Source organism: Tenacibaculum sp. 1B UA (assembly GCF_033978845.1).
GTDB lineage: Bacteria > Bacteroidota > Bacteroidia > Flavobacteriales > Flavobacteriaceae > Polaribacter.
In genome coordinates this window covers 1-57,671 of record NZ_JAKVUA010000012.1, presented here as the reverse complement: position 1 = coordinate 57,671, position 57,671 = coordinate 1, and the positions used below count along the sequence as shown (strand labels likewise).

Here is a 57,671-nt window from a genome sequence, read left to right as displayed (position 1 = left end):
GTTTAATACTCCTAACAAAACATTTAACATTTCATCCGTAAAGTCTAAATGTGTTACAATGCGTATTTTCCCTTCCCCCATAGAAATTAGCAAAATACCTTTATCTGCCATTTTTTTTATAAAATCATCTGGATTTATAGAATCGTTTACATAAAAAATAACAATATTCGTTTCAATAGGTTCCACTTTAGTCACATACCAACATTTTTCTAAAACTTCTCCTATCTCTTTTGCTTTTTGATGATCTGTTGCTAAACGCTCTACTTGACTGTCCAAAGCATAAATTCCTGCGGCTGCTAAAAACCCAGCTTGTCTCATTCCTCCACCGAACAACTTACGTACACGTAACGCTTTTTCTATATGTGCCTTACTCCCCACTAATACTGAACCTACAGGAGCCCCCAATCCTTTCGACAAACAGATAGAAATCGTATCAAATAATTCTCCATACTGTTTTGGAGTTTCATTTTTAGCTACTAAAGCATTAAATAAACGTGCTCCATCAAGATGGTAAGCTAAATCATTTGTTTTAGCTACTTTTTGAATTTTTTGTAATTCTTCAAAATCCCAACAAGCACCTCCACCTTTATTCGTGGTATTTTCAACACAAACTAATCTACTATATGGTGTATGAATATCATTTCTTCCTCCTACTAAACTCTTTAATTGTACTGCAGTAAACATACCTCTATTACCATCAATTAAACAAGAGGTTACCCCTGCATTAAAAGCAGCTCCACCTCCCTCATAGTTATATACATGCGCCCATTTATCACAAAACATTCTATCACCAGGTTGTGTGTGGATTTTTATCGCAGTTTGATTTGCCATGGTTCCCGAAGGAAAAAACAACGCAGCTTCCATTCCAAACAGATCCGCTACTTTTTCTTGTAACAAATTAACTGTCGGATCTGCTTTAAAAACATCATCTCCTACTTTAGCACTCATCATTGCCTCCAACATTCCTTGAGTTGGCTTAGTTACAGTATCACTTATTAAGTTTATTTCCATTTCTAACTACGATTTATAAAATGTATTTTTGCATCTATGATTACACACGAACAGCTTAAAAATATCGCTGAACGAATTGGCAAGTTAAAAGGATATTTAGAAATTGACAAGAAGTTAATTGAAATTTCAAATGAAGAAGAAAAAACAGCAAACCCTGACTTTTGGAATAATCCTAAAGAGGCTGAAACTGTTATGAAATCGCTTCGTTTTAAAAAGAAATGGGTAGAAGATTATAATACTGTTGTAGCAATGAACGACGATTTAGTAGTCTTATACGATTTTTATAAAGAAGGTGATATTGAGGATAGCGAAGTTGAAGAACAATTTGAAAGAACAGCTACTTTTTTAGAAGATATTGAGTTTAAAAACATGCTGTCGGAAGAAGGTGACAATTTAAGTGCTACCATACAAATAACCGCAGGTGCTGGAGGTACAGAAAGTTGTGATTGGGCAGAAATGCTTACCCGAATGTACACTATGTGGGCAGAAAAACAAGGATTTAAAATTAAAACACTGAACTATCAAGAAGGTGATGTAGCCGGTATAAAAACCGTTACTTTAGAATTTGAAGGTGATTATGCTTTCGGGTGGTTAAAAGGTGAAAATGGCGTGCATCGTTTGGTGCGTATTTCTCCTTTTGATAGCAATGCAAAACGTCATACCTCATTTGCTTCTGTATATGTATATCCTGTTGCTGATGATTCTATCGAAGTTGAAGTAAACCCTGCCGATATTGAAATTACTACAGCTCGTTCTAGCGGTGCTGGTGGACAAAATGTAAATAAGGTTGAAACTAAGGTTCAATTATTACATAAGCCAACCGGGATTCAAATTCAATGTTCAAACTCACGTTCTCAGCACGATAACAGAGCTACAGCAATGCAAATGTTAAAATCGCAATTATACGAAATTGAATTACAAAAACGACTAGCTGCTCGTGAAGAAATAGAAGCTAATAAAATGAAAAATGAATGGGGAAGCCAAATTCGGAACTATGTAATGCATCCATATAAATTAGTAAAAGATGTTCGTACAGCTCATGAAACAGGAAATGTAGATGCTGTTATGGATGGGAATATTAATCCGTTTTTAAAGGCTTATTTAATGATGATGGGACAAAAAGAAGACTAGGAATTAGGAACATTTGTTTTTTCAATTTACAAACAAATAAACCTTTAAACTTTGTAAACTAACAATAAAATGATAAAAATATACCATAATCCACGTTGTTCTAAATCGAGACAAGGTTTAGAAATTTTAGAAAACTCTGGAAAGGAATTTGAAATTGTAAAATATTTAGACAACACTCCTTCCGAAAAAGAATTAAAAGAAGTTATTCGTTTATTAAATATTTCTCCGATTGATTTAGTTCGTAAAAATGAAAAAATTTGGAAAGATGAATATAAAGGAAAAGAACTATCAGATTCTGAAGTCATTAAAGCAATGATTGAAAACCCTAAGTTGATAGAACGTCCTATTGTTATTAAAGGTAATAAAGCTGTTATTGGACGACCGCCGTAAATTATCAAAGAAGTTATATAAACCATTCAAAAACTCTCAATAATTTGGGAGTTTTTTTTATTTTTTCAGAAATCTAGACTCAAGAAAACCAAGCCCGTAACCATAAAACTGAGTGATGGTTGTAATAATACTCAAAAAAGCTACTTGCAAGTTTTTATTTTGTAATAGAGAATCTAAAAAGATCCCCGTAAAATAAACTCCATAAAAAACTAACAACTGCCAATACCCAAAGAATACTACTATAATCGCAAAATCAATTCCAATAATAAATAAACTCGGAAACCAATAAGTTAACTTTGCTGTTTCAGGGTACTTTTTATTTAAAATAGGTCTTGCAGTACCAAAAGCAAATGTTTGTTTAAAAAACTGTTTAATAGTACTTCTACGCTTATGATATACAAAAGCCTTTTCTATTAATTGTGTTTCAAAACCTTTCTTCCATAGGCGAAAGGTTAAATCGATGTCTTCTCCCGCTTTCATTTTAGAAAAGCCATTTGTTTTTTCAAAAGCAGTTTTTGACAAACCAAGGTTAAAGCTTCGAGGTTGGAATTTTCCTACAGCTTTTTTCTTTCCTCTAATACCTCCAGTGGTTAGCACCGAAGTCATTGAATAATTAATAGCTTTTTGTAAAGCTGTAAAATTAGGATGAGCTGCATCTGAACCTCCAAAGGCATCAGTATAATTCTCTTCTAATGCTTTTTTTACTTCAGAAAGATATTGAGATGGAACAATTACATCAGAATCTAAAATAATAAAATAATTTCCTGAGGCTCTCTGCATTCCATAGTTACGACTTGCCCCTGCTCCACTATTTTCTTTATAAAAATAGTTTAGATTGAGTTTTGACCTATACTTATTTACAATCTCTTCAGATGAATTTTCTGAACCATCTTCAACAATTAATACCTCAAAATCATCTTTCAAGTCTTGTTTTGTTAAGCTTTCTAACAACTCATCAATTTCTTGCGGTCGGTTGTAAACAGGTATTATTATTGAAAACTGTATATCCACTACACTAAAGCTGCTTGTTTAATTTGTTTAGCTATACCATCCCAGAGTTGTATTCTTTTTCGCAAAGATTCTTTAGCATAATATAATGCGTCATTCCATTTTTGTTCATCATTTCCACATAACTCTTCTATCATTTGTAATGATAATGGTCCATGTTCATCACCGTCTAACTCAATATGTCTATTAAGATAATACGTAAGTTTACTGTATGAACTCCCTTCTTTCTCTTCCGTATTTTTTACAATTTCTAAAAACATATCTGGTATTACATCTTCTCTTCCAAAAGTAAAACTAGATGCAATAATATGTGGTTGTTTTGTTTTAATAATTTCAAAAGAAAAATTTACAAAATCTTTAACTTCTTCAATAATTGAACAGTTTTCCAGAGCTTGGTCAACAGGTTTACCATCAAGGATATCTGAAATAAAACTTGAAATTTCAGAAACACTTCCTCCTGCTTGACGCATCGCATCAATATACATTTCAAAGTGACTCTTAGGTTCTCCTAACTCATTAATATCAGTTTCTTCACCTAACACAATTTCATTAATAAAACGAGCTGTTTTAATATTTACAGCAGGTAACCAAGGCAAATTTACACAAGTAAGTTCTCGTTGTAATGCCTTTAACAACGACATAAAGTCCCACACAGCAAACACATGCGATTCCATAAATAATTTTACATCGTTTATATCATTTAACGAATTATATAGCTCATGTTCTTTAAGCTGTTTTCTTAAGGGTTTTAATTCCTTTACTATGTGTAAAATATTGCTCATTTATAACTGTCAATAAAAAATGCAAATCTAACGATTTGCATTTAATTATATATTCTTTCAGTACCTTTCGACTACGCTCAAGGCACAAGTTAATTTACTCTTCAGTAAATCTTTCCATTACAGCATCACTCACTCCCATATTAGAAAACCCTCCATCGTGGAATAAATTTTGTAAGGTTACTTTCTTTGTTAAATCTGAGAATAATGAAATCGTATAGTCTGCACACTCTAACGCTGTAGCGTTTCCTAATGGAGACATTTTTTCAGCATATGAAATAAATCCATCAAATCCTTTTACTCCTTGACCTGCAGTCGTTGGCGTTGGTGATTGAGAAATTGTGTTTACACGTACTTTATGATCTCTTCCAAAGAAGTACCCAAAACTACGTGCAATGCTTTCTAAATACGCTTTGTTATCAGCCATATCATTGTAATCTGGGAATACACGTTGTGCTGCCATATACGTTAATGCAACAATACTCCCCCATTCGTTCATGGCTTGCTTGTTATATAAAACGTTCATTACTTTATGAAAAGACACCGCTGAAACGTCCCATCCTTTCGTAGTAAAATCGTATTTAGAATCTGTATAATGACGCCCTTTACGTACATTAACTGACATACCGATAGAGTGTAAAACAAAATCGATTTTACCTCCTAAAATTTCCATAGACTTTTCAACTAAATTGTTTAAGTCATCCATAGAAGTCGCATCAGCTGGAATAATTTCTGATCCTGTTTTCGCTGCTAAATCTTTAATACCTCCCATACGCATTGCAATAGGTGCATTAGTTAACACAAATTCTGCTCCTTCTTCGTGAGCACGTTCAGCTACTTTCCATGCAATAGAATTCTCATCTAATGCCCCAAAAATAATTCCTTTTTTTCCTTTTAATAAATTATACATATTTAAAATATTTTAGTCTATCGTTGTTTGTTCTAAAAGCAAATATACTCTTAATTTAATAATTCTTTTGCATGCGTTAAAGCGCTTTCAGAAACATCTTTTCCACTTAACATTTCTGCTATTTCTCTAATGCGTTCGTCGTCTGACAGTAACTTTAAGTTAGAGGTTGTTACTCCTTTTTCTTCGCCTTTAAACACTTTATAATGCTGTACTCCTTTTGAAGCTATTTGAGGTAAATGCGTAATGGTTATTACCTGCATATGAGTACTCATATCTTGCATTATTTTTGCAATTTTATTAGATACTTCTCCTGAAACACCTGTGTCAATTTCATCAAAAATAATCGTTGGTAATTGTATGTTTTCTGATAATATTTTTTTGATAGATAACATGATTCGAGATAATTCACCTCCAGAAGCAACTTTCTTTAACTCTCCAAAATTGCCTCCTTTATTTGCTGAAAATAAGAACTGTAAATTATCTTTCCCGTTTGATAAGTATTCTTCTGACGGTAGTAATTCAATAGTAAAACGAGCATTTGGCATTCCTAACTCTGATAAAAGGTATTCTAACTCTTTTTTCAACTTTGGAATTACTTTATTTCTAGATGTCGTAATCATTTTTGCTACGTCATCTAACTTCTTAGCCACCTCTTTAATTTCTACTTCTTTTTGAGCCACGACTCCCCCTGCATCTTCAACTTGTGCTACTTTTTCAGATAATGATGTATGCATTTCTTGTAATTCACTTATAGTTGATACTGAATGTTTCTTTTGAAGATTGTAAATAAGTTGCAACCTATCATTTAGTTCTTCTATTTCATTCGGATTAAATTCAACTTCTTCATTCGCACTTTCTAACTCAGTAACTACATCATCTAACTCAATTTTCACGCTTGTTACGCGATTCGCTAACTCTTCATATTGCTTAGAAAAAGAACTAATTTTTTGCAGTTTACTCTCTAAAGAGTTTAGCAACGTTTGAATTCCTATTTCTTCATTAATCGCAACACCTAAAGCTTCAGATAAATTTAATTTTATTTCTTCAATATTATTTAATTTATCTAACTTTTCTTCTAAAGCTTCTTGCTCTCCTTCTTTTAAATTAGCCTCTTCAAACTCATTAAACAGGTGTAAATTATACTCGTATTGTTCTTTCGATTTCTCAGTTTCTTCTTGAAGTACTTTCAGCTCTTTTCGTAATTTGTTATACGTACGCAAACCTCTTTTATACGATGCTATTTTAGCCTGATTTTTTGCCAAGGCATCAATAACAGAGAATTGAAAAGATACATCAGACAACTGCATGGTTTGATGTTGCGAATGAATATCAATGAGCTTTGTTTTCAAAGCATTTAACACCGATAATGTAACCGGCGTATCGTTAACAAAAGCTCTTGATTTCCCAGATGGTAAAATTTCTCTTCGAATTATGGTTTCCTGCTCATAGTCAAGATCTAATTCTTCAAACAATTCTTGTAAAGCATATCCTTCAACAGAAAATTGAGCCTCAATAACACATTTTTTTTCTGTGTCTTTTAAAGCAGCTAAGTCGGCACGATTCCCCATTACTAGCCCTAAAGCACCTAATAAAATGGATTTTCCTGCTCCAGTTTCACCTGTTATAATAGATAAACCGTTTGTAAAATCAATCGTTAACTGATTGATTAATGCGTAATTATGTATAGATAAATGTGTAAGCAAATTCTATTCTTTAGAGTGAATAAAAGTAAGGATTTTGAATGAATTAAGTCTAACCAAAACAAAGGAAGTCTATTGATTTTTCAACAGCTTATAAACGTTACATTTAAGACCTTTATAATAAATCTTATTTTACTGAAGATTCTTCCATTTGTCTTTATAAGTAGGAGCAATTTTATTTAAAACCGTTATCATTTGCGATTCATTTCTTGAAGGAGTTCCATCGGAAAACACATTCACTATTTCGTCTCCTTTTGCATCTAAGAAAACACGGATCATATAATTACCAATAGTAATATTGTGTAACTTATCTAAATCTAAAACACTTTTTTCAATTGCTTCTTTAGCCGAATTCTTGTTATCTGCAAAATTATCGAAACCATTACGGTGATAATTGTAATAAATACTACGTAAAGCGCTAAACTTTGAAGACAGTAAATTATCTATCAAAGCAAAACGATTTTGTTTTCCTACTTGATTTTGCCAACCAGACTCTCCATTAGATTGCGCCAACAACATAATATTTTCTGCTTGTTTCAAATAGCTTTCTCCTCCTTTTAAAGCAAAAGTATCTGCGTCAACGCCTAAAATTGCATATATATAAAAAGCAATTGTTGAAATTAAGTTCGACTCGTAAACTGTTGGGTTATAAATTAACGGATCAAACTCATTGTAACGAAAATTAAAGTTTGTATCATTAATATTTAAAACAGGTGTAGCGTATGTTGAGTTATATACAGGTCTTGTTGATTGCACTTGTAAACTTGCTGAAAAATTACTCCCGTTTTGCTCGTTTATTATAATATTAAATGCACAATTAATTCGTTCTTGTTGTTTAATGTTTCTATTCGTCCATTGTTTATCATTAATAAACTCCGTTAGTGCTTTTTGTAACGTTTGGTAAACTTGCTTATTACTACTCTGTATTTTATCTGAATTGATAATTACAGTAGCGTTCAGCTCTTGTGAATAAGAAGAAAAAGTAACTGAAAGAAGAAAAACTATAAAGAAAAACTTATGCATTTAATTTTTGTATTATTTCGTTAACGATATCTTTTGACACTGCTGTTTTCGACTTTAATCCGAATGATTTCTCATTAAAATCAGTATCAATAATTGTAATTTTATTGGTATCGGTCGCAAAACCGGCACCTTTATCACGTAACGAATTTAATACAATAAAATCTAAATTTTTGCGTGTAAGCTTACTTTTTGCGTTTTGTACCTCATCGTTCGTTTCTAGGGCAAACCCAACTAACAACTGATTTTTCTTAATTTCTCCTAGAGATTTTAAAATATCTTTAGTAGGTTCTAACTCAATACTTAACGCTGCTTCTTTCTTTTTTATTTTTTGAGTAGCTACATTTTTTGGTCGATAGTCTGAAACTGCTGCCGATAATACAGCTATATCTACCTCAGTAAAGTACTTATGACAGGCTTCATACATATCTTGCGCTGATTTTACATCTATTCTATTAATAAATGAATGATTTACTTGCTGATGTGATGGACCTGCTACTAAAAACACCTCAGCTCCTAAATTAGCTGCCGTTTTGGCTATTTCAAACCCCATTTTACCAGAAGAATGATTTCCAATAAAACGTACTGGATCTATTGCTTCATAGGTTGGTCCTGCAGTAATTAGCATCTTTTTCCCACGAAGTGGTAATTTAGATACGATATCTTTTTCTATAAAATCAACAATATCTTCTGGTTCTGCCATACGACCTTCACCAACCAATCCGCTTGCTAATTCACCAGAAGTAGCAGGAATTAAGATATTACCAAAACTTTGTAAGCTTTCTAAACTGTTTTTTGTTGACGGATGTTGATACATGTCTAAATCCATCGCAGGTGCAAAATATACTGGACATTTAGCTGACAAATAGGTTGCTAATAATAAGTTATCGCAGGTACCACTGGTCATTTTAGACAAGGTATTTGCTGTAGCTGGAGCAATTATCATTATATCTGCCCACAAACCTAAATCTACATGATTATTCCATAATTCATTTTCATCTTCTTTATCATAAAAAGTAGAATGAACTGGATTTTTTGATAAGGTGGAAAGTGTAAGAGGTGTTATAAAATCTTTAGACGCAGGAGTCATAATTACTTTGACTTCTGCGCCTGATTTTATAAATAAGCGAACTAAGTTCGCTGTTTTGTATGCCGCTATACCGGCGGTAACACCAAGTAAAACTTTTTTACCGCTTAGTACAGACATATTATTTTGTCTCTGGAGTTCTATAATATACCTTGCCTTCTAACCACTCTTCTACAGCAATAGCGTGTGGTTTAGGTAAACGCTCATAAAATTTAGAAACTTCGATTTGCTCTTTGTTTTCAAAAACTTCTTCTAAACTATCGTTATAAGTAGCAAACTCATCTAACTTATCAACTAATTCCTTTTTTAAATCAGAATTAACTTGTGTAGCTCTCTTTGCTATGATAGAAATAGCTTCATAAATATTATGCGTTGGAGCCTCAATAGCTTCTTTGTTATAAGTTATAGTACTTAACGGCGCTTTCGTTTCTTTATAATCCATTTTTTAACTTTTAGCTAATTGTTCTTGTTCTTTGTTTAATGCTGCTAGCATTTCATTAGATTCTTCCATGAATTTTGATTCTGGAAAATTCCTTTTTAGTTTTTCGTATGCTTTGATAGCATCTTTAATCCTTTCTGCTTTTCTTCTCTGTCTACTTTTAACAGCTAAATCATGAGCTGCTTTTAAACGATAGTATAATGCTTCTTCTTTATACTTCGTTCCTAAATAATCTTCTAATAAGTTATCAAAGGCAACGATTGCCGCTTTGTAATTTCTAGGGTCATATTCTGCAGTTCTATAATATGTTTTTGCTATTTCAAAAGATTTCTTTTCAAGTTTAGCTCTTAACTCAGCATGATACTTGTTAGCTTCTTCTAATTTATTTGAATCAGGGTAGCTATCTATAAATTTTTGAAAGGCTTCTAATGCTTTGTTTGTATCGGTTGGATCTAAACTAAAGCCTGGAGCTGCTTTGTAATAACTTAACGCTGATAAAAAAGCGGCTTCTTCTCTCTTTGAACTTTTAGGATAGTTTCCCGTAAATCTATTAAAGTAATATCCTGCTAACCCGTAATTTTTCTCATTAAAGTTAGATTGAGAAACCATAAATTGAATACGCTCCATTTGAGGTTTACCTCTGTATGAAGGTGTTATTTTTTCAAACAAACGTAAGGCTTTACTGTACTTTTGAGCTTCGTACATTTTTACAGCCATTTTGTATTGGTCTTCTACAGTTCCTTTATTCAATACTTTTTGATACTCTCCGCATGAAGAAAGTACTAAAAGCATTACAGCAATATACGCTAGATTTTTCATTTTTTGCATCTGGCAAAATTAATAATTATTAATATAATAGAAAACAATAAACTATTAAAATAAAAGTTCACCTTAAAAAGGTGAACTTTTAACACTTATTTAATACAAGTTTTAGTTTTTATTAATGTGAACATTCTTTCCAGTAACAATCACCACTACCAACGCTCTTACAATAACTTCCAAATTGAGGACATTGTGAATCTGAAGAACAGTTAGATTCTGGACACAATACACCATCACCACCATCTGTAGGGTAACTTAATCCACCTATTATATCTTTTTGATAGCTTTTTGTTAAAAGAGTAACTCCTTCTAAATTTAAAATTTCTTTTTTCATTTATAAAATATTTTGATAATTAAACTAGTACGCTAATGTAGTAAAAAAATAACTTTATAAATAAGAAAAAACTTAAATGTTTGTTAATCTTATTCCTGTGTTCCAGAAGCAGATTGAGCTACTATTTGCTTTACATCATTATCAAATAAATATAAACCTCCTTTATCATCTCCAATTAGGTTAATTTTATCTAAAATGTTACGAGCCAATGCTTCTTCTTCTATTTGCTCAGATACATACCACTGTAAAAAATTATGGGTTGCATAATCCTTTTCTTGTAGCGTAATATGTACTAAATCGTTTATTGATTTAGATACCATTACCTCATGATCAAACAATGTTTGGAACATATCTTTAAAAGACCCAAACTTTGCTGGAGGTTCTTTTAAGTCAGAAACACGTGCATGTCCACCACGTTCGTTTACGAATTTCACTAACTTTAACATGTGCATACGCTCTTCATCAGAATGGGCATACATAAATTGTGCTACTCCTTCAAACCCTTGAACTTCTGCCCAACATGCCATTGCTAAATATACTTGTGATGACTCTGCTTCTACTCTTATTTGATCGTTTAATGATTGCTCTATTACTTTTGATAACATATTTTTCTTTTTAAAAAATTACTCTTTATACAAAGATGCTAAAAAAAGACTACAATAACGAAATTGTAGCCTTTTGCATTCTTTATTTTTGTTTAGACAGCTTATAGATTATCTATAAAATCTGATATTTTTGTTTGTAGTTCTTCTGATGCTGTTACCAACGGTAAGCGTACTTCATCTAAACAGATTCCTAATTTTTGTAATACCGCTTTAATTCCTGCTGGGTTATTTTCTTCAAAAATAAGATCTACTACATCCATAAGCTTATAGTGAAGTGCGTAAGCTTCTTTTGCTTTTCCTTCTAATCCTAATTGAATCATTTTTGAAAACTCTTTTGGTAATGCTTGTCCTATTACAGAAATAACTCCTGCTCCACCTGCTAAAGTTACTCCAACAGCTAAATCATCATCACCAGAAATTACTAAAAAGTCTTCAGGTTTATCTTTTAACAACTCATAGTATTGTTGTTGGTTATTTCCCGCCTCTTTTACTGCAACAATATTTTCAAAATCTCTTGCCAATCGTAAGGTTGTTGCGGGTTCCATATTTTTTGCTGTCCTACCAGGAACATTATACATAATAATTGGTTTAGGACTCGCTAAAGAAATTGCCTTGTAATGCTGATAAAATCCTTCTTGCGTTGGTTTACTATAATAAGGAGCAACGGATAAAATTCCGTCTATTTCAGATAAATCTAAAGATTGTAATTCTTCAACAACTGTTTGTGTATTATTACTTCCAACTCCTAAAACTAACGGTAAACGCCCTTTATTTTCTGTAGCAATTACTTTGATTATTTCAATTTTTTCTTCTTTAGTAATTGTAGCACTTTCTCCAGTAGTTCCATTTATTACTAAATAGTTTGTACCGTTTTCAATATTATAATTTACTAACTTTTTAAGTGCTTCAAAATCTACACTTAAATCTTCATTGAAAGGAGTTACTAAAGCTACTCCAGTTCCTACAAACTTTTGCATTATATTTTATTTAAAATCGTTAGGTATTTTTTTAATTCTTGATTTAAAACTGCTTCGTTAAAACTAGTGTCAGACACTACTATATCGTACAGCCTGTCATCAATTTCAGCAAAACCAGCTTTAAAATCTGCTTGCGACAACAAAGTTACCATATTCGTTAATAAGTTTGATGTTTTTGTATAGTTTATGAGTAGGTCATATTTGTTTTTAACGAAATCTTTTAAATTGTCGGAATTTAAACTCGCTTTAAAACCAAATTCTTTTTCGGTAAAAAACTCTGGAGAGGGCTCCTCCTTTTTTGAGTACTCTTTACAAACTAGTACTCTTATGTCTGTTTTTTGAAAAGGAAAAATGTTTGTTAAGTTGGCTATTACTACATTTACTAAAGCTTCATTATCTAGCAAGATTGCTACACTTTTAACTTTGGTTTCTTTCTGTGGAATATTCTCTTTTTTTACAACTAGTTTGTCGTATACTTTCTGAATAGATTTTTTCTTTAGGGTACTTATCATCTGTAAAAATTACGAGTAGCTAATTTATATTATTTCTCATCAATTTCTAATAATAAAAATTGATTTAACTGTCTTCCATACAATTGAAAGTTATCGTCAGCTACTAAGATTAACGATTTGTTTCCGTTTTGCAATCTTGGACCAAAAGTAATCGCTTCAATATTGTCTATAATTCCGTCTGTTAACTGATTTTCAACAGTACTAAAATCTAACAACAGTTCTTTTTTAAACGGTATATATTCTTCATTTTTTAAAGACTGAATTTCCAATGTGTTTGTTGAAGCTTTATCAATAGTTGCTTTAAATATTCTAACTACATTTCCATGGCTACCATATCCACTTTGATATGCTCTTTCAATTATAAAAAAATTATTTTTTTGATATTCTAAAATAGCGGTCGTTCCGTTCAGGTTTATGTTTCCTTTAGCTGGTTTATCAATCTTTTCTAATTGATAGGCGAACTGTTTCGTTGCTTTTTTTGATTCGTTATCATAATAGGTAATTCTGATAGGAGATTGTGTTTCACTAAATGTTGGCTCTTCTCCATCCATTGCTAAAGGAGCTTCCATTGCTACCCAAAAACCTTTTCCATCAAAACTTTTCGAAGAGCCTTCAAAAATTCCATTATGTTTTGGTTTTGCTTCTGATGTTGCTTTGAAATAACTAGGTATTTCTACCTCTTGTTTAAAGTTTCCTTTTATGTCTATTTCAAATATACTTGGGTCTTTTTTATATTGAATAGAACCTTCACTCGTTAAATTAATTGTTCCATTATCAACAAAAATAGATTCTAAATCTAATACATGACTTTTAGTAAACTGACTGATAGTATCGACAACGATAACTTTTTCAAAGTCTACAGATTGAATCGAATCATTTTCAATAGAAATATTACCTATTAAAATTCTTGGATTAGTAGCATCGTCAACTACCATGTAGTAATTATTATTGTAAAAATCAATCCCTGAAACCCCACCAATTACAGTATTATTAATAACTAAAGAATCATTTATCACACATTCATCTAAAAACTTAAGTGATATTTTTTGTTGTTTACAAGCTAACAAACCAAAAACCGACAGGGCAAGTACTATTTTTTTCATACCTACAAAAGTATTGTTTTTAGTTTATGTAAGCATTAAAAAATGCAACGTCTAATTCAATAGATTTAGTTAATTATGAAAAAATATATTCTTTTAATTTTAAAATTGATAGCTGCGATTATAATGCTTCAAACGTTATTTTTTAAATTTACTGGAGCTCAAGAAAGTATTGCTTTATTTACTAAAATAGCTGGAAATAATGAAGCTTACATGCGAATAGGCACTGGTGTTTTTGAACTAATTGCTTCTATACTTTTATTTACCCCTAACAGAACCTCGTTGGGTGCTTTGTTAACTATAGGTTTAATGGCAGGAGCAATTATGAGTCATTTAACCATTTTAGGTATCGAACATAATGGAGATAGTGGCACTTTGTTTATAAGCGCAACCGTAACTTTTATCTCAGGAATAATTTTATTGATTTTCTATAGAAAAAACATCCCGATAGTTGGAAACAAACTATAACTTTACAATACAGAAAAGGACAGCTTTAGAACTGTCCTTTTTTTGATTAATTTACTCCTATAAATATTTCTACTTCAGCATTTGTTGGGTCAGATGCTTTTGCCCCGTAAACTTCATAATCGGAAGTATAAGCTCTGTTAATATCCTCTTCCCAAATCTCTAGCCATTTGTCATAAACCACACCCTCAGTTAAATTACCTTGTGCTACATATGTTTTATAGTTTGGCGCTTCAATTTTTTTACTCACAAACCCTTCTGGGACATTATCTACCTCGTTTACTTTGTAACCAATGATTGTTGTATATGGTTTCGTATGGTCTGACTCATAATCGGTATACACAGCATAGATTTCATTGGAAGATTTATTCGGGATTTTATTGGCTATGTTTTCAGACATAAATCGTTGCCATAAAGCAGGGATATCTTTTGCTGCTTGCTGATTCTCGTTAGTAGTTCTTACTGAAACTCCTACTACGTAAAACGTTTTTTTTTGTTCTGTACTCATCTTTTGTTTTTAAATTTTCAACAAAAGTAAAACCCCACTATGTCAACCCTATGTCAGGGGTACACCGTACTTTTCTTGACATATTTTAAAATATTCTTCCAAGGTTATTTCATGAGGAGTGAATACATCATTTAAAACCCTCATATTCTGAATACAATCTAGCCTAAATACCCGAAATTCATTTCTCAATTGACAATACGCTATTAACAACCAGTTTTCATTGGTACTATATAACGCAAAAGGTTCTACCGTTCTCTTTGTAAAGTTGTTTTCAAGTGATAAATAATCTAACTCTAGTAAATGAAAATTTGTAATTGCTGACTGAATTTGAATTAAGTAATTACTTGATTGTTCTTTTTCTGTATTTGCTCTAAAAACAATTCTTTGGGAAAGTAAATCTACCTTACCTTTTTGCGAATATCTTAAGGCTGCTTTAATCTTAGTTATAGCTTCTCTGTAGTTTTCAACTAATGAAGTATCTTTGTTTTTCAAAATCAACTGCTCTGCTGTTATCAGTGCATTGGCTTCTTCTTCAGAAAACATGATTGGCGGCAACTGATACCCTTCCTGTAAAAAGTACCCTTTTCCTTCTTCAGTAACCACAGGAATTCCTGAACTTTCAAGCGTTCTAATATCTCTGTAAATTGTACGAACACTTACTTGAAACTTTTTTGCCAATTCAGTAGCCGTAACCAATCTTTTTGACTGCAGTAATGTTACAATTTGAGTTAACCTTGTTAACCTCGGTTTTTCCATTAGAAATTTACTTTTCTTTAGCTATAACTGCCTTAACAATTAAGTATTGAGAAACGATATACAGGATGATTATAGCAATATCAAACAACCTTTTAGGTGTATAAAAGTTATTTAATGCTATAAGGCTATCAGAAGCAATAAACAAAATAGCTCCTAATAATAACCATGAATTAGCTGCGTTTTTTTGCTGACGGTAATTTAGTAATGCAGCCGTACCAAAAATTGAAATAGCTACTCCATACACCAATACGGGTAACAACATATCTCCTAAGTTATTATAAATTAAACCTAAGAGTCCCATAAACAACAATACAAAAGGAATTGCTGATGTTAGTATTTTAACTACTGAATCTTTACACAAAAAGCTTGTCGTTATTTTAATATATACCATATGCGCTACTAAGAACGATGCTAAACCAAACACAAAAAAGTTTGTTTTATCTAATAGAAAAACATCTCCCCAAAATGAGAAAAACAAGGCCGATAACAACCAAAAACTAGGCTTACTTACCGATACTAAATACACCACTGCTAGTGTTGTCATTAGTAGGGGTTTAAAAATCATTTCGATTGTTTTGGTTTGTGTTATTACTGCATATACGTCAACAATAGCGACCAATAAAAATACGATGGATGCTATAGTTATTTTAGTTTGTTTGGTCATATTTTTAAAGTTAGATCTAATGTTTTTTTCACTATCAACAGTCTAAAACTAAGCAATCATATTTATAAAATCTTGTTCAGAGATAATTGGAATTCCTAAACTTTCAGCCTTGGTCAGTTTACTTGGCCCCATATTATCACCAGCTACAATATAAGTTGTTTTTTTAGAAATGGAACTCGATACTTTCCCACCATTATCTTCAATCGCTTTTTTAAGTTCGTTTCTACTCATTTGATAAAAAACTCCTGACACCACAAACACTTTTCCTACTAACTTATCTGTTTGACCTTCTAAGCTCTCTGCAGAAACTTCTAACTGAACTCCGTGCGATTTTAGTCGGTTTATTAAGTCTATATTTCCTAAATTGTTCGAAAAATCAATAATACTTTGTGCAATTCTATCACCAATTTCATCAACCGCAACAAGTGTTTCAAAATCAGCATTTAGTAATTTATCTATCGACTTAAAATATTTTGCTAATTTTTTAGCTACAGTTTCTCCTACAAAACGGATTCCTAGTGCAAACAATACTTTTTCAAACGGAATTTCTTTTGATTTTTCAATTCCTTTAATCATATTTTGTGCTGACTTTTTTGCCATTCGTTCTAAAGGAATTACTTGTTCTACTGTTAAATCGTACAAGTCAGCATAGTTCTTTATCAATCCTCCTTTACGTAATAAATCCACTGTTTCACCTCCTAAACCATCAATATCCATGGCTTTCCTACTGATGAAGTGCTTGATTCTTCCTGTAATTTGTGGTGCACATCCAAATTCATTCGGACAATAATGTTTTGCATCTCCCTCAGTTCTCACCAATTCGGTATGACATTCTGGACAATGAGTTGCATATTGAGTTGAAACAGAATCCGCTGGACGTTTAGTTAAATCAACAGCAATGATTTTCGGAATAATTTCTCCTCCTTTTTCTACGAAAACCGTATCTCCTATTCGTACATCCAATTTTGCTATTTGATCTGCGTTGTGTAATGAAGCTCTTTTTACAATCGTTCCTGCCAATTGTATAGGTTCTAAGTTTGCTACTGGCGTAATTGCTCCTGTACGTCCTACTTGATAGGTAATTTCATTTAATATTGTTGAAACTTGCTCTGCTTTAAACTTATAAGCAATAGCCCAACGTGGTGCTTTTGAAGTATACCCTAATTCATCTTGTTGTTGGTATGAGTTTACTTTTACTACAACCCCGTCAGTTTCATAAGGTAATGTATGGCGTTTTACATCCCATTCGTTTACAAAGTTTAGCACCTCTTCTATAGATTTTGCTAAAGCAATCGTATCTGGAATTTTAAATCCTACTTTCCTAGCAGCTTCCAAGCTTTCAAAATGTGATGCATATTTGCGCTCATTAGTGACTACTTGATACAGTAAACAATCTAATGGACGTTTCGCAACCTCAGCGCTATCTTGTAGTTTTAAACTTCCACTAGCTGTATTACGTGGATTTCTATACGGTTCTTCTTCATTCGCCACTCGCTCTTCATTCATTCTATGAAAACCCTCTAATGGTAAAATGATTTCTCCTCTCATTTCAAAATCGGTAACGAAATCACTATTAGGTAATAAAGGGATAGATTTTATGGTACGAATATTCGTAGTTACATTATCTCCTTGAAACCCATCACCACGAGTTACCGCTTGTACAAATTGACCATTTTCATAAGTAAGATTAATAGAAGCTCCATCGTATTTTAACTCGCAGGTATATTCGATATCTTCTGTTCCTAAAATTTTCTGAATACGCTTTTCCCAATCCAATAAATCTTCTTTAGAATAGGAGTTATCCAACGAATACATTCTATTTTTATGAGTAACAGTGTCAAAATTTTTGGTTACCTCTCCTCCTACTCGTTGTGTTGGTGAATTTGGATCGAAATATTCTGGGTTTTCGTCTTCTAGCTGCTGAAGTTCTTTTAACTTAATATCAAAATCATAATCGGATATAGTTGGTGTATCCAACACATAATAACTATGATTGTGTGTATGTAACTCTTCTCTTAATTGTTGTATCTTCTCCTGAACTGTCATCTAACTATTTTCTAACGGTACCTGTAAAGTGATTGATTTTTGAATTGATTGGATTTCCTGACGCTCTTCTAAATGAAGCTAGTTGACCTGCATGCCAAATAGCATCGGCAATAGGTCCGTTAATAGCATTCCATAATGGAAACTCTTTTTCTCCAAAAATTATTTTGAATTGTGACACATCATCACTTTCTCTCAAAATATCACTGGCTTGTTTTAAGTTTTCTAAGGTTGTTTTTCTTTTTTCAGCAAATGTCATTTCTGACTTTAGTTTTTTATGAGGAACCTTTAACGCTGCATTTTTAATTACTTCCGACAAACTTAACACATGATCTATTGTTTCTCCTGTGGTTTTTGCTTCTACACTTGGTTTGTATTCTAAATCTTTTTCTGTTAAGCCTTCCGTTGCCCAATAATAACGAAAACCTAATCCATCTATCATCCTACTAATTACAGAACCTGAAGTGAACTCTTTGGCTTCTTTAGGTATTTCGTAATATGGTAATTTAGATTGTGCGTTTGTTGTTATTGCTGCAAATAACAATAGTAGTGGTGTAAGTACTGCCTTCATTTAATCTTATTTTTTGACGCTAATTTAAGGAAAAGATTTATGAGTAGTATATGTAAATATAACGCCTATTAAAAATAAAAAAAACCGAGGCAATCCCTTACCTCGGTCGTTAAAAAATAAACTATTATGTGTATAGTTTATTTTTTTAACCACATAGTATAGATGGTTTCTTTATTTCTTGCTGAAACTAGCAACATTGTCTCGCTAATTTTTTCAATTTTTAAATTTTCTTCAAAACTTTCGTTATCAAACTCTAGCTCCTTAGCATCTGTAATTAGTTTCCATGTTCCGTTTTCTTCTTTATTACTCATCATTACATGATATCTTCCATCAGGACTTAATTCTAACCAATTTTTACCATCTGAAAACTCAAATTTTTCATTTCCAATTTTCATTGAATCTACAAACCATTTACCAGAAACTAGTGTTTTTAATTCTTGAGAATAACTTAGTGAAGTAGCACCAAGTATTAGAAATAGTAATACAATTACTTTTTTCATTGAGGGGAAATTTTTAAGGGGTTACTCTTCCTCAAATATACTAAAAAAGCCGAAGCAAATCAATGCTTCGGCCATTTTATCTGTTTTTAACCTATTTTAATAATAAGTATAACGACGTACTTTAGCAATATGTTTTGCTAAACGCATTACTTGATGTGAGTAACCGTACTCATTATCATACCATACGTAAATTACAATGGTATCTCCATCTGCAATTGTAGCCTTACTATCAAAAATAGACGGTGCTGTTGTTCCTACAATATCAGAAGACACTAATTCATTACTTAATGAGTATTGAATTTGCTCTACTAAATCTCCTTCTAACGCATATTGCTTCATGATAGCATTTACAGATTCAACTGTAGCTGGAGTTTTTAGCTGTAAGTTTAAGATAGCTAATGATCCGTTTGGTACTGGCACACGAATAGCACTTGAAGTTAACTTACCTGCTAATGCTGGTAATGCTTTTGCTACAGCTTTTCCTGCACCTGTTTCAGTAATTACCATGTTTAACGCAGCAGCTCTACCTCTACGGTATTTCTTGTGCATATTATCAACCAAGTTTTGGTCGTTTGTATATGCATGAATTGTTTCTAAGTGTCCTTTTTTAATTCCGAAATTATCTTCTAACACACTTAATACCGGTGTAATAGCATTAGTAGTACATGAAGCTGCCGAGAAAACATTGATATTATCAGGATTATTTTCTTCGTGGTTTACTCCGTGTACAATGTTAGGCACACCTGCTCCTGGAGCTGTTAATAACACTTTACTTGCTCCTTTTGCTTTTAAATGACGGTTTAATGCTTCTTCGTCTCTAAAAGCACCAGTGTTATCAATAATTAACGCATCGTTAATTCCGTATTGTGTATAGTCAATATCTTCAGGTTGTGCTGCAGAAATCATATATACAGTTGTACCATTAATGATTAATGCATTGTTATCAGCATCTACTTGAACTGTTCCTAAGAAATCTCCATGAACTGAATCTACACTTAATAAAGAAGCTCTTTTTTCTAGTACTGTTTGATCTATTTTACCACGAGTAACTACTGCTCTTAATCGTAATTGAGAACCTTTCCCCATCTTACTACTCAACTCACGAGCTAATAAACGTCCAATACGTCCAAAACCGTATAATACTACATCTTTTGGTTGAATGTTTTCTGCTTCAGTTGCATCTTTTAGTTGCTCTTTTACAAAAGCTACCTTATCTGCTGATGCATCGTCTTGTAAATGATATTCGTACGCTAATTTACCAATATCTAATTTTGATGGTGGTAAATCAATCGATTGAATTGCTTTAGCTATTTCTAAAGCATCTTCTATTGTTATTGGCTTCGCTACAAACTCTTTAGCGTAATCGATTAAGTTTAAAACCTCACTAGCTCTTTTATCTACTAATGGATTTCTAAACAATACTAACTCGATAGATTTATCGTACCATAAATCGTTAACGATATTAATAAACTCAACCGTAGCTCTTCGAACTTGCGCTTGATTTACTACTTCTTTTTCGTAATTTGTTATTGTTGACATAGTTGTGTGTTAACTAAAATTAAAAAATTTGTGCAAAAATAGGTATTTCTTCTTTATTTTTTATTGGTTTTATAAAAGAAAAAGCCTTGTTAAAACGATTTTAACAAGGCTTTTTCTTTAAAGTATATTATTTATTCTTCTATAAACTTTTTAATACTAGGTATTAATACCTAAACCTTTCAATTTGACCAGATGGACTAATCATTTCTAATAAAAGCCTTTTACCACTACCATACGAACGATCTAACATACTAACAGCTTCTTTTGCATTACTTACTTTCTTTCCGTTAATTTTAGTCAAAATATATCCTTTCCTTACCTCAAACTGTTTGAATGCCACATTCTGAGTACTCTTTATCTTTGCTCCTCCATCTAATTTAAACTTTTTTCTATCTTCTTTTGTAAGGTCTTCAAACTCGGTTTGTAAAACTCTACTTACAGGTAACTTTATAAGCTTAGTTAGCTTAACCACTTTAGTTAATTCTTCTCCATCTCTATCAATTGTTACATTTACATATTCTCCAGGTCTTTTTGCTGTTAACTGTCCTTTTAAATCTGAGAACTTAGAAATCTTCACATTGTTTACATTCGTAATAACATCTCCTTCTTTTAACCCAGCTTTTTTAGCGCCTCCTTCTTCTAAAACTTCTCCTATTCTTACTCCTTCAATGTCTTTTGTTTCTGGATCTATACTAATTCCTAAAACAGCTTCTTGTACTGCTCCAAACTCTAACAAATCATCTACTACTTTTTTAGCTATGTTTGACGGTACTGCAAACGAATACCCAATAAAAGAACCTGTTCTTGATGAAATAGCTGTGTTTATCCCAATCAATTCACCTCGCGTGTTTACCAAGGCTCCACCACTATTTCCTGGGTTTACAGCTGCGTCTGTCTGGATAAATGAGTCAATATTAGTATTTCCATCTAAGTCACGTCCTTTTGCACTTACAATACCTGCAGTAACCGTAGATGTTAGGTTATACGGGTTCCCTACTGCTAACACCCATTCTCCTACTTTTATATTATCAGAGTTTCCAAAAGGTAAATTTGGTAATTCAAAGTCAGCCTCTACTTTTAACAATGCGATATCATTTGCTTTATCTGCCCCAATTAAAGTCGCTTTTAATTTCTTTTGATTATTCAACGTAATTTCAATATCATTTGCACCGTCTATTACATGGTTATTTGTTACAATATATCCATCAGGAGAAATAATAACACCGCTACCTGTTCCCACTTGTTCAAATTTCCTCGTACCGCTACCTCTACCATAAAACAGCTCCGCTAACGGATTTTGCTGTGTTCTTATTGATGTGTTTTTTACGTGTACAACTGCGTGTACCGTTTTATCAGCCGCCTCTGTAAAGTCAGTTGGCGTTGACGCTGAGTTTATTACTGTTGGCGTATAGCTTGCTTTTACTGTTTGCAGTGTTGGTTCTACCGCTCTCTCTACAATCACTTGCGGTTCTTCTATCAATACTTTATATCCTGCAAGTGCTATTGCGCCTCCTAAAATCGCAATTCCTAAAGTTCCAATAATTTTCTTCATATGCTTACAAAATTTTATACTTCAAATATACTATTTTAACATTTCAAGTAAATATGTTTAACTTCTATTTAACTGATTTTAACCGCTATTTAACAATCTTCTTTCCTTGATAAAATATGTATCTTTGTCCATTAATATGGATTTAGAATTTCACAAATATCAAGGAACAGGCAACGATTTTATCATGATTGATAATCGTTCAAAAACCTTTCCAAAAAACAAAACTGACATAATTGCAAAATTATGTGATAGACACTTTGGTATTGGTGCTGATGGTCTTATCTTACTTGAAGAAGATGACACTACCGATTTTAAGATGGTATATTATAATTCTGATGGTAATGAAAGTACTATGTGTGGTAATGGCGGACGTTGTATTGTAGCGTTTGCTCATAAACTCGGGATTTTCCAAACCGAAACTACTTTTATTGCTATTGACGGACTGCATCATGCCTCTATTCTTAACAATCGTGTTTCTTTACAAATGATTGATGTTGACAAGGTGAATATTTTTGACAAGCATGTTTTTACCGATACAGGGTCACCACATCATGTTCAATTGGTAAATAACCTTGCTGGTTATGATGTATTTTCAAATGGAAAAAAAATCAGAAATGAAATTTATGGTACCGAAGGTAGCAACGTTAATTTTGTAGAACAAATCACAAATAACACTTTTAAAGTACGTACCTACGAGCGTGGCGTAGAAAATGAGACTTTAGCCTGCGGAACGGGTGTTACTGCCGTTGCTATAGCCATGCATGCAACACAAAAAACAAACAGCTCTTCTATTATTTTACCTGTTGAAGGTGGAGAATTAGAAGTTTCTTTTAAAGAACAAAATGGAATCTATTCTGACGTCTTTTTAAAAGGACCAGCTACTTTTGTATTTAAAGGTAAAATAAATATTTAGTGCATACGTTAACTGGAACACATATCAAGTTAAGAGCCTTAGAACCTGAAGATTTAGAGTTTTTATTTCAAATTGAAAACAATGAATCTTTTTGGGAAGTGAGTCATACACAGACTCCTTTTTCTAAATTTTTACTGAAGCAATATTTAGAAAACGCTCACTTAGATATTTATGAAGCTAAACAATTACGTTTAATTATTGAAGAAAAATCTATAAATGAATCTATTGGTATGATAGATTTGTTCGATTTTAATCCGCAACATAAAAGAGCTGGTATCGGAATTTTAATCCACCCTGATTTTCAACAGAAAGGATTTGCTTCAGAAGCGCTTCAATTATTAATTAAATATTGTTTTACGCATTTGCATTTACATCAATTATATGCAAACATTACTGATGACAACATCAACAGTTTACACCTTTTTGAAAAACAAAACTTTAAACAAATTGGTGTTAAAAAAGATTGGATATTTCATAACGAAACATATAAAAACGAACTATTATTTCAACTAATAAATGAATAAGAAAATTATTTTAGGAGGTATTGCTGCTATTTTTTTAATTGGCGGAATTATTGGTTTTAACTACTATCAAAAAATATTTGGTAAAGCAGTTATTAAAAACGGTGCTATATATATAGGTTCTAATACTTCTTTTGTAGACGTAAAAAAACAACTTTCTGAGTTTGTTAAACATCCTGAAAATTTTGTATGGGTTGCTGAAAAGAAGAAATTCACAAAACCTAAAGGTGGAAAGTACCTATTAAAAAAAGGTATGAACATGAATGATGTTGTAAACCTTTTAAGAAGTGGAAATCAAACACCAATTACTTTATCTTTCAACAATCAAGACACCTTAGAAAAATTAGCAGGAAGGATTGCTGAACAAATCGAAGCAGATTCTATTACTCTTTTACAAGCTATGAAAGATCCTTCTTTTTTAGCAACTAATAATCTTACTGAAAAATCAGCTTTAGGAATATACATCCCAAATAGTTATGAACTTTACTGGAATACTTCCGCAGAAAAATTCCGTGACAAAATGTTACATGAGTACAATCGTTTTTGGACTTCTGCAAGATTAGAAAAGGCTAAAAAACTAAATCTTTCAAAAGAAGAAGTAATTACTCTAGCTTCTATCGTTCAAAAAGAAACAGCTAAAAAAGTAGAACGTCCTATTGTTGCAGGTTTATACTTGAATAGATTAAAAGATAATTGGCCTTTACAAGCTGACCCTACAGTTATATACGCTATTAAAGAAGTTAAAGGACAAGATTTTGTTGTAAAAAGAGTTTTAAACAAAGATTTAGTAATAAACTCTCCTTACAATACTTATAAAAACACTGGACTTCCTCCTACTCTAATTGCAATGCCAGATATTTCATCTATTGACGCTGTTTTAAATCATCAAAAACACAATTATTACTATATGTGTGCAAGTGTTGATAAGATTGGCTTTCATGAATTTGCTAACTCTTTAGCACAGCATAATCGAAATGCAGTGAAATATCAACAATGGATAAATCAACAAGGTATAAAGAGATAAATTAACAAAATTTTATTCTTATCAATTTCAACAAAACATTATCAAAAAGTTAATGTAAAATAGTTTTTTTTGGTTTTTACCTAAAAAAAATACAGGAAAACAACTTAATCATCAATAGTTAAAAAACTGTAAATTATTGATTCATAGTCTGTTATAAAAAATTACCGTATCTTTGCCTCGCTAAACAGAAAGTAATTAATTATCAGATATTTAGTATTAGTATTTTTAGGATTTGTATTCTTAACTAGTTTTACAGAGACTACAACTAAAAAAGAAAAAACTACCATAACCCCAACACCTATTCATAAGGTAGAGAAGGTTAACATTCCTTTTTTATTAAGGGATTTTGTAGGATTTAAAGAAGCCTTAGCTTTTAAAGAATCGCAAGGAAAATACAGAGTAGTTAACACACTTGGATATTTAGGAAAATACCAATTTGGTAAAGAAACCCTAAAGAGGTTCAGAATTTACAACACTACTCATTTTCTTAAAACACCAGAATTACAAGAGCGTACATTTGCAGCATACTGTAAATTAAACAAGTGGATTTTAAGAAAAGACATTAAAAGAAGTGTTGGTAAAACCATTAACGGAGTTAAAATAACCGAATCTGGTATTTTAGCAGCAGCGCACTTAAGTGGCGCCGGTAATGTAAAAAAGTTCTTACGTTCAAATGGATCTATCCGTTTTAACGATGCCTATGGAACCTCTATACAATCATACCTTAAAAAGTTTGCTGGTTATGATGTTTCCAACATCAAAGCCAACAAAAAACCAACGGTTTAACTGATAAGAAAATATTAAAAAGTAAAAGCATCGATTAAATCGATGCTTTTTTTATTTATGAATGATAAAAATTGCTGGTCGTTTATGTAAATCAGTCTTTATATGCTTCCATTCTTTTACCGTTAGTGTTTTAATATATTCTGTTGGAAGCGTAATATCACACGCCACGCAAACTCTTGTATCTGGTGATAAAGTAGCTCGCAAATCATCCAGCATTTTTTCATTTCTATAAGGAGTTTCAATAAAAAGTTGTGATTGATTTTTCTCTTTTGAAAGTTTTTCTAAATCTTTAATCGCTCTTTTTCTATCTGACTTATCAATAGGTAAATATCCATTAAACGCAAAACTTTGCCCATTCATACCAGAAGCCATAATTGCCAATAAGATAGATGAAGGTCCTACCAATGGAACCACCTGAATCCCTTTTTGATGCGCTAACTTCACAATACTTGCCCCTGGATCTGCTACTGCTGGCACGCCTGCTTCTGAAAGTAATCCTACAGATATTCCTTTCTCACAAGCATCTAAGTAATTCTTAGTTTCTAAATCATCAGAATACTTATCTAACAACATCAACTCCAATGACGGTTGTGATTTTGTTGGCGTAATTCTTTTAATAAATCTTCGAGCAGACTTTTCATTTTCAACAATAAAGCAGTTTAATTGTTCTACTACTTTTTTTACTGATAATGGCATTACCTCTAATGGTTCAGTATCACCTAACGTTGTAGGAATCAAGTATAATTTACCTTTCATTATTTCTGTTCTAATTTTGAAGCTATAATTTCACACGCTTCATCTAACATTTTATATACATTTTCAAAACCTTGATCTCCTCCATAATACGGATCTGGGACATTCCTGTTTTCATTAGGATACAATTCGTTCAGAATCATCTTTACTTTTTCATGTTCCTCTTCATTTTCAGACAAAGCTATAATATCACCATAATTACTCTGATCCATTGCAAAAATCATGTCAAACTTTTCAAAATCAGTTTTTATAAATTTTCTTGAACGCTGACCGGTAATATCTATCTCATACTTTTTAGCCACTTCAATAGAACGCTTATCAGGCAACTCACCTACATGGTAACCTGCGGTTCCCGCAGAATCAACTAAAAATTTTTTTGATGACAATTTTGATTGCAAAATACCCTCAGCAAGCGGAGATCGGCAAATATTACCTAAACAAACCATTAATATTTTTTTCATACTCATAAAAAAACCTCACTAGGTGAGGTTCATTATTTATAAAGTTAACTTTTTCGTTAAGTCTTCTACATACTTTTTAAACTGCTTATCAGTTTCAGTCAAGTTATCTACAGTTTTGCACGCATGCAATACAGTAGCGTGATCTCTTTTACCTATTTGACTTCCAATACTTGCTAACGACGACTTTGTCATACGTTTTGCAAAATACATAGCCAACTGACGTGCTTGTACAATATGTCGTTTACGTGTTTTTGATTGTAACGTTGCTACATCCATATCAAAGTATTTTGATACAACTTTTTGAATGTAATCAATAGACAGTTCTTTTTTCGTGTTCTTTACAAATTTATCTACAATCTGTTTTGCTAACTCAATTGTAAACTCTTTTCTATTAAAAGAAGCCTGAGCTATCATTGAAATTATCACCCCTTCTAACTCACGAACATTTGATTTGATATTTTTAGCGATATACTCTACAATTTCTTCTGGCATCTCAACACCATCTCTATACAATTTGTTTTGTAAGATAGAAATTCTTGTTTCATAATCAGGAGCTTGTAATTCAGCGGACAACCCCCATTTAAAACGAGATAATAAGCGTTGTTCAATATCTTGCATATCAACAGGTGCTTTATCTGAAGTTAAAATAACCTGTTTTCCATTTTGATGCAAGTGGTTAAAAATATGGAAGAAAACATCTTGCGTACCTGATTTTCCTGATAAAAACTGTACATCATCAATAATCAACACATCAATCATTTGATAGAAATGAATAAAGTCATTTCTTGTATTCGATTTTACCGAATCTATAAATTGTTGTGTAAATTTTTCAGAAGAAATATATAACACAGTCTTATCTGGATATTTATCCTTTATCTCAACACCAATAGCATGAGCCAAGTGTGTTTTTCCTAACCCAACCCCACCATATACTAACAATGGGTTAAATGAAGTTCCTCCTGGTTTGTTTGCAACAGCCATACCTGCAGAACGTGCCAATCGATTAGAATCACCTTCAACAAAATTCACAAAGTTGTAATTTGGATTTAATTGAGACTCTATCTTTACCTTTTGTAGCCCAGGAATAACAAATGGATTTTTTAGTTCTCGTTTTGACTCTAACGGAACTGTTACCTTTTGTGGTTTTAAAGGGTTACGGTTTGAACTAGGTATTTTTACTGTTTGCGGACTATTACTGCTGTACGTATTTTCCATACGTACATCGTAAATTAATTTTGCATCACTTCCTAACTGACGAACCAAAGCTACTCTTAACAGTTTTATGTAATGCTCTTCTAGCCACTCATAAAAAAACTTACTAGGAACCTGAACCGTCAATGCTTCCCCTGCCAATTTAATTGGCTTTATAGGCTCAAACCAAGTTTTATATGCCTGCGGCTTAATGTTGTCTTTTATAAAAGACAAACATTCCATCCAAACTGAATCGGCTGTTTTAGTCATATGCGGTAAAAATCAAATTTTTAGTTGTTAATTTTTATTCAGATTTAGGGGACACCAAACACCAATGTCTGGGCGAACAAAAGTGTGAATAAATTTCAGTATAAAAAAATCAAATCACTATTGACTTTTATTTTTTTTTTGCGTATTGTTAGTCAAATTAAAATAAATTAATCTTTTGCAAAAACATTACACATCTATACGTGTTCGGTATGCTGAAACTGATCAAATGGGAGTAGTTTATCACGGAAACTACGCACAATTTTTTGAGATTGGTCGTACCGAATGGTTACGTTCTCTGGGCGTTACTTACAAATATATGGAAAAAACAGGAATCATGTTGCCTGTTATTTCTTTATCTTGTAACTTTAAAAAATCAGCATTATACGATGATGAATTAACCATTACAACCATTTTAAAAAAAACACCTTCAGTAAAAATTGAATTCGACTATGAAATTACCAATCAGAATAACGAACTTATTTCAACTGGAAACACCGTGTTAGCATTTATTAACAATAAGACAAAAAAACCGATGCGTTGTCCTGATTATATTTTAGATAAATTAGCTATCTTAAAATAGTTAATCAAACAAGTAAAAACATATGAAAATATATACTAAAACAGGTGATAAAGGTACCACTGCCCTATTTGGAGGCACTCGAGTTCCAAAACACCATTTAAGAATAGAAAGCTATGGAACCGTTGACGAACTCAACTCTTACATTGGGTTAATTAGAGATCAAAATATTAACGACATTTTAAAAAAGAAATTAACAAAAATCCAAAGCGATTTATTCACATTAGGAGCAATGTTAGCTACACCACCAGAAAAAGAAACTTTAAAAAGTGGCAAAGAACGCTTAAACATTCCTAAAATTAATAAAGAGTCAATTCAGTTTTTAGAAGACGATATTGACCTTATGAATAAGGACCTACCCCAAATGACACACTTTGTATTACCAGGCGGCCATCAAACCGTGTCATTTTGTCACATAGCACGCTGCGTATGCCGTAGATCGGAACGATTAGCTGTGGCTTTAAATGAAGAAGAAACAATTAGTGAAACTGTTTTAAAGTATTTAAACCGACTTTCTGACTACCTTTTTGTGTTGGCACGAAAGTTGACTCAAGACTTACAAGCTGAGGAAATTAAATGGATTCCTGAAAAGTTTTAACTAAGTTCTTTAATTATTGATTTCACATTTTTTAAAAAAAACTTGACTTTCTACAAAAAAAAATTATTTTTGCGGAAATCTTATTAAACAGATAAAGAAATGTATTGGACACTTGAATTAGCATCTTATTTAGCAGATGCACCCTGGCCTGCAACTAAAGACGAATTAATTGATTATGCTATTCGTACTGGAGCACCGTTAGAAGTGGTAGAAAACTTACAAGATATCGAAGATGAAGGTGAGGCGTACGATTCTATTATTGAAATCTGGCCAGATTACCCAACAGAAGAAGATTATCTTTGGAATGAAGATGAATACTAATAAAATACAATCTTAAAAGTCTCTGTTACAGAGGCTTTTTTTTTGCTTACTTTTAAGCACCCTATAAAACAACTATAAAACGCTAATTAAAAACAACTTAATTAGCTATAAAACAATATTTTACAAATGAGCGTTTTAAATTCGATTATAAAACTATTTGTTGGAGACAAACAACAAAAAGACCTAAAATCACTACAGCCGATCGTTGAAAAGGTACGATCTTTTGAAAATTCATTAAGCAGTTTATCAAATGATGAATTACGGGCAAAAACAATCGAATTTAAATCGAAAATTAATGATGCTACGAAATCTTTTCTTGACAAAATAACTGAACTTGAGGAAGAAGCTAAAAGTGCAGACATCGATCGTCAAGAAGAAATTTATACAGAAATAGACAAATTGAAAGACGAAGCTTATCAAGCTTCTGAAGCTGTTTTACTAAACATTATGCCAGAAGCTTTTGCTACCGTAAAAGAAACAGCAAAACGCTTTACCAATAATGAAGAATTAGAAGTAACAGCAACTCCTTTTGATAGAGAATTATCAGCTACTAGAGAACACATTACCTTAGAAGGCGACAAGGCTTTTTGGGCTAATTCATGGGATGCTGCTGGTAAAGAAGTAATTTGGGACATGATTCATTACGATGTTCAGTTAATTGGTGGTTCTGTATTACATCAAGGTAAAATTGCCGAAATGATGACAGGAGAAGGTAAAACGTTAGTTTCTACACTACCTGTATACCTAAACGCTTTAACAGGTAACGGAGTACATGTTGTTACTGTAAATGATTACTTAGCAAAACGTGACCGTGCGTGGATGGCTCCTATTTTTGAATTCCACGGATTAAGTACAGACTGTATTGATTTTCACCAACCAAACTCTGAAGCACGTAGAGAAGCTTATAATGCAGACATCACTTATGGAACCAATAACGAATTTGGATTCGATTACTTACGTGATAACATGGCAAACTCTAGGAAAGACTTAGTACAACGTGCGCCAAACTACGCTATTATTGATGAGGTGGATTCTGTTTTAATTGATGATGCTCGTACACCATTAATTATTTCTGGACCAGTACCACAAGGAGATACCCATGAATTTAATGAGTTAAAACCTTTGGTTGCTGATTTAGTTTCACTTCAAAATAAATATTTAGTAGGTGTTTTAGCAGAAGCAAAACGTTTAATTAAAGAAGGTGATACTAAAGAAGGTGGTTTCTTATTATTAAGAGTTTACAGAGGTCTTCCAAAAAACAAAGCCTTAATTAAGTTTTTATCACAAGAAGGAGTTAAACAAATTCTTCAAAAGACTGAAAACTTTTACATGCAAGACAACAACAAGCTAATGCCTGAAGTTGATGCAGAGTTATGGTTTACCATTGAAGAAAAAAATAATCAAATTGACTTAACTGATAAAGGTATTGCACACCTTTCTGATATCACAAAAAATGAAACGTTCTTCGTTTTACCAGATATTAGTGTAAAAGTTGGTCAAATAGACAATAGTGACGCTACTCCTGAAGAAAAAGCAGATCAAAAAGAAGAATTATATCGTGAGTTTAGTATAAAAAGCGAACGTATCCACACAATGAATCAACTTTTAAAAGCGTATTCAGTTTTTGAAAAAGATGTGGAATATGTTGTGATGGATAATAAAGTAATGATTGTAGATGAGCAAACAGGTCGTATTATGGATGGTCGTCGTTACTCTGACGGATTACACCAAGCCATTGAAGCGAAAGAGAATGTAAAAATTGAAGACGCTACGCAAACATTTGCTACTGTTACTTTACAAAACTACTTTAGAATGTATCGCAAGTTATCTGGTATGACGGGTACAGCGATTACAGAAGCAGGTGAATTCTGGGAAATTTACAAATTAGACGTTGTTGAAATACCAACCAACAGACCTATTCAAAGAGACGACAAACAAGATTTAGTTTATAAAACTACGCGTGAAAAATACAACGCGGTAATTGAAGACATTGTAAAATTAGTCGGAGAAGGAAGACCAGTATTAGTGGGTACTACTTCGGTTGAAATTTCTGAATTGTTAGGAAGAATGTTACAAATTCGTAAAATTCCTCACAATATCTTAAATGCAAAATTACACAAAAGAGAAGCTGATGTAGTTGCTGAAGCAGGTAAACCTGGTGTTGTTACTATTGCAACAAACATGGCTGGTCGTGGTACCGATATTAAATTATCTGACGAAGTAAAAGCAGCAGGTGGTTTAGCTATTATTGGTACAGAACGTCATGATTCTCGTCGTGTAGACCGTCAGTTACGTGGTCGTGCAGGACGTCAAGGAGATGTAGGTTCTTCTCAATTCTACGTAGCTTTAGACGATAACTTAATGCGTTTATTTGGTTCAGATAGAATTGCAAAAATGATGGATAGAATGGGATTAAAAGAGGGTGAAGTAATTCAACATTCTATGATTTCAAAATCTATTGAAAGAGCGCAAAAGAAAGTTGAAGAAAACAACTTTGGTATTCGTAAGCGTTTATTAGAGTATGATGATATTATGAACGCACAACGTGAGTTTGTATACAAACGTCGTCGTCATGCCTTAGACGGAAAACGTTTACAAATTGACATTGCAAATATGATTTATGATACTTGTGATTCAATTGTAAGACAAAACAAAGAAGCTAAAGATTTCCAAAACTTTGAGTTCGAATTAATCCGTTTCTCTGCAATGACTTCTCCTTTTTCTGAAGAAGAATTCAATAAAACATCAGAGCAAGATTTAATTGACAAGCTATACAAAATAGTAACAGAACACTACAAAAACGACGCAGAAAGAAATGCTGAAAACGCGTTCCCAGTAATTAAAAATGTTTTTGAAAACGAAGGTGATCGTTACGAACGTATTGTGGTTCCTTTTACTGATGGTACTAAAAACTTACAAGTAGTTACCAACTTAAAAGAAGCTTACGAAAGTGAAGGAAAATCATTAATAAACGACTTTGAAAAAAACATCACCTTAGCAATTATTGATGAAAACTGGAAGGATCACTTACGTAAAATGGACGAGTTAAAGCAAACTGTTCAAAATGCTACGTACGAACAAAAAGATCCTTTATTAGTTTATAAGTTTGAAGCTTTCGAGTTATTCCAAGAAACGATTGATAAAGTAAACAAAGAAGTTTTATCTTTCTTATTTAAAGGAAAGCTACCAAGTCAAGAAGCTTCACAAGTGTCAGAAGCTCGTGAAGAACAACGTGAGCAATTAGATTTACGTAAAGACGAAGTTCAAAACTCTACTCAACAAGCTATTAGCAATGCTCGTAACCAACAAACACAAGAACAACAAGTAGTAGAAACTGTTGTGCGTGAGCAGCCAAAAATTGGTCGTAACGAAAAAGTTACTATCAAAAATGTAATGTCTGGTGAAGAGAAAGAAGTTAAGTACAAACAAGCTATTCCATTATTAGAAAAAGGAGAATGGGTACTTTATAACAAGTAATTTCAAAACAATTTATATATAAAAAGCTCGGTAAAACCGAGCTTTTTACTTTTTCATAACCTTTACAACACTTTTTAGTAAAGATTTTATTACTAACACTTTATAATTACTTCACTTTTTAAAAACATTCGAAAAGTAACTTTGATAAACATCGAAGTACACTTAGAATGAAAAAACACAAAAGACGTAAATTAGATATTGCTGTAATATCAGATGTACACTTAGGCACTTTCGGTTGTAGAGCTACTGAGCTCAACAATTATCTAAAAACCATCAATCCTAAGATTTTAATTTTAAATGGTGATATTATTGACATTTGGCAATTTAACAAACGATATTTTCCTAAGCCTCACATGAAAGTCATCAAACAACTGATGAATTTTATTACCTCTGGAACAAAAGTGTATTACATCACAGGAAATCATGATGAAATATTACGAAGATTTAAAGGGTTTCGTTTAGGAAGCTTTGAAATCGTAAACAAAGTGGTGTTAGATATTGATGGTAAAAAAGGATGGTTTTTTCACGGAGATGTTTTTGACGTAACCATGCAACATTCCAAATGGCTTGCTAAGTTAGGCGGCATGGGATATGATTTTTTAATCCTAATTAATACCGTTGTAAACTGGATAAGTCATAAAATGGGTTATGGCAGATTATCTTTCTCTAAAAAAATTAAAAATAGTGTAAAAAGCGCTATTAAATTTATTAACAATTTTGAAACCACTGCTACCGATATTGCTATTGATGAAGGGTACGATTATGTAGTGTGCGGACATATTCATCAACCAGAAATAAGAACTATCAAAACTGAAAAAGGAAGTACTACTTACTTAAATTCTGGCGATTGGATTGAGAATTTAACTGCATTAGAATATAAAAACAACAATTGGTCTTTATACGAATATGAAAAAGATGAGATCGCTAAAAATATTCATTTAGACTACCCTATAAAAGATTTAGAACTAATTAGTTCTGAACACAATAATAGCGAACTTTTTTCAGAACTACTTAAAGAGTTTAACATTAAAACCCAATAATCATGAAGCCGTAATGGGCATTATGTTAGGAAATGGTCAGTACCTACTAAATAGGTAATTTTCTGAAAACAATCAATTATAAAAAAGTTAAAAAGATGAAAATATTATATGCCTTTCAAGGAACAGGAAACGGACATGCTAGTAGAGCCTTAGAAATTATTCCACATTTACAGAGGCGTGGTGATGTTGATATATTGGTTAGTGGCTCACAATACGAAATAGAGCTCCCTTTCGACATAAAATATCAATTACATGGATTGGGATTCGTTTTTGGTAAAAAGGGAGGAATTGATCTAATTAACACCTTAAAAGACTTAAACCTAAAGAAAGTTTACAAAGAAATTAAAACACTTCCCGTAAAAGAGTACGATTTAGTTATCAACGATTTTGAGCCTATCTCAGCTTGGGCATGTTTATTTAGAAATGTCTCTATTATTTCTTTGAGTAATCAAAATGCTTTGTTAAACGAGAAAAACTCTGCTTTTAAAAGGTTTAGGTTAGAACGTTTGATTATTAAATACTATGCCCCTGCAAAAAACAAATTCGGTTTTCATTTTAAAACTCATTCATCTTCAACTTTCTTACCCATAATTCGTAAAGAAATTCGTTATAGAAACATTACAAACAAAGGACACTATACTGTATATCTACCCTCTTATAGTGATGAAAAAATAATCAAAGTACTTTCAAGCATAAAAGACATAAAATGGCAAGTCTTTTCTAAAAAAACAAAAGAACATCAATTCTTCCATAATATTACTATCCTACCAATTAACGACGATGTTTTTATCCGTAGCATGGCTTCAGCTAAAGGAGTAGTTTGTGGTGCTGGTTTTGCAACACCTACTGAAGCCTTGTATTTACGTAAAAAATTATTAGTTATTCCTATGAAAAATCAATATGAACAGCAGTGCAATGCTGTCACATTAAAAGAAATGGGAGTTACAGTCGTAAAAAAACTAAGCAAAAAACAACTTCCTAAAATTGAAAAGTGGATTAACACTAACAAAATTATTAAAGTTCATTATCCTGATGTTACTGAAGATATGTTAGATGCAATTATTTTACCATATTACAACAAAACCATACTTCCTAAAATTACCATTGAATAGTTGTTGCACCTATACTTTGTAAAAAATCGTTGGTTTTAGAAAAATGTTTGTTATCAAACCAATACCCACGATTGGCGCTCAATGGTGATGGATGCCCTGAGGTTAAAATGTGATGCTTATTTTTATCAATCAGTTTTGCTTTTTTCTTTGCAAAACCACCCCAAAGTAAAAATACTACATCTTTTTTTTCTTCAGATATTTTCTGAATCACAGCATCGGTGAACTGCTCCCATCCTTGTTTTTGGTGGCTTCCTGCCTCCCCTGCTCTAACCGTTAAAGTAGCATTTAACAATAACACCCCTTGTTTTGCCCAACGCGATAAATCACCACTTTTAGGATATGGAATGTTTACATCTTTTTCTATTTCTTTAAAAATATTGATCAGCGATGGTGGATGCGCAATACCATCATGTACCGAGAAGCACAGTCCGTTCGCCTGCCCTACCCCATGATATGGATCTTGACCTAAAATCACCACCTTTAAATCGTCTAATGAGCAAAAATCAAACGCTGCGAAAATATCTGAACCTTTTGGAAAACATGTATGTTTTGTGTATTCATTTTTAACAAAATTGGTAAGACTCTCAAAATATGGTTTCTCAAATTCTGGTTGTAAAATATTTTTCCAACTATCATTAATTTTTACTTGCATTGTTTGTTATTTTTGTGGTTCTCAAAAAATATGTCAGTTCGAGTGATTTTCTGACAAAGGAAGAAAAATGTATCGAGAACTCTTTACATCTCGATACAAATTTGTTTGTTCCTCACAAATTAACTCGATGTGACAATTAAGAACAAAAATAGAAATTTGATAGTGAGTATTACAGAAAAAACACTTCAAGATTTAGAATTTACAACGGTTTTAGAACAAGTTGCAACGCATTGTATTTCTAGTTTAGGAAAAGAGAAAACAATGCTAGTTCAACCTATTTCAAACAAAAAAAAATTGTTTTTTGAACTGAATATGGTTAATGAATATTTGGCTTCATTTGAAAATGAAAACAGAATTCCGAATCATTATTTTGAAGATGTTTCTGAAGAAATTAAACGACTTGCTATTGAAAATAGTTTTTTAGAAACAGATGGTTTCTTAAAAGTTGCTTCAGTTTCAGAAACTGTAAATGAACAAAAGAAGTTTTTAAAAAAATTTCAAACCTACTACCCTACACTGTTTGCTCTGAGTGATGAAGTTGAGTTTACTACCGTTATTGTAGATAGTATTAAGAAAGTTATTACTCCATTCGGTGAAGTTGCCGACAATGCTTCTCCTACCTTAAAACAAATACGAAAGGAAATTGGCTCAGTAAGAGGCAAAATTTCTGAAAGTTTTTCACGTGCCTTAAGTAAAAATATAGCTAGCGGATATTTAGATGATATTAAAGAAACTGTTGTTGACAACCAGCGTGTATTAGCGGTTTTGGCTATGCACCGACGTAAAATAAAAGGGAGTCTATTAGGTTCATCAAAATCAGGAAATATTGTTTATATCGCTCCACAAGCAACACTTTCGTATAGTAGAGAATTACAAAATTTGTTATATGAAGAAAAACAAGAAGTAGTACGCATATTAAGAACTTTAGCCGGTGAAATTAGGCCTTTTACACCACTATTAACTGAATACGTTTCATTTTTAGCGCATTTAGATATGGTTGGTGCGAAAGCAAAATATGCTAAGACGATTAACGGATTACTCCCAAAAATTACCAAAGAGAAAAAGGTGTTTTTCAAAAATGCTTTCCACCCTATTTTATGGCAAAAAAATAAAGCTAAGAACATTGAAACGATACCGCAAACTATTCAATTAAGTGAACAACAACAAATTATTGTTATTTCAGGTCCCAATGCAGGAGGAAAAAGCATCACTTTAAAAACTATTGGCTTACTACAAGCTATGCTACAAAGCGGTTTGTTAATCCCGGTACATGAACGTAGCGAAACCACACTTTTCAGCACCATTTTAACAGATATTGGAGACAACCAATCTATTGAAAACCAATTAAGCACGTACAGTTACCGTCTAAAAAACATGCGCTTTTTTCTTAGAAAATGTAACGAAAACACCTTGTTTTTAATTGATGAATTTGGTACAGGGTCTGACCCTGAATTAGGTGGAGCTTTAGCTGAAATTTTCTTAGAAGAATTTTATGAGAAAAAAGCCTTCGGTATTATTACTACGCACTATGCTAATTTAAAAGTATTGGCAGATGAATTAGATAATGTTGCTAATGCTAACATGCAATTCGATGAACGAACTTTAGAACCATTGTATAAATTATATGTTGGACAAGCAGGAAGTTCTTTCACCTTTGAGGTAGCACAGAAAAATGGAATTCCGTACAGTTTAATCAACCGTGCTAAAAAACGTGTAGAAACAGAAAAGATTCGTTTAGATAAAACGATTTCTAAACTTCAAAAAGAGCGAAATCGTTTGCAAAAAACTTCTGAAAGTTTAAACAAACAAAAATCAAAAGGACAAGAACATATTGAAAACCTACAGGAAAAAGAGCTTAAAATACGTGAAAAACTAGAAGGTTTTCAAGAATTATATGATAACAATCAACGTATGCTTTCGTTAGGTAGAAAGATTAATGAGTTATTGAACAAATACTTTCAAACCAACAATAAAAAAGAATTGTCAACTAACTTTTTTAAATGGGTAACCGCTGAAAAAACAAAACATTTAAAAAAGAATCCGCCACAAAAGAAAACTAAAATAGAAAAAAAACAAGAAAAAGCAGCAACACAGAAGCAGCAAGAAGCTATTAAAAAGGTAGAAAAAGAAGTGCTACAAAAAGTTGTGAAGGTTCGGGAAGAAAAAGAAAAAGAAGCCGAAAAAATTGCCAAAGAAAAAGCTGCTTATATTTTTAAAATAGGAGATCGTGTTCGTTTAGTTGATGGAAATGCCGTAGGTACTATTGATAAAGTAGAAAAGAAAAAAGCGTTTATTAATTACGGGATGTTCACCACTGAAGCTAAAATTGAACAGTTAGAATTGGTTGAACGTGCAAAAAAGTAGCCTTTTAGTTGTAAATACAGTTACGAAAGGCTTCACGAGATATCCTAATTAACTCAAAAATTCTAACATCTATACCTTCCTAAAAAGTTTGTAACTTTAAAACTGTGACTAACGATCATAAGAATTCATTCTATTTAGTGACAAAAAAACAAAAAATGAGAAAATAATCACAAAGAACTATCCCAATAGCTTTAGAGAAACTGAACTTTTGGAATATTTAAAGGTTATAGGAATAGAAAAATTGGTAATAAGTGGAATGATGACACATATGTGCATAGATGCGACAATAAGAGCTGCAAAAGATTTCGGATTTGAATGTATTGTAATAAGTGATGCCTGTGCTACAAAAGACCTTGAAATCAATACCGAAATGGTTAAAGCAAAAGAAGTTCAAAAAGCATTTTTAGGAGCTTTAAATTATTATTATTCGACGGTTTTAACTACTGAACAGTTTCTAAACGAGTAAAAAACTATATAATTTAGAATAGCTGTAAGTAATTATTCCTTCTTACCTATTTCTGAAATATTCAACTTGTGATGTATATTTCCAAAGTTTAGTACTGTCCTCGAGACAGCACATCGTTTAACATAAAAAAATAAAGTGAAATTAAAACAAAAAAGAAAACTAATAACGTATTTAAACGTTTTAGATCAACCTATTCGGTTCAATCCTTTTGTCTTTAGTCGAATTTTTCTATTATGGGCTCTACTTGGGCTGTTAGGGGGGATAATAGCTGGAGTTTATTGGATTGGACTTGAATTTTTATCACACTATTTAGCTGTTTTTAATGGTTGGAAAGTGATTCCTCTGATGGGTATTTGTGGACTTTTAGCAGGTTTGATAATTCACTTTATTGGTGACCCTGGAGAAATACATTTAATAGTAAACAATATTAGGTTTAATAAAGGAAAACTTAACCCTAAGAATAATCCATCAATGGTTCTCTCTTCTTTGTTATGTGTTGCATCAGGAGGAAGTCTTGGACCCGAAGCACCATTGGTTCAAGTGACAGGATCAACAGGAACTTGGATAGGCAAATTATTCCGTCTAAAAGGAGAAGAATTACGGTCATTAAGTATTGCAGGTATGGCTTCAGGGTTTACAGCTTTATTTGGCGCTCCTTTGGGAGGTAGTCTCTTTTCATTAGAAATACTTCACCACAAACACGCAGTTGAATATTACAAAGCAATTATTCCGGCATTTGTTTCTAGTTGTTTTAGTTATTTAGTTTTTGCTTTAATAATTCATTTAGGACTTGGCCCTGTTTGGGACTTATCTGCTTATGAATATTCAGGAATGTTTGATTTTGGCTATGCTGTTTTATTTGCTATTATCGGTGCTACTTTTGGCTGGGTTTTTATTTTTTGTACTAAATTTTTCAAATCTATTTTTGAAAAAAAGCCAATACCCATTTATATCAAAACACTGATTGGAGGAATTATACTTGGTATTATAGCCTTTTATCTTCCAATAACAAGATACTTTGGACACCACGAGATTAACGAGTTACTTTTGGGAAATTTCTCCCTGAGTTTATTGTTTGCAATTTTAATATTTAAGATAGTTGCTATTTCAATAACCGTTACATCGGGTTGGAGAGGTGGATTTATTATTCCTCTTTTTTTCGTAGGAGCAACATTAGGTATAATCATCCATCAACTATTTCCATCAATAAATTTGACTTTAGCAATAGTTAGCTGTATGGCAGCAATAAACGCTTGCGTAACTCGAACACCAATGAGTACAACAATTCTACTTGCTACTTTAACAGGGTTTGGTCATTTCATCCCTATACTATTTGCAAGTTTAACAGGATATTTTTTAGCCCCAAGAATACCTTTTATAGGTTCTCAAATGAATAAAGAGTAAAAAACATATTATTAAAAACCTTGTATATTTTCACAGATAATAAACCTTAATAAACAAGTTGACATCAATTTTAAAATAAAAACATGACTCCAAACATAAAAAACTTTTCTCTGAGTTAGAGAAATATGAAAAAGAAGGAACAGATTCTATGGATTGGGTTGAACACGCTCATCAAGCTATCGATGAAGATATTATTAAAAAACTCGATAAAAAAGATTGGATTTATTTAAAAGACAATTACAAAAATAAATCAGATAATATGAAATCCCTTATTGCAGGACATATTCACCTAAGTAATGTAAACCTTGCTGAGATTGAGCTACAAATACTAACAGAAATGGTAATACATGAGCAATTTGATACTGATTATTAACCTCTTATGGGAATTATTTTTAGCTTTGTAACTTCAGGAAGAGATTATAGTACAAACCAAAATTTTATCAAGAAAGAACTTAAAAAGGGAGGCTTATCTAAAGAGTCTACTTCTCTGATTAAAAGTTTTTTTACTACAAGCTTTATTAATAATAACTTTATCTATTGCAAAAGATGGAACTGTGACAGATAAAAACGGAACTGTAATCACAACAATAGGAGTAGATAATATACTTCAAGATTCAGAAGGTAAAACTCTAATTAAAATTGACGAAAACGGAAAAATGGACAATGGTTCAGGAACTTTTATCGAATGGTCTGAAAATGGCGAGTTAATGAGAGGAAATGAAAGTACAGGAATGAAAATATCACCTGTTAAAAATGACACGTATAGAAATGCTTCAATTGCGTTCTTCTTATATTCTAGTTTTGGAAGTTAACAAACAAAAAGCTCAAATTGTAAAAATTTACAGTTTGAGCTTTTCTTATACTATTTTTTATAATTGCTTAAAACAATTCCTCAACTTCAATAGTTAAGTTATTAATAAAGTTTTCTGCTTTTTTAATGTCGTTATGCAATACTCTGTCATCATTTACTATAGGTACATCTTGTCTAAACATACTTACAAAAGAAGTTAAAAATTCAGAAGTGTTATTTTTTCTAAAAGAAAGTCCTTGAGAAGCATTCATCAATTCAATAGCTAATACAGAACATACATTATCTATTACCTTTTTAGCTTTAACAGCCCCGTTAGCTCCCATACTTACGTGGTCTTCTTGTCCGTTACTTGACACAATAGAATCTACACTAGATGGTGTACAAAGTTGCTTGTTTGCACTTACAATACTTGCTGCTGTATACTGTGGAATCATAAATCCGCTATTTAATCCTGGATTAGACACCAAAAAGTCAGGTAATCCTCTTAAACCAGAAACTAACTGGTAGGTTCTTCTTTCAGAAATATTTCCTAATTCGGCAATTGCAATCGCTAAATAATCTAATGCTAAAGCAAGTGGCTGCCCGTGGAAATTTCCTCCTGAAACAATAATATCTTCATCAACAAAAACATTTGGGTTATCTGTTACTGAATTTATTTCTGTTATGAATGTTTTCTTTACAAACTCTAGTGTATCTTTTGTTGCACCATGAACTTGTGGCATACATCTAAAAGAATAAGGATCTTGTACGTGTTCTTTTGGTTGCTTGATTAATTCACTTCCTTCTAATACTTCTTTAATACGTTTAGCTGTAGCTAACTGTCCGTTATGTGGACGCACTAAATGAATCAACTCATTAAAAGGTTCAATTCGTCCGTCAAAAGCTTCTAAAGAAATCGAACCAATAACATCAGCTAAGTATGAAAGTTTATACGCTTTTAATAAATTATGAACACCATAAGCACTCATAAATTGAGTTCCGTTTAACAGTGCTAAACCTTCTTTAGATTGTAAGTTTATTTTCTCCCATCCAAATTTTTCTAATAAACTTTCTCCAGAAACTCGTTCACCAGAAACATACACTTCTCCTAAACCAATTAATGGTAATGAAAGGTGCGCTAACGGTGCTAAATCACCAGATGCCCCCAACGAACCTTGTGTATATACAACTGGAAAAATATCGTTATTGTAAAACTCTATTAAACGCTCAACTGTAGCCAACTGTACTCCAGAATGACCATAGCTTAACGATTGTATTTTTAACAACAACATTAACTTTACAATTTCTTGTGGCACTTCATCACCTGTTCCACAAGCATGGCTCATTACTAAGTTTTCTTGAAGTTGTTGCAAATTATCTCCACTAATCTTAACATTACACAATGAACCAAACCCTGTATTGATTCCATAAATTGGATCACTATGAATTTTCATTTTTTTGTCAAGATAGGCGCGGCATTTTAATATCTTTTCAGTTGATTCTTCTGATAAAGAAAGTTTTTTATCTAGTAATAAAATACCATGAATATCTTCTAAACCTACTGGTTGTGAATTTATTATATGTGTAGTATCCATTTTAATATTTTTAAGGTGTACAAAGAACCAAAAAAAAGATAAAACTCCAAGGTGATTTTTTGTAAAAAATAAAGCTTAGTTTAAATAAAATGTTAATTTCTTTGATAAAAAAGTTAAAAAAAGTAACTTCGGCGCCTTAAACACCATATTTTCACTAAACATTAAACAATGAAAAAACTAGTACTTTTAGTCCTCTTAGGAGTTACCATAATTTCATGTAAAAAGGAAGAGAAACCTGTTAAAGACTACTTAGTTTTGACTGGAAAGATTGACAACTTCAAAAAAAGAAATGTTACTTTAAATGGCTTTCAGTTTGAAAAGAAAATAAAGTTTGATAAAAAAACTGGTTCTTTTATCGATACTCTTAAAATTAATAGAAATGGGTATTACACGTTAGTTTATAATACTAAACCTATTAAAACTATCAATTTATATTTAACAAAAACTGATGATACAGGTATTGTCTTTGATTACGATAACCCTGACTTTATTAATTTTGAAGGTACTAACAAAAGAATAAATAGTTACCTTCATGAAAAACAAAAAACTTGGCCTGAAATACTTGTTAGTGCTAATCAATATTTTGCTTTAGAAGAAGAAGAGTTTTTAGCAAAAACTAATGAATATAAAGATGCTGTAACCGAAGCTTCTATCTCTAAACAATTACCTGCTGATTTCTTAAAAAAAGAAGTAAAAAACATTGACTATGAATGTTTAAGAAACTTATATAATTATCAAGATTATCACAGAACGTTAACAGGAAATAAAGATTTCACTGTTTCTGAAAATTTTCCTGACCCACTAGAAAACTTTAACTATAGTGGTGGCGACTATACTACTTCATACTTCTATAGAGTAATGTTAGAAACTGAGTTAAACAACATAGCTAAAGAAAAAAACAAAGAAGGTGAAGATTTATACTTGACTTATTTAGAAACTGTACAAACTGAAGTTACCGATACAATTGCTAAAAATGATTTATTATATAATAGTGCTGAAAGCAGTATAACATACACCAGTGACTTAAAAGAGTTTTACAGAAAATTTATGGCATATTCTACAAATGAAACACATAAAAAAGAAATTACTAAAGACTACGATCTTTTAAAAACTACTGCTAAAGGGCAACCTGCACCTAAATTTACAAACTATGTAAACTATAATGGCGGAACAACTTCTTTTGATGATTTATTAGGCCATGGGAAGTACTTATATATTGATGTTTGGGCTACTTGGTGTGCGTATTGTAAAAGAGAAATTCCTTTGTTAAAGCGATTAGAGCAAGAATACCATGGTAAAAACATTGAGTTTGTAAGTATTAATGTTGACGCGAAGGGTAATGACGACAAATGGAAAGAAACCATTCAAGACAGAGAGATGACTGGTATACAGTTAATGGCAGGTGATAGTCACTTAAAATTAGAGTGGGCACAAAACTTCTTAATTAAAGGATTACCAAGATTTATTTTAATAGATCCTGAAGGCAATATTGTAAGTCCTAATGCTCCTGCTCCATCACAAGGAGAGCGTTTAATCAATATGTTTGAAGAGTTAGGTATTTAAACTTAAAAAACTAACACAAACTAAAAAAGCAGCTAAAATTTAATTTAGCTGCTTTTTATATTCAATACTACTTTATAGGTTATAATTAAAACCTATTATCTCCATCTAAAATATCTCCTAAACCACCTAAAACACTTCCTTCTCCTCTATCTCCTTTGCCTGTTTGAGGCGCCATTGCTAACACTCTACCTGCTAATCTGCTAAATGGTAATGATTGAATATATACAGTTCCTGGACCTCTAAGCTTTGCAAAGAATAATCCTTCTCCTCCAAAAATAGTATTTTTTATCCCTCCAACAAACTCAATATCATAATCAACACCTTGTGTAAAACCTACGATACATCCTGTATCTACCTTTAAAATTTCCCCTGGCTGTAAGACCTTTTTTGCCATGGTACCACCTGCATGTACAAAACCAATACCATCTCCTTCCATTTTTTGCATAATAAATCCTTCACCTCCAAACAATCCTCTACCTAAACGTTTTGAAAACTCTATCCCGATAGACACACCTTTAGCTGCACATAAAAAAGCATCTTTTTGACAAATAAACTTCCCACCAAACTCAGTTAAATCAATCGGGATTATTTTCCCAGGATATGGTGATGCAAAAGATACTTGTTTTTTTCCTTGACCATCGTTTGTAAATACAGTCATAAACAAGCTTTCTCCTGTTAATATTCGTTTTCCTGCTGAAAAAATCTTTCCTAACAATCCTTTTTCTTGGTTTGAACCGTCTCCAAAAATCGTATTCATTTTTACATCGGCATCCATCATCATAAAGCTACCACTTTCAGCAACTACTCCTTCTTCCGGATCTAATTCTATTTCTACATACTGCATTTCTTCTCCAAAAATGCGATAATCTATTTCGTGTGCATTCATAATTTTCTGTTTTTATATTTATAAGAAGAGTTTTTTATTGTTTTGTTACAAATGATTCTTTCTCTCCTAATATTTTAAGCATATCTAAAGCTTTAAAAGTTACTTCTTTCCTTTCTTTATTAAAAAAGCTTATATCGAAGCTCTTTTTTGGAACTACATTTGTCGCAAAGAAATAAGCTTTGTTTTTAACCAAAACATAACCAACAAACCAACCATTATCTACTTCACCTTTTACTGACCAACCTGTTTTACCCCTCAGTACATACTGGTTATTTTTAGACATTATTATCATATTTTTCATGATACTATCAGTACGCTCACTAATAAGTAACTCTGAATTATGTAGTCGTTTTAAAAAGTCTATTTGTTTAAATTGATTGATCTTCGATTTTCCCTCTAACCAAAAAATATCTAAAGTCGTTTCGTTTACATCCATTGAACCAAAATCTAACTTTGCTAAATTAGATTTCATTCTATCTACTCCAATTTTTCTAGCAACTTCTTGATAACAGGGTACACAAGAATGATGAAATGCTTCTTTTAACGTTAAATCTTGTTCCCAAACTTTTAGATATCTAGATTCTCCATTCCATTTAAAAATTACACTATCATTTTTAACTACACCTGTTTCTAAAGCAATGATAGAATTCGGAATTTTAAATGTTGATGCAGGTAAGTTTCCTTTTTCACACCAATCAAAATCATTTGAATAATAAATATCTTTACTCAAATCATATACCAGTATAGCGCCTTCTAACTTTGTGCTATCAAGAATTTCTTGAAACTGATTATTAACTACAAGCTTTGCTTCTACCTTCTCTTTTTTACTCTTTTTTTCATTTTTACAAGAGAGCAGTAATACAATAATTATAAAACCCCAACTAAACCTCATCTTAAACTAATTTTTAGCTTTTAAACTCCATTCGTATTCGAATTTCGAAACTGAAATTCCCTCCTCGTTAAAACCTTCAGAAGTAACAGTTATTGTTTGTCCTTCTCCTGTTTCAATTGCTTTTTGAATAGTTGCTCTTATTAACTCTCCTTCATTACATTCAAAACGAATTTTACCCGTTGCCTTTTTAGTAAACGTTCCATTCACATTGGTTACTAACATCGAAATCTTTCTATTTGACGCATCTATTTCTTTCATTACCAAAATACCTGTTGATAACTCCGACGCCATTCCTTGCACCGCCCAAAACATCGATTTAAATGGATTTTGATTTACCCATCTATAGGTAACTTTAACCACTGCTGCATTATTTGTAAGTGACTTTAATCGCACTCCTGTAAAAAAAGCTGAGGGTAACTTGAATAATAAAAAGGCATTGACTTTTCGAGGTGTAAACTTCATTTTTTCAGTATTTACAGGCAATGTACAGCTTTTTATTTAATTATTTAGTTTGAAGTAAATGTTAAATCTTGTTAAATTTTAGTACTATGTATTGCATAATACCTTTTAAAAGACATATATTTGCAATGTACAGTATTATATAAATCATTTCACTATGCAACATAATAACCAAAACACCAATGCCTTTTTAATACATATTGCTGCTTTTGCAGGATATTTATTTCCTTTAGGTAGTATACTTACCCCGCTTATATTATGGCAAACTTTAAAGGAAAGAAGTCATTTTTTAGATGAGCATGGTAAAGAAGCTGTTAACTTTAACATTAGTTATAGTCTATACATTTTTATACTAGGTCTTTCCTTTATTCCTTTTTTCTTCGGAAGTCTTTTTAACGGATTTAATGGTGTAGATATCGATTTTGGTGGACATCATGGACATGGAGGATTGTTTGGCTTTTTTGGATTTGCTTCAATAGTAAGTATAGTTGCTCTTATTAAAGTAGCGCTGATAATTATAGCAGCTATGAAAGCTAATAAAGGTGAAATGTATAAATATCCACTTACAATAAAATTTATAAAATAACCCATAAACCGCATTACATGAAGATAGAAAATACAAAAGCACAAATGCGTAAGGGCGTTTTAGAATATTGCATCTTATCTATTCTACAAAAAGGAGATGCTTATACCTCTGAAATACTCTCTAGCCTTAAAAGTGCAGAAATGATTGTGGTTGAAGGAACCATATATCCGTTACTTACCCGCTTAAAAAATGCAGGATTATTAAGTTACAGATGGGAAGAATCAACCTCTGGACCACCAAGAAAATATTACGTACTCACAGAAAACGGCGGAATGTTTTTAAAAGAATTAAATAAAACATGGTATAATTTAGTAAACGCAGTAAACCAAGTAACAAGTACAAAATCAACTAAAGATGAATAAGACAATAAATATAAACCTAGGCGGATTTTTCTTCCATATAGATGAAACTGCCTATCAGAAATTAAAACGATACTTAGACGCCATCGCTCGTTCGTTAAGTGATGACCCGCAAGGAAAAAATGAAATCATAGCAGATATAGAAGCTCGTATTAGCGAATTATTATCTGAAAGAATTACCGATGCTCGTCAAGTAGTAAATGAAAACGATATTGAAGAAATTATTGCTATCATGGGACAACCAGAGGATTATGCAGAGGCTGAAGAAGGGTATAACGAGAATACCTCTTACAACTACAACAGAAACACCTCTAGCAAAAAAATGTTTAGAGATGGTGATGACAAGTTTTTAGGAGGAGTTTGTTCTGGACTAGGACATTATTTTAATATTGATGTTGTTTGGATTCGTTTAGCTTTCCTTATTTTAACATTAGCAGGGTTTGGTTTCGGAATTATAGGATATATCATCTTATGGGTTATTTTGCCTGAAGCTAAAACTACCTCAGAAAAATTACAGATGGAAGGTGAAGCTGTAAATATTGATAATATTGAAAAAAAAATTCGTAACGAATTTGAAAACCTTTCTTCAAAAGTAAAGGAAGGCGCCCATGATTTATCGGATAAAATTTCCAATGCTGATTATCAAAAACTACGTAACCAAACTAAATCTGGTTTTCAGGATTTCATAGACACTATCGGTAAAATTTTATTAGCCATATTTAAAGTGTTTGGTAAATTCATGGGCGTATTATTAATATTTATCGCTGGTATTACCATCATCTCATTATTGTTAGGCTTATTTTCGGTAGGAAGCTTAGAAATCTTAAATTTTGATGGAGATATGATTCACTACCCTCCTTTCTTCTACGATTCGGCAATGCCTAAATGGTTGTTAATGACATTTGTTTTCTTTTTAATAGGAATTCCTTTTGTTGTCTTATTTATTTTAGGATTACGAATTTTATCTCCTAATGTTAAAAGACTCGGTATTGCTACAGTTTTAACATTATTTGGGCTTTGGCTAATTTCCTTATTAGCTATTGGGTTCTCTGGTATTGAATATTTTACCACTCATGCTTATGATGGTGCACATATTTCAAAACACAGCATTACTTACGATAAAGAAGAGCCACTAAAACTAAGAATAGTAAATGATGACAATATTTATTACCAACACAGTTTACGAAATCGTGATAATTCAATATCTGTTCATGTAAATGATAAAGAAATGAAATACTCTAACGATATAAATATAGATGTTCGTAAGAGTGAAACAGGCAGTGCATATATAGAAATCAAAAAAACTTCAGAAGGAAGAAAACGTAACGATGCTAATAATAATGCTGAAGCGATTCAGTACAATTTTAAAACGGCTAACAATACTATTGTTTTTGATGCCTTTTTTATTAGCGAATACAAAAACATGTGGAAAGATGAAGAAATTGATGCTGTTTTATACATTCCTGAAGGAACAACTATATATTTTGAAGGTTCGTCTCGTAACTTTTTAGATGATGTAAAAAACGTTCAAAATGTATACGATCGTGATATGGCTAATCATCATTTTAAAATGACCTCTAAAGGTTTTGAATGTATGGATTGTGATGATGAAGATATCAATAATAATGATTCTGATAATTGGGACTCTAGTAACGACGATGATGTAAGTTTTTTATTTGATAGTACTATAAATAATGTAAAAGCTGAATTAATTATTACTAAAGAAACTACTAAAAAAGAATTAGAAAAACTTGCTGACTGGTTTAAAAAACGTAAAAATATTGACATCGATTTTTCTGGTTCTGATTTTTATCCTGATGGAAAAATTAAAACCTATTCTTTAACTGTAGACTGTAACGACGGATTTAATGGTAACAGTGCCTATAAAGGAGTAATAATCAATAACAGTAAACACGGATTTACGAGAAAGTATAACGAAGAAGATAAAAGCTTAGCTTTTAAAATTTGGTAAATACATAAACTGAAAAACTATGAACGATTTATTTGATTTCTTCTTTAAGGGTAACTTTTTTATAAAAATAGTTACCCTACTATATACACTATTGCTTTCTTGGGTAATGAACGGACAAGTACAAAAAATTCCAAATTACAAGCCTGTTGATATTGACTTACACAATCAAATTGTAAAAATGGATAGCATTTTTTTCAATGCTTATAATACATGTGATATGAAAGTGCAATCTAATATTTTAAGTGATGATATTGAGTTTTTTCATGATAAAGGAGGTTTATCTACTTCTAAAAGTGAAATTATTGCTGCTACTAAAAAAAATATTTGTGGCAAGGTTACTCGTACCTTAATAAAAGGGAGCATTGAAGTGTATCCTATAAATAATTATGGAGCTGTAGAAATTGGATATCATACGTTTTTTAATAATAGAGAACCTAATGCTAAGTCTACTCCTAGTAAGTTTATAGCTATTTGGAAAAAAGAAAACGCTCAATGGTTAATGACAAAAGTAATTAGCCTACATTAATTTGTTGAGACCAAAAAATAAGAGATACATCTTATTTTAATTATCGTAACAATATTAAAAACATTAGTTCATTGGTTTAGCTAACTCCGATGACACTAATACTTGGTTTTATTAATTAAGCCAAAGCTGTACTGCTTTGGCTTTTTCTTTGTATGAAAAAGTCAATAATTAAAATACTAAAACCTATATCTTTGCTTAAAATTTTCCTTGTATGAGTTTAACCATTGAGAACATTTTATTAATAGGATCTTTATTACTTTTAATAAGTATTATTGTCGGAAAAACATCATATAAATTTGGGGTTCCTACCTTATTGTTATTCTTAAGTATTGGAATGCTAGCTGGCTCTGATGGTATTGGAGGTATTATTTTTAACGATCCAAAAGCTGCTCAATTTATAGGAATTGTTTCTTTAAATTTTATTTTATTTTCAGGGGGATTAGACACCAATTGGAAAGCAGTAAAACCAATTCTTAAAGAAGGTTTAGTACTCTCTACTTTAGGTGTATTACTTACGGCAGTTTCCTTAGGGCTATTTGTTTGGAATGTTACCAATTTTACAATTTATGAAAGCTTGCTACTAGGCGCCATTGTTTCTTCTACCGATGCAGCTGCAGTATTCTCTATTTTACGTTCTAAAAACTTAGCATTAAGAGAAAATTTGCGTCCTACCTTAGAATTAGAAAGTGGTAGTAACGACCCTATGGCATATGTATTAACTATTGCTTTTTTAACATTAGTTACCAACCAAGATCAAAGTATTACTTCAATTATTCCTTTATTCTTACAACAAATGATTTTTGGAGCTATTACAGGTTTTTTATTTGGAATGTTAAGTAAAACTATAATTAATAGTATTAAGCTTGATTTTGAAGGATTATATCCTGTTTTAGTAATTGCGCTTATGTTTATTACCTTCTCATTTAGTGATTTTATAGGCGGCAACGGGTTCCTTGCCATTTATATATGTGCTGTTTATTTAGGAAATCAAAACTTAATACATAAAAAAACCATCTTAAAAATGTTTGATGGTTTAGCTTGGTTAATGCAAATTGTACTCTTCCTAACATTAGGCCTGCTTGTTTTTCCTTCAGAAATAATTCCTTACTTAGGTATTGGACTTATAATCTCTTTATTCTTAATTTTTATTGCTCGTCCCGTAGGTGTTTTTATTAGTTTGCTTTTTTTTAAAATGAAATTAAGAAGACGCTTTTATATTTCATGGGTTGGTTTACGTGGAGCAGTTCCTATAGTATTTGCTACCTATCCTCTTTTAGCTGGTATAGATAAAGCTAATATTATTTTTAATATTGTTTTTTTTATTTCTGTTACTTCCATATTAATACAAGGTACTACATTAAGTATTGTTGCTAAATGGTTAAATGTTGCCTTACCAGAAGAAACAAAGAAATTGAGTGCTACTGATATGCTCTTAGAAGAAAACCCAAAAGCTTTAATGGAAGAAATTGTAATTACTAAATCGTGTGCTGCTGTAGGTAAAAAAATTGTAGAATTGAATTTCCCTAAAAATGCAATAATTGCCATGATAAAAAGAGAAGGAAGTTATATTACTCCCAATGGCTCTACTACAATAAATGCTTCTGACATTTTAATTGTCCTTGCTGATAAAATTACTATTTTTAAAGAAGTTAATAGTAGCCTTAAAAACCAATAGTAAATCAGTTTTATTTTAAATATTAAATTACCTTTGTGGCATGAATAAGTTGTTAAGGTTTTTAAACGTACTATTTGTAACAATAGTGTATTTTTATGCTATTAGTTATATCCAAAAAAATCAATCTTTTTCTAAAGTTTTTGGAAGCGATAATTCTTCTCATGAAAAATACATTCAAAAACTTTCTCCCAAAGCTTTATACCGTACTTCCGAATCAGAAAACCTTTCAAACTACTTTAACAACCTTCCCACAACAAATGCAAAAAACTCATTTTCTGGATTTGGTATAACTTTAAAATCTATTGAATTATTTTTCAACAGAAAATACCTTCAATATACTTTACTATCAAGAAGTATATTAATAAATCACAGAAAGTCCGATTTAATTTTTCCTTTTCATTATCACTGGTGAAGCTTCATTTAGTTTTTACAGTGAATTAATCAAACTCATCATTAAAAAATAATACTCTTTATAAATTAAAGAGTAAAACTTAATACAATTAATTTAAAAATAAAATGGACTTAGGAACCACAATTGTTGGTGCTACGCTATTAGTTATGTGTGTAGCTCCCTTTATACTCGTACGCAAGAAACAATTAACAAAAAGGAATAAAAAACTCCAAGCACTACATACTCTTTCGCAAGAGTATAATTGTACCATACAAGAGCATGAATTTTGTAACGATTTTGTTTTGGGGATTGATAAAACAAAAAAAACTCTTTTCTTTTACAAACAATCTCAAGAAAACACATATAGTAAAATTATTGATTTACAAACTATTGAAGAATGTACAGTTGTAAAAAAAACAAGAAGTATAAATGATAGAACACTCTCTTTAATACAACTTAACTTCATTAATGCTAGTAAAAAAGATAATATTAGTATTACAATTTATAATGAAGAAACAGACCTTCTAATAAGTAATGAATTATTAATTGCCAATAAATGGTCTCTCTTAATTAACAGTAATTTAAAAGAATAGTAAATTACTAACAAACTACCTAAGCCTTAAATTCTTTAAGGCTTAGGTTTTAATTAAACTCTTTTTATGCTTGCCATATACCTTTTTTATGAATATTTTCGACAAAAATTATAGTTATAAATTAACTGCTATTTAAATACAAAAAGGAATAGAACAATCAGCCTAAAGTTTATTCGTTCTTTCTATTATCCAAAACCACTATGAAAACAGTTCACATAATAAACTTTAAACACCTACTCCCTGTACTATTTTTACTGACTATTAGTTGCTCAACTAAAAATAAAACAGATGAAGAACTACTTGAAAAAGACAAAATTGAATTAAAAGAAAACTTAGATTCTTATAAAATAGCAACGTATAAATTTGGTAAAATTCTAATCAGATCTTCAGCAGAAAAAGATACTATTTCTACAGAATTTCAGTCTTTTAAAAAAGATCTTGATAGGATTTTTAATAAAGTTGTAAAATATAATATTGAAAACCCAGAAAATTTATCACTCTTAGATTACATTTTAATATACCGTGATTATAAAAAAATGGAAGACTTCATTATGAAAACTGATGAGGATATTTTTCCAACATTAGTAGATTCTTTTAATCTAATTTACGGAGATTCTATAAGTAAAAAAAGAGAATACTATAAAGGAAAGAAAAAAGAATATGTTCAAAATATAGAACACGCTACTCTAAGTGCAATTGTAATATTAAGTAAAGACTTAGGTAAGGAAGTATCACTTTACGAATGCACAAAAACAAACCCAGAATTACTTCCTAACTCTGAAATTAAAACATTACTACAATACTTTAGAGGTTTCCTTTTTTTTGAAAAAGGGCTCTATTACTTATCCGAAGATGAAATTTCAAGAAACATTAATTGGTTAAATAATAATAAAAGTGTGGATTTACCCTATACCAGAGCTTTCTTTCAATGGGGAAATCTTGATAATGAAAGTACTCATTTAGGGCTTCATTCATTAAATCACTTATTTAGAGGTTTCGATCGACTAATGATGGAAAGAGAAATTGATGAAAAACGCGCACTTGAAGATTTTGAAGCATTTTTAAAAGACGCTAATAAAATTGGTTTAAATAATGAAATCACCTGGTCGATAGAAACCTATTTATATTTAAAAAACGAAGAAAACGAAAAGGCTATTGCTTCTTTAACCAAACTTAAAACAAGTGACTTTCTTTCTTCAGAAGATAAAAAAAGAATAGATGAATCTATTGAATATGTTAAGAACAGAGAATCAGATAAGGTCTTAAATGGTTTTTATGATAAATTCTTTTTAAGTAAAATCGCTACAAAATACATGTATGCAATTTTATCTAAAGTAGATTGGGGAAAAGTCATGAAGAAACAAAACGTTCCCCATACAGATGAAATATTTAAAACCATTGACAATCTGAAAAGTTTTATTGATAACTTAAAAAAGTATGCTAGTACAGAGGACTTAAAAAACAAAGGGAAAAGTCTCTGGAACAAAACAAAAGAACTAGCTAAGTAATATTGGTTATAGTTCTTTAAAAAAGAAACACATAATATATTAAAACACTTAAAAATTAAAATGGGAAAAATTAAAATTGAGAGCACAGTTGGAGCTAAAATTTATGCTAACGAAAAAGAACTAGGTCTAATAAAAAGAGAAGACAAAGAATATGATTTAGAAAATGGCAAATATGAAATTTATGCCAAAGCGTCTTGGTGTGGTAGTCAAAAAATCAACATAAATGTTACTGATGACAAAACCGTAACCTTAACTCTTAACAGTTTTAAATATGAGGGAATTATAAGAACAGTTATGATGTTACTTGTTGCTTTATTTATGTTTTCAAAAAGTCTTATTTTTCTGATTCTTGCTGGAGTTATTATTCTATACCCTTTGTATTATATATCATTCGGAAAAGATAATTACTTAGAATTAACTGAGAGAATAAATTAGATATAACAAAACGAAATGCCTCAATACATATTTAACCTATCCTTACAAAAACTAACTATTAATTTATGCTAAAAAATAAAGTATATTTTGCTGGACCTCTTTTTAATGAAGCTGAAAGAGCTTTTAATCAAAACCTTACATCTAAAATAGAAAATATTGGTTTTACAGTTTTTTTACCTCAACGAGACGGTGCTGAATTAGACAAGCCTCCTTTCGATGGTATGACTCAAACCGAGAGAAATAAAGCTATATTTAATCTAGATATAAAACAAATATTAAATTGTGATATTTTTTTATTTGTTCTAGATGGTCGAGTTCCAGATGAGGGTGCTTGCTTTGAGCTTGGTATTGCATACAGTAATAAAAAACATATAATCGGCCTTCATACTGATATGAGAGCTTCCTTTATCGATTCTAAATTAAATGCTATGATAGAAGGTTCTTTTGATAAAATTTTCACTTCAAAACAAGAAACAATAGATTACCTTATTAATTTAAACAAAAATTAATAAAATAACACTCTAATACAATAGCTATGAATTACAAAATAATAAAACTACTCTTTGACCCTAGAGAAACTATTAATAAAGAAGAATTTTTATTTGGGATAATAGTTCTATTCTTTTTTGCTTTTAGTTTCATTAGTGATTTTACTATAAATGCTAGTATAATGTCAATTATAAGCTCAAAAAGTGTACACTTGCTAGCTACACATCAAGTTATAAAACCATTTACTATACCTAATTTACCTATAAGTTTTATTTTATTTTACAGTGCTGTAATTTTAGCTATTAAACGAGTAAAAGATTTACAATCTAAATTATGGATAGGTGTAGTGGTAGGAATATTCATATTTCTTTTTTTTGATGCTCTCTTTTTTAAAACAACTACTAGCACAGGTATATTTTCTAATTTATTGGGATTCGAAATTGATAATCAAATAAAGATTTTTCATATTTCAAGTATGCTTTTTTATGTTGTTATAGGAATAGGCTCAATACTATTCCTTTCTATTCTTAAAGGAACTAAATCTTATATAAAAGATGTCTATAAGAAAGGAAGTTTAACTATTAATCAATTTATTAAACAATTAGGTATATGGTTTATAGCAACATTTTTCGGTCTTATCATAACTACTCTACTATTCAACACTAACAAAAGTATAGCTACTTTAAGTTACGGTAGTTTTTTACCTCTCTTAATTGTAATATGTATACTTTTTATATGGTATTTAAAACTGGTTTACATGAGATTAAAAAACACAACTTTCTCTTTTCTCAAGTACCTCATTTGTTTAATAGCTTATGTTATAGGTCTTACTTCTGTCATTATGATAATTTTTAAAGTTGACAACTTAAACTATATAAACATGTCATTAACTTTTTTCTCAGTTATTAGTATCGCATTTTCATTTATAAACCTTTCTTTATTTTTGTTAGATAAAGATTCTAAGCCATTGGTATTTGGAACCGAAAAACAAGATTAATGAAACAATTTTCAGAAATTTCCAAATTCTTCGAAACTGAGTTTCCTTTAAATCAACACGGACTTGATGAACTATTTAGTCTATTTAAAGTAGAAAAACATTCTAAAGGAACTATTTTACTTCAAGAAAACTCCAAAGAAAAAAAGTTACGTTTTTTAAATAATGGAATTGTAAGAGAGTATTACGCAAATGAAGACAAGGAAGTCAATATTAACTTTTACATAAAACCTCAGTTTATATCCGATTTACTAACTTTTAGTCAAAATACTACTACCAAGAAAAATCAAGAGACCTTAACTTCTGTAGAAATTTTAAGTATTGAAAGACAACCTTTTTTTAATTTGTTAGAAAAGTATCAATGTGGTAAAACCTTTGTTGATGCCTCTTTTCAAAAACTATTAAAACAAAAAGAAAAATTAGAATTTAATCGCATAACAAAATCACCTGAAGAATTATACAACGAGTTATTCATTTACAAACCTGAATGGATACAAAACATACCTCAATATCACTTAGCTTCATACTTAAATATAACTCCAGAAACGTTAAGTAGAATTAAAAAACGGATTTCTTGATTTGAATCAATGAAAACAAATAGTATATAAAAGACATTTGCATAACTAAAATGTTATACAATGTTACACATACATCAAATAAGAAACGCTACTATAATTATTGAAACTGAAAAAGAGGTTATTCTTGTAGATCCTATGTTAGGTAACCAAGGAATTATGCCTTCTTTTACACTATTCAGACATAAAGCCAGAAAGAATCCAACTGTTCCTCTTCCTATAGAAACACATATACTTCTTAAAAAAGTAACCCATTGCTTAATAACCCATCAACATCCTGACCATATAGATAATGCAGGCGTACAATTTCTAATAAAAAATAACATTCCTGTTACCTGTAGTGTAAAAGATGAAAAAGCTTTTAAAAAGAGAGGATTAAACATTGTGCAAAGTCTAAAATATTGGGAAAAACAACCCTTTTTAGGAGGTGAAATTGAAGGAATACCTGCTAAACATGGTTATGGCTTTGTAGCTAAACTTATGGGAAATGTACTTGGTTTTTACATAAAGTTACCCAATAAAAAAACTATTTACCTAAGCTCTGATACTATTTATACTGATGCTGTGCATAATGTATTGACTAATTATAAACCAGATGTTAATGTTTTAGCTTGCGGGGCTGCTCAGTTTGATGTTTTCAAACAACTTATTATGAGCGTAGAAGATATTCTTCAATTTATAAAAAATTCTTCAGGCTTAGTCATTGCTAATCATATGGAAGCTATAAACCATTGCCCATTAACCCGAAAAAAGCTTAAAATTATACTAAAACAACATAACTTACTTGATAAGACTTCTACTCCTGAAGATGGTGAAACTGTTTTTATCAATTAAAAATACTTATCTACCTGTGGTTTTCTCTTTCTTTAGTTTTGAACTTCTCCCAAATTAATTATAGAACTTTGAACTTGGTAAAAAAATAGTAGGTTTGGATGTACTAATATTTATGTCCAACCCGTTGTGCATTTTAAATAATGCTAATTTTAATACTGTTAATATTTCTATCAAAAACAAATTTATTGATGTATTG

Annotated in this window: 62 protein-coding genes (1 of these 62 running past the window's edge); 32 read left to right on the top strand and 30 right to left on the bottom strand. The window is 31.3% G+C overall.

The genetic code is table 11. The features are described 5' to 3' along the window. A protein-coding gene (locus MK851_RS10425; protein ID WP_303508855.1) for a threonine aldolase family protein crosses the window boundary here: on the bottom strand, positions 1–1,011 show its 5' portion. 12 nt of this gene lie to the left of the window's left edge; only the first 1,011 of its 1,023 coding nucleotides appear in the window; the start codon lies at positions 1,009–1,011; the stop codon falls past the left edge of the window. A gap of 36 nt (positions 1,012–1,047) precedes the next feature. On the opposite strand from MK851_RS10425, the gene prfB reads away from it, so the two are divergent. Then, positions 1,048–2,142 (top strand): peptide chain release factor 2, encoded by a 1,095-nt coding sequence (gene prfB, locus MK851_RS10420; protein WP_303508853.1) that lies wholly within the window; start codon positions 1,048–1,050, stop codon positions 2,140–2,142. 69 nt (positions 2,143–2,211) lie between these two features. Then, complete coding sequence (gene arsC, locus MK851_RS10415; protein ID WP_320243713.1) at positions 2,212–2,532, top strand: arsenate reductase (glutaredoxin); 321 nt, start codon at positions 2,212–2,214, stop codon at positions 2,530–2,532. Between the two features lie 57 nt (positions 2,533–2,589). Here arsC and MK851_RS10410 read toward each other — a convergent pair whose 3' ends face one another. From MK851_RS10410 to MK851_RS10350, 13 genes are all read right to left on the bottom strand, one after another. Continuing rightward, complete coding sequence (locus MK851_RS10410) at positions 2,590–3,537, bottom strand: glycosyltransferase (protein ID WP_320243794.1); 948 nt, start codon at positions 3,535–3,537, stop codon at positions 2,590–2,592. A gap of 5 nt (positions 3,538–3,542) precedes the next feature. After that, complete coding sequence (locus tag MK851_RS10405; protein ID WP_303508848.1) at positions 3,543–4,322, bottom strand: DUF3050 domain-containing protein; 780 nt, start codon at positions 4,320–4,322, stop codon at positions 3,543–3,545. Between the two features lie 94 nt (positions 4,323–4,416). Beyond that, positions 4,417–5,229: an enoyl-ACP reductase gene (locus MK851_RS10400; RefSeq protein WP_099216418.1), complete on the bottom strand. Its 813-nt coding sequence runs from the start codon at positions 5,227–5,229 to the stop codon at positions 4,417–4,419. Positions 5,230–5,279: 50 nt separating this feature from the next. Then, the gene (gene recN, locus MK851_RS10395; RefSeq protein WP_320243708.1) at positions 5,280–6,932 is read right to left on the bottom strand and encodes a DNA repair protein RecN; all 1,653 of its coding nucleotides are present in this window, start codon (positions 6,930–6,932) and stop codon (positions 5,280–5,282) included. Between the two features lie 129 nt (positions 6,933–7,061). Further along, on the bottom strand, positions 7,062–7,952 hold the full coding sequence (locus MK851_RS10390) for a DUF4835 family protein (RefSeq protein WP_320243706.1): 891 nt from the start codon (positions 7,950–7,952) through the stop codon (positions 7,062–7,064). Then, a complete protein-coding gene (gene coaBC / locus MK851_RS10385; protein ID WP_320243704.1) occupies positions 7,945–9,156 on the bottom strand; it encodes a bifunctional phosphopantothenoylcysteine decarboxylase/phosphopantothenate--cysteine ligase CoaBC in 1,212 nt (403 codons plus the stop codon). Before coaBC ends, MK851_RS10390 begins: the two co-directional genes overlap by 8 nt. A gap of 1 nt (position 9,157) precedes the next feature. Beyond that, a complete protein-coding gene (locus MK851_RS10380; RefSeq protein WP_115901149.1) occupies positions 9,158–9,478 on the bottom strand; it encodes a DNA-directed RNA polymerase subunit omega in 321 nt (106 codons plus the stop codon). Positions 9,479–9,481: 3 nt separating this feature from the next. Further along, entirely contained in the window at positions 9,482–10,294 is an 813-nt protein-coding gene (locus tag MK851_RS10375; RefSeq protein WP_245939461.1) for an outer membrane protein assembly factor BamD, read from the bottom strand. 121 nt (positions 10,295–10,415) lie between these two features. Beyond that, the gene (locus tag MK851_RS10370) at positions 10,416–10,631 is read right to left on the bottom strand and encodes a hypothetical protein (protein ID WP_115901151.1); all 216 of its coding nucleotides are present in this window, start codon (positions 10,629–10,631) and stop codon (positions 10,416–10,418) included. Between the two features lie 89 nt (positions 10,632–10,720). Further along, positions 10,721–11,236, bottom strand: coding sequence for a ferritin (locus MK851_RS10365; RefSeq protein ID WP_115901152.1), 516 nt, complete (start codon positions 11,234–11,236; stop codon positions 10,721–10,723). A gap of 101 nt (positions 11,237–11,337) precedes the next feature. Continuing rightward, the gene (gene dapA, locus MK851_RS10360) at positions 11,338–12,213 is read right to left on the bottom strand and encodes a 4-hydroxy-tetrahydrodipicolinate synthase (RefSeq protein WP_320243701.1); all 876 of its coding nucleotides are present in this window, start codon (positions 12,211–12,213) and stop codon (positions 11,338–11,340) included. After that, the gene (locus tag MK851_RS10355; protein ID WP_320243700.1) at positions 12,213–12,725 is read right to left on the bottom strand and encodes a DUF6913 domain-containing protein; all 513 of its coding nucleotides are present in this window, start codon (positions 12,723–12,725) and stop codon (positions 12,213–12,215) included. Before MK851_RS10355 ends, dapA begins: the two co-directional genes overlap by 1 nt. 29 nt (positions 12,726–12,754) lie before the next feature. After that, positions 12,755–13,828 carry an esterase-like activity of phytase family protein gene (locus tag MK851_RS10350; protein ID WP_320243698.1) on the bottom strand — a complete coding sequence of 358 codons (1,074 nt, stop codon included), beginning with the start codon at positions 13,826–13,828 and terminating at the stop codon, positions 12,755–12,757. Between the two features lie 75 nt (positions 13,829–13,903). On the opposite strand from MK851_RS10350, the gene MK851_RS10345 reads away from it, so the two are divergent. Beyond that, positions 13,904–14,293, top strand: coding sequence for a DoxX family membrane protein (locus MK851_RS10345; protein WP_320243696.1), 390 nt, complete (start codon positions 13,904–13,906; stop codon positions 14,291–14,293). Between the two features lie 46 nt (positions 14,294–14,339). Here MK851_RS10345 and MK851_RS10340 read toward each other — a convergent pair whose 3' ends face one another. The 8 genes from MK851_RS10340 to MK851_RS10305 form a co-directional block, all read right to left on the bottom strand. Next, positions 14,340–14,798, bottom strand: a complete 459-nt coding sequence (locus tag MK851_RS10340; RefSeq protein ID WP_303508813.1) for a GyrI-like domain-containing protein — start codon at positions 14,796–14,798, stop codon at positions 14,340–14,342. Positions 14,799–14,846: 48 nt separating this feature from the next. Beyond that, the gene (locus tag MK851_RS10335) at positions 14,847–15,554 is read right to left on the bottom strand and encodes a YafY family protein (RefSeq protein ID WP_320243693.1); all 708 of its coding nucleotides are present in this window, start codon (positions 15,552–15,554) and stop codon (positions 14,847–14,849) included. A 7-nt stretch (positions 15,555–15,561) separates the two neighbouring features. Further along, positions 15,562–16,218 carry a lysoplasmalogenase gene (locus tag MK851_RS10330; protein ID WP_320243691.1) on the bottom strand — a complete coding sequence of 219 codons (657 nt, stop codon included), beginning with the start codon at positions 16,216–16,218 and terminating at the stop codon, positions 15,562–15,564. Between the two features lie 48 nt (positions 16,219–16,266). After that, entirely contained in the window at positions 16,267–18,264 is a 1,998-nt protein-coding gene (ligA, locus tag MK851_RS10325) for an NAD-dependent DNA ligase LigA (RefSeq protein WP_320243689.1), read from the bottom strand. A gap of 4 nt (positions 18,265–18,268) precedes the next feature. Continuing rightward, entirely contained in the window at positions 18,269–18,832 is a 564-nt protein-coding gene (locus tag MK851_RS10320) for a hypothetical protein (protein WP_303508807.1), read from the bottom strand. Between the two features lie 137 nt (positions 18,833–18,969). Next, the gene (locus MK851_RS10315; protein WP_303508805.1) at positions 18,970–19,332 is read right to left on the bottom strand and encodes a hypothetical protein; all 363 of its coding nucleotides are present in this window, start codon (positions 19,330–19,332) and stop codon (positions 18,970–18,972) included. A gap of 96 nt (positions 19,333–19,428) precedes the next feature. Beyond that, on the bottom strand, positions 19,429–20,871 hold the full coding sequence (locus tag MK851_RS10310; RefSeq protein WP_320243687.1) for a glyceraldehyde-3-phosphate dehydrogenase: 1,443 nt from the start codon (positions 20,869–20,871) through the stop codon (positions 19,429–19,431). 163 nt (positions 20,872–21,034) lie between these two features. Continuing rightward, positions 21,035–22,423: a trypsin-like peptidase domain-containing protein gene (locus tag MK851_RS10305; protein ID WP_320243685.1), complete on the bottom strand. Its 1,389-nt coding sequence runs from the start codon at positions 22,421–22,423 to the stop codon at positions 21,035–21,037. A gap of 136 nt (positions 22,424–22,559) precedes the next feature. Between MK851_RS10305 and dapF the strand changes: the two genes are divergently transcribed. The 4 genes from dapF (at position 22,560) to MK851_RS10285 (ending at position 25,667) form a co-directional block, all read left to right on the top strand. Continuing rightward, the gene (dapF, locus tag MK851_RS10300) at positions 22,560–23,336 is read left to right on the top strand and encodes a diaminopimelate epimerase (protein WP_303508797.1); all 777 of its coding nucleotides are present in this window, start codon (positions 22,560–22,562) and stop codon (positions 23,334–23,336) included. Then, on the top strand, positions 23,336–23,860 hold the full coding sequence (locus MK851_RS10295) for a GNAT family N-acetyltransferase (protein ID WP_303508796.1): 525 nt from the start codon (positions 23,336–23,338) through the stop codon (positions 23,858–23,860). Before dapF ends, MK851_RS10295 begins: the two co-directional genes overlap by 1 nt. Then, positions 23,853–24,881: an endolytic transglycosylase MltG gene (gene mltG / locus MK851_RS10290; protein WP_320243682.1), complete on the top strand. Its 1,029-nt coding sequence runs from the start codon at positions 23,853–23,855 to the stop codon at positions 24,879–24,881. Before MK851_RS10295 ends, mltG begins: the two co-directional genes overlap by 8 nt. 201 nt (positions 24,882–25,082) lie before the next feature. After that, entirely contained in the window at positions 25,083–25,667 is a 585-nt protein-coding gene (locus tag MK851_RS10285; protein ID WP_408034054.1) for a peptidoglycan-binding protein LysM, read from the top strand. Between the two features lie 51 nt (positions 25,668–25,718). Here MK851_RS10285 and MK851_RS10280 read toward each other — a convergent pair whose 3' ends face one another. Genes MK851_RS10280 through dnaA form a run of 3 tightly spaced genes read right to left on the bottom strand, consistent with a single transcriptional unit; the run spans position 25,719 to position 28,342 of the window. Further along, on the bottom strand, positions 25,719–26,423 hold the full coding sequence (locus tag MK851_RS10280; RefSeq protein ID WP_303508791.1) for an SAM-dependent methyltransferase: 705 nt from the start codon (positions 26,421–26,423) through the stop codon (positions 25,719–25,721). Then, the gene (locus MK851_RS10275) at positions 26,423–26,881 is read right to left on the bottom strand and encodes a low molecular weight protein-tyrosine-phosphatase (protein WP_303508789.1); all 459 of its coding nucleotides are present in this window, start codon (positions 26,879–26,881) and stop codon (positions 26,423–26,425) included. The genes MK851_RS10280 and MK851_RS10275 overlap by 1 nt, the downstream gene beginning before the upstream one ends. A 36-nt stretch (positions 26,882–26,917) precedes the next feature. Continuing rightward, positions 26,918–28,342 (bottom strand): chromosomal replication initiator protein DnaA, encoded by a 1,425-nt coding sequence (dnaA, locus tag MK851_RS10270; RefSeq protein WP_115901174.1) that lies wholly within the window; start codon positions 28,340–28,342, stop codon positions 26,918–26,920. 175 nt (positions 28,343–28,517) lie between these two features. Between dnaA and MK851_RS10265 the strand changes: the two genes are divergently transcribed. From MK851_RS10265 to MK851_RS10240, 6 genes are all read left to right on the top strand, one after another. Further along, entirely contained in the window at positions 28,518–28,922 is a 405-nt protein-coding gene (locus MK851_RS10265; RefSeq protein ID WP_303508784.1) for an acyl-CoA thioesterase, read from the top strand. Between the two features lie 22 nt (positions 28,923–28,944). Further along, entirely contained in the window at positions 28,945–29,517 is a 573-nt protein-coding gene (locus MK851_RS10260; RefSeq protein ID WP_320243678.1) for a cob(I)yrinic acid a,c-diamide adenosyltransferase, read from the top strand. A gap of 99 nt (positions 29,518–29,616) precedes the next feature. Next, positions 29,617–29,838, top strand: coding sequence for a DUF2795 domain-containing protein (locus tag MK851_RS10255; RefSeq protein WP_047789198.1), 222 nt, complete (start codon positions 29,617–29,619; stop codon positions 29,836–29,838). Between the two features lie 126 nt (positions 29,839–29,964). Further along, a complete protein-coding gene (secA, locus tag MK851_RS10250) occupies positions 29,965–33,315 on the top strand; it encodes a preprotein translocase subunit SecA (protein WP_320243669.1) in 3,351 nt (1,116 codons plus the stop codon). Between the two features lie 167 nt (positions 33,316–33,482). Further along, entirely contained in the window at positions 33,483–34,355 is an 873-nt protein-coding gene (locus tag MK851_RS10245) for a UDP-2,3-diacylglucosamine diphosphatase (protein WP_320243667.1), read from the top strand. A gap of 95 nt (positions 34,356–34,450) precedes the next feature. Further along, positions 34,451–35,467 (top strand): glycosyltransferase family protein, encoded by a 1,017-nt coding sequence (locus MK851_RS10240; RefSeq protein WP_320243665.1) that lies wholly within the window; start codon positions 34,451–34,453, stop codon positions 35,465–35,467. Here the strand turns inward: MK851_RS10240 and MK851_RS10235 are convergent. Continuing rightward, positions 35,454–36,119: a uracil-DNA glycosylase gene (locus tag MK851_RS10235; RefSeq protein WP_320243663.1), complete on the bottom strand. Its 666-nt coding sequence runs from the start codon at positions 36,117–36,119 to the stop codon at positions 35,454–35,456. The two genes, MK851_RS10240 and MK851_RS10235, sit on opposite strands and share 14 nt — an antisense overlap. Before the next feature lie 159 nt (positions 36,120–36,278). Here MK851_RS10235 and MK851_RS10230 point away from each other — a divergent pair, with 159 nt between their 5' ends. From MK851_RS10230 to MK851_RS10210, 5 genes are all read left to right on the top strand, one after another. Then, a complete protein-coding gene (locus tag MK851_RS10230) occupies positions 36,279–38,483 on the top strand; it encodes an endonuclease MutS2 (RefSeq protein WP_320243792.1) in 2,205 nt (734 codons plus the stop codon). Between the two features lie 127 nt (positions 38,484–38,610). After that, positions 38,611–38,949, top strand: a complete 339-nt coding sequence (locus MK851_RS10225; protein ID WP_320243789.1) for an isochorismatase family protein — start codon at positions 38,611–38,613, stop codon at positions 38,947–38,949. A gap of 135 nt (positions 38,950–39,084) precedes the next feature. Further along, positions 39,085–40,353, top strand: a complete 1,269-nt coding sequence (locus MK851_RS10220) for a chloride channel protein (protein WP_320243661.1) — start codon at positions 39,085–39,087, stop codon at positions 40,351–40,353. 148 nt (positions 40,354–40,501) lie between these two features. After that, positions 40,502–40,726 (top strand): hypothetical protein, encoded by a 225-nt coding sequence (locus MK851_RS10215; RefSeq protein WP_320243659.1) that lies wholly within the window; start codon positions 40,502–40,504, stop codon positions 40,724–40,726. 181 nt (positions 40,727–40,907) lie between these two features. After that, a complete protein-coding gene (locus tag MK851_RS10210) occupies positions 40,908–41,165 on the top strand; it encodes a hypothetical protein (protein ID WP_320243657.1) in 258 nt (85 codons plus the stop codon). A 67-nt stretch (positions 41,166–41,232) separates the two neighbouring features. On the opposite strand, the gene hutH is transcribed toward MK851_RS10210, so the two are convergent. Beyond that, positions 41,233–42,738 (bottom strand): histidine ammonia-lyase, encoded by a 1,506-nt coding sequence (gene hutH / locus MK851_RS10205; RefSeq protein ID WP_303508761.1) that lies wholly within the window; start codon positions 42,736–42,738, stop codon positions 41,233–41,235. 168 nt (positions 42,739–42,906) lie between these two features. On the opposite strand from hutH, the gene MK851_RS10200 reads away from it, so the two are divergent. After that, positions 42,907–44,301: a TlpA family protein disulfide reductase gene (locus MK851_RS10200; protein ID WP_303508758.1), complete on the top strand. Its 1,395-nt coding sequence runs from the start codon at positions 42,907–42,909 to the stop codon at positions 44,299–44,301. Between the two features lie 85 nt (positions 44,302–44,386). Here MK851_RS10200 and MK851_RS10195 read toward each other — a convergent pair whose 3' ends face one another. Genes MK851_RS10195 through MK851_RS10185 form a run of 3 tightly spaced genes read right to left on the bottom strand, consistent with a single transcriptional unit; the run spans position 44,387 to position 46,562 of the window. Beyond that, positions 44,387–45,187 carry a TIGR00266 family protein gene (locus MK851_RS10195; RefSeq protein ID WP_320243654.1) on the bottom strand — a complete coding sequence of 267 codons (801 nt, stop codon included), beginning with the start codon at positions 45,185–45,187 and terminating at the stop codon, positions 44,387–44,389. A gap of 34 nt (positions 45,188–45,221) precedes the next feature. After that, complete coding sequence (blaOXA, locus tag MK851_RS10190; protein WP_320243652.1) at positions 45,222–46,079, bottom strand: class D beta-lactamase; 858 nt, start codon at positions 46,077–46,079, stop codon at positions 45,222–45,224. 6 nt (positions 46,080–46,085) lie between these two features. Continuing rightward, positions 46,086–46,562, bottom strand: coding sequence for a DUF4442 domain-containing protein (locus MK851_RS10185; protein WP_320243651.1), 477 nt, complete (start codon positions 46,560–46,562; stop codon positions 46,086–46,088). Between the two features lie 133 nt (positions 46,563–46,695). Between MK851_RS10185 and MK851_RS10180 the strand changes: the two genes are divergently transcribed. From MK851_RS10180 to MK851_RS10120, 13 genes are all read left to right on the top strand, one after another. Further along, positions 46,696–47,124, top strand: a complete 429-nt coding sequence (locus tag MK851_RS10180) for a DUF4870 domain-containing protein (RefSeq protein WP_320243649.1) — start codon at positions 46,696–46,698, stop codon at positions 47,122–47,124. Positions 47,125–47,141: 17 nt separating this feature from the next. After that, positions 47,142–47,486, top strand: a complete 345-nt coding sequence (locus MK851_RS10175; RefSeq protein ID WP_303508748.1) for a PadR family transcriptional regulator — start codon at positions 47,142–47,144, stop codon at positions 47,484–47,486. Beyond that, positions 47,479–49,455, top strand: a complete 1,977-nt coding sequence (locus MK851_RS10170; RefSeq protein ID WP_320243646.1) for a PspC domain-containing protein — start codon at positions 47,479–47,481, stop codon at positions 49,453–49,455. The genes MK851_RS10175 and MK851_RS10170 overlap by 8 nt, the downstream gene beginning before the upstream one ends. 19 nt (positions 49,456–49,474) lie before the next feature. Continuing rightward, the gene (locus MK851_RS10165; protein WP_303508742.1) at positions 49,475–49,981 is read left to right on the top strand and encodes a nuclear transport factor 2 family protein; all 507 of its coding nucleotides are present in this window, start codon (positions 49,475–49,477) and stop codon (positions 49,979–49,981) included. Between the two features lie 211 nt (positions 49,982–50,192). Then, a complete protein-coding gene (locus MK851_RS10160) occupies positions 50,193–51,656 on the top strand; it encodes a potassium/proton antiporter (RefSeq protein ID WP_303508739.1) in 1,464 nt (487 codons plus the stop codon). Between the two features lie 40 nt (positions 51,657–51,696). Next, positions 51,697–52,068: a hypothetical protein gene (locus MK851_RS10155; RefSeq protein WP_320243642.1), complete on the top strand. Its 372-nt coding sequence runs from the start codon at positions 51,697–51,699 to the stop codon at positions 52,066–52,068. A gap of 104 nt (positions 52,069–52,172) precedes the next feature. Further along, positions 52,173–52,640, top strand: coding sequence for a hypothetical protein (locus tag MK851_RS10150; RefSeq protein ID WP_303508733.1), 468 nt, complete (start codon positions 52,173–52,175; stop codon positions 52,638–52,640). A 200-nt stretch (positions 52,641–52,840) separates the two neighbouring features. After that, on the top strand, positions 52,841–54,148 hold the full coding sequence (locus MK851_RS10145; RefSeq protein ID WP_320243640.1) for a short-chain dehydrogenase: 1,308 nt from the start codon (positions 52,841–52,843) through the stop codon (positions 54,146–54,148). Between the two features lie 60 nt (positions 54,149–54,208). Further along, the gene (locus tag MK851_RS10140; RefSeq protein ID WP_320243638.1) at positions 54,209–54,583 is read left to right on the top strand and encodes a hypothetical protein; all 375 of its coding nucleotides are present in this window, start codon (positions 54,209–54,211) and stop codon (positions 54,581–54,583) included. Between the two features lie 65 nt (positions 54,584–54,648). Beyond that, positions 54,649–55,092 (top strand): nucleoside 2-deoxyribosyltransferase, encoded by a 444-nt coding sequence (locus MK851_RS10135; protein WP_303508726.1) that lies wholly within the window; start codon positions 54,649–54,651, stop codon positions 55,090–55,092. Positions 55,093–55,118: 26 nt separating this feature from the next. After that, entirely contained in the window at positions 55,119–56,069 is a 951-nt protein-coding gene (locus MK851_RS10130) for a hypothetical protein (RefSeq protein WP_303508723.1), read from the top strand. Continuing rightward, complete coding sequence (locus MK851_RS10125) at positions 56,069–56,644, top strand: Crp/Fnr family transcriptional regulator (RefSeq protein WP_320243635.1); 576 nt, start codon at positions 56,069–56,071, stop codon at positions 56,642–56,644. Before MK851_RS10130 ends, MK851_RS10125 begins: the two co-directional genes overlap by 1 nt. A 60-nt stretch (positions 56,645–56,704) precedes the next feature. Next, on the top strand, positions 56,705–57,475 hold the full coding sequence (locus MK851_RS10120; RefSeq protein ID WP_303508716.1) for an MBL fold metallo-hydrolase: 771 nt from the start codon (positions 56,705–56,707) through the stop codon (positions 57,473–57,475). Positions 57,476–57,671: the final 196 nt, after the last annotated feature.

What these genes read in the sequence shown, in the direction of transcription:
- prfB (WP_303508853.1), top strand. Translation starts at nt 1,048, where the DNA reads ATGATTACACACGAACAGCTTAAAAATATCGCTGAACGAATTGGCAAG.
- arsC (WP_320243713.1), top strand. Translation starts at nt 2,212, where the DNA reads ATGATAAAAATATACCATAATCCACGTTGTTCTAAATCGAGACAAGGT.
- MK851_RS10405 (WP_303508848.1), bottom strand. Translation starts at nt 4,322, where the DNA reads ATGAGCAATATTTTACACATAGTAAAGGAATTAAAACCCTTAAGAAAA.
- MK851_RS10400 (WP_099216418.1), bottom strand. Translation starts at nt 5,229, where the DNA reads ATGTATAATTTATTAAAAGGAAAAAAAGGAATTATTTTTGGGGCATTA.
- MK851_RS10390 (WP_320243706.1), bottom strand. Translation starts at nt 7,952, where the DNA reads ATGCATAAGTTTTTCTTTATAGTTTTTCTTCTTTCAGTTACTTTTTCT.
- coaBC (WP_320243704.1), bottom strand. Translation starts at nt 9,156, where the DNA reads ATGTCTGTACTAAGCGGTAAAAAAGTTTTACTTGGTGTTACCGCCGGT.
- MK851_RS10380 (WP_115901149.1), bottom strand. Translation starts at nt 9,478, where the DNA reads ATGGATTATAAAGAAACGAAAGCGCCGTTAAGTACTATAACTTATAAC.
- MK851_RS10375 (WP_245939461.1), bottom strand. Translation starts at nt 10,294, where the DNA reads ATGAAAAATCTAGCGTATATTGCTGTAATGCTTTTAGTACTTTCTTCA.
- MK851_RS10370 (WP_115901151.1), bottom strand. Translation starts at nt 10,631, where the DNA reads ATGAAAAAAGAAATTTTAAATTTAGAAGGAGTTACTCTTTTAACAAAA.
- MK851_RS10365 (WP_115901152.1), bottom strand. Translation starts at nt 11,236, where the DNA reads ATGTTATCAAAAGTAATAGAGCAATCATTAAACGATCAAATAAGAGTA.
- dapA (WP_320243701.1), bottom strand. Translation starts at nt 12,213, where the DNA reads ATGCAAAAGTTTGTAGGAACTGGAGTAGCTTTAGTAACTCCTTTCAAT.
- MK851_RS10355 (WP_320243700.1), bottom strand. Translation starts at nt 12,725, where the DNA reads ATGATAAGTACCCTAAAGAAAAAATCTATTCAGAAAGTATACGACAAA.
- MK851_RS10350 (WP_320243698.1), bottom strand. Translation starts at nt 13,828, where the DNA reads ATGAAAAAAATAGTACTTGCCCTGTCGGTTTTTGGTTTGTTAGCTTGT.
- MK851_RS10345 (WP_320243696.1), top strand. Translation starts at nt 13,904, where the DNA reads ATGAAAAAATATATTCTTTTAATTTTAAAATTGATAGCTGCGATTATA.
- MK851_RS10340 (WP_303508813.1), bottom strand. Translation starts at nt 14,798, where the DNA reads ATGAGTACAGAACAAAAAAAAACGTTTTACGTAGTAGGAGTTTCAGTA.
- MK851_RS10335 (WP_320243693.1), bottom strand. Translation starts at nt 15,554, where the DNA reads ATGGAAAAACCGAGGTTAACAAGGTTAACTCAAATTGTAACATTACTG.
- MK851_RS10330 (WP_320243691.1), bottom strand. Translation starts at nt 16,218, where the DNA reads ATGACCAAACAAACTAAAATAACTATAGCATCCATCGTATTTTTATTG.
- ligA (WP_320243689.1), bottom strand. Translation starts at nt 18,264, where the DNA reads ATGACAGTTCAGGAGAAGATACAACAATTAAGAGAAGAGTTACATACA.
- MK851_RS10320 (WP_303508807.1), bottom strand. Translation starts at nt 18,832, where the DNA reads ATGAAGGCAGTACTTACACCACTACTATTGTTATTTGCAGCAATAACA.
- MK851_RS10315 (WP_303508805.1), bottom strand. Translation starts at nt 19,332, where the DNA reads ATGAAAAAAGTAATTGTATTACTATTTCTAATACTTGGTGCTACTTCA.
- MK851_RS10310 (WP_320243687.1), bottom strand. Translation starts at nt 20,871, where the DNA reads ATGTCAACAATAACAAATTACGAAAAAGAAGTAGTAAATCAAGCGCAA.
- MK851_RS10305 (WP_320243685.1), bottom strand. Translation starts at nt 22,423, where the DNA reads ATGAAGAAAATTATTGGAACTTTAGGAATTGCGATTTTAGGAGGCGCA.
- dapF (WP_303508797.1), top strand. Translation starts at nt 22,560, where the DNA reads ATGGATTTAGAATTTCACAAATATCAAGGAACAGGCAACGATTTTATC.
- mltG (WP_320243682.1), top strand. Translation starts at nt 23,853, where the DNA reads ATGAATAAGAAAATTATTTTAGGAGGTATTGCTGCTATTTTTTTAATT.
- MK851_RS10280 (WP_303508791.1), bottom strand. Translation starts at nt 26,423, where the DNA reads ATGAAAGGTAAATTATACTTGATTCCTACAACGTTAGGTGATACTGAA.
- MK851_RS10275 (WP_303508789.1), bottom strand. Translation starts at nt 26,881, where the DNA reads ATGAAAAAAATATTAATGGTTTGTTTAGGTAATATTTGCCGATCTCCG.
- dnaA (WP_115901174.1), bottom strand. Translation starts at nt 28,342, where the DNA reads ATGACTAAAACAGCCGATTCAGTTTGGATGGAATGTTTGTCTTTTATA.
- MK851_RS10260 (WP_320243678.1), top strand. Translation starts at nt 28,945, where the DNA reads ATGAAAATATATACTAAAACAGGTGATAAAGGTACCACTGCCCTATTT.
- MK851_RS10255 (WP_047789198.1), top strand. Translation starts at nt 29,617, where the DNA reads ATGTATTGGACACTTGAATTAGCATCTTATTTAGCAGATGCACCCTGG.
- secA (WP_320243669.1), top strand. Translation starts at nt 29,965, where the DNA reads ATGAGCGTTTTAAATTCGATTATAAAACTATTTGTTGGAGACAAACAA.
- MK851_RS10245 (WP_320243667.1), top strand. Translation starts at nt 33,483, where the DNA reads ATGAAAAAACACAAAAGACGTAAATTAGATATTGCTGTAATATCAGAT.
- MK851_RS10240 (WP_320243665.1), top strand. Translation starts at nt 34,451, where the DNA reads ATGAAAATATTATATGCCTTTCAAGGAACAGGAAACGGACATGCTAGT.
- MK851_RS10235 (WP_320243663.1), bottom strand. Translation starts at nt 36,119, where the DNA reads ATGCAAGTAAAAATTAATGATAGTTGGAAAAATATTTTACAACCAGAA.
- MK851_RS10215 (WP_320243659.1), top strand. Translation starts at nt 40,502, where the DNA reads ATGGATTGGGTTGAACACGCTCATCAAGCTATCGATGAAGATATTATT.
- hutH (WP_303508761.1), bottom strand. Translation starts at nt 42,738, where the DNA reads ATGGATACTACACATATAATAAATTCACAACCAGTAGGTTTAGAAGAT.
- MK851_RS10200 (WP_303508758.1), top strand. Translation starts at nt 42,907, where the DNA reads ATGAAAAAACTAGTACTTTTAGTCCTCTTAGGAGTTACCATAATTTCA.
- MK851_RS10195 (WP_320243654.1), bottom strand. Translation starts at nt 45,187, where the DNA reads ATGAATGCACACGAAATAGATTATCGCATTTTTGGAGAAGAAATGCAG.
- blaOXA (WP_320243652.1), bottom strand. Translation starts at nt 46,079, where the DNA reads ATGAGGTTTAGTTGGGGTTTTATAATTATTGTATTACTGCTCTCTTGT.
- MK851_RS10180 (WP_320243649.1), top strand. Translation starts at nt 46,696, where the DNA reads ATGCAACATAATAACCAAAACACCAATGCCTTTTTAATACATATTGCT.
- MK851_RS10175 (WP_303508748.1), top strand. Translation starts at nt 47,142, where the DNA reads ATGAAGATAGAAAATACAAAAGCACAAATGCGTAAGGGCGTTTTAGAA.
- MK851_RS10170 (WP_320243646.1), top strand. Translation starts at nt 47,479, where the DNA reads ATGAATAAGACAATAAATATAAACCTAGGCGGATTTTTCTTCCATATA.
- MK851_RS10165 (WP_303508742.1), top strand. Translation starts at nt 49,475, where the DNA reads ATGAACGATTTATTTGATTTCTTCTTTAAGGGTAACTTTTTTATAAAA.
- MK851_RS10160 (WP_303508739.1), top strand. Translation starts at nt 50,193, where the DNA reads ATGAGTTTAACCATTGAGAACATTTTATTAATAGGATCTTTATTACTT.
- MK851_RS10155 (WP_320243642.1), top strand. Translation starts at nt 51,697, where the DNA reads ATGAATAAGTTGTTAAGGTTTTTAAACGTACTATTTGTAACAATAGTG.
- MK851_RS10150 (WP_303508733.1), top strand. Translation starts at nt 52,173, where the DNA reads ATGGACTTAGGAACCACAATTGTTGGTGCTACGCTATTAGTTATGTGT.
- MK851_RS10145 (WP_320243640.1), top strand. Translation starts at nt 52,841, where the DNA reads ATGAAAACAGTTCACATAATAAACTTTAAACACCTACTCCCTGTACTA.
- MK851_RS10140 (WP_320243638.1), top strand. Translation starts at nt 54,209, where the DNA reads ATGGGAAAAATTAAAATTGAGAGCACAGTTGGAGCTAAAATTTATGCT.
- MK851_RS10135 (WP_303508726.1), top strand. Translation starts at nt 54,649, where the DNA reads ATGCTAAAAAATAAAGTATATTTTGCTGGACCTCTTTTTAATGAAGCT.
- MK851_RS10130 (WP_303508723.1), top strand. Translation starts at nt 55,119, where the DNA reads ATGAATTACAAAATAATAAAACTACTCTTTGACCCTAGAGAAACTATT.
- MK851_RS10125 (WP_320243635.1), top strand. Translation starts at nt 56,069, where the DNA reads ATGAAACAATTTTCAGAAATTTCCAAATTCTTCGAAACTGAGTTTCCT.
- MK851_RS10120 (WP_303508716.1), top strand. Translation starts at nt 56,705, where the DNA reads ATGTTACACATACATCAAATAAGAAACGCTACTATAATTATTGAAACT.